We start from the raw sequence: 55,362 nt of genomic DNA, 5'->3' as shown, positions 1-55,362 counted from the left end.
TGAGGCCGCCGGTGACCATGACGCCGAGCACGTTGGCGGCGTCGCCGAGGCGATCGAAGACCTCGACGCCGAACTTGTCGACGAGCGCCATACCGGACTCATAGCCCTTGTGCAGGCCGAAGTACTTGAGCGGCCAGTACAGGAGGTTGATGAGCAGGAACATCACGAGCGGGCCGATGAGGCTGCCGTTGTCGACGCACAGGGAGGCGCCGATGGAGCCCGCGATCGGGAACCACGTGAGGTTGAGCAGCGAGTCGCCGATGCCGGCGAAGGGGCCCATGAGCGAGGTCTTGATCGCGGTGACGGTGTCCTTGTGGTCCTCGTCGGTGTTCTCCTCCACCGCCGTGGCGATGCCGAGGATGAACGGGATCGCGATGGGGTGCGTGTTGAAGTACTCGAGGTAGCGCTGCATCGCCTTGACGCGCAGCTCCTTGGGGGCGTCCTTGTAGAGCTCCTCGAGGACCGGGGAGACGCAGTAGGTGAGCGAGAGGGACTGCATGCGCTCGTAGTTGTGGGCGAACTGGCAGCCCTGGGTCCTCAGGAGAACCCGGTTGAGCGTCTTCTTGGAAATCTTACCCATTAGAGATCATACTCCTCGTCCTCGTCGCTGGCAGGGGCGTCGACGGCTGCGGTGACCTGGGGCTTCTTGGTTCCCTCGACGACGAAGTCATAGAAGCCCGCGGCAGCGGCGGCCACGAGGGCGATGCCGATCGTCGGGACCTTAAGGAAGGCCGCGAGCACGAAGCCGCAGATGAGGAAGATCCACATGTTCTTCTTCATCATCATGGTGAGCAGCATCGCGAGGCCGACGGCGGGCATCATGCCGCCCGCGGTCGAGAAGGCGGAGAGGACCCAGGGCACCTGGTTCTGCAGGAAGCTCATGATGCTCTCGACCACGACCGAGCCGATGCCCGTGGCGATGAACACCGGGATGGCACGGGTCAGGAAGAAGCAGGCGGCGCCGGCCCAGAAGTACTTGTTGACGGACTTGAACTCGCCGCTCTCGGCCGCCTTGTCGGCGCCGTGCAGGAACGTGATGTTGGTGGTCATCACGAGGATGTTGAGCTGCTGGACGAGCGTGGCGGTGGGGATGCCGATGGCAACGGCCAGGGCGATGGCGCTCGCGGTGTCGCCGCCGGACATGATGCCGAGGGCGGCGCCCACGATCGTGCCGGAGATGACGTCGGGCGGCACGTAGGCGCCGATGTTGTTGACGCCGAGCCACATGAGCTCCATCGTGGCGCCGATCATGATGGCCGTGGGCATGTCACCAAGGATGATGCCGACGCCCACCGAGGCGAGCAGCGGCTTTCTGAATCCGAGGTGCGGGCCAAACTGGTCCCAGGTACAAAGACCCGCCCAGATGGCAAGCAGCAGTGCTTGGATCATTTCTCCTCCTTCTGACGACAGTCGTCGCTTGTGCTGACGGCGCGCCCTCTCCGCGCCGACGTTGCCTGGTTACGCCTCCGCGTGCGCGCCGGAGAGCAGCTCGGAGACGGAGACCTTGGGGTCGCGCGTGGTGGGCTGCATCCAGCACTCGACGCCCATGGCGATGAGCTTCTCGAACGCCTCGCGCTCCTCGGGGGTCACGGACATGTTCTTGTGCAGGCGCGTGCGCTGGTCGTTGTAGCGCATGCCGGAGACGTTGAGGTAGTCGAACGGCAGGCCGTTCTCGTGCATCTTGAGGGCGTCGACGGGGTTGGTGAACAGGACCATCGTCACCTTCTTGAGGGTGGTCTTCTTGAGGACGTCGATGAACTTGTCGACGCCGAAGACCGAGACCTTGACCTTGGGGACGGCGAGGCCGGCGACGGACTTCTGAACCGGGTCGTTGGCGACCTTGTCGTCGACGATGATCACGGACTCGATGCCGTTGTCCGGAATCCAAGTGGACGCCAGCTGGCCGTGGATGAGGCGGTCGTCGATGTCAACGAGCTTGAGTGCCATGTTCTTCTCCCTTTCTCTGGGCCTTACGTGCCGTGCTTGGAGCCCGCGGGCGGTCCCATCCCCGCTCGCGGGCGGCTGACCCTGGAGGTCGTGCCAAACAAACCTGACCCCAGTGGCGTGACGCCAATGGCGCGCTAGAGGTCGAGGTCATCCTCGTCCGAGCTCTCCTGGGCCATCTCGACCTTGATCTCGGCGAGGGTCTGGGCGTGGGCCGCCTCGATGAGCTCGCGGATCTCGTCGGCGCTGGAGGCCTGGTCGCGGGAGAGCAGGAGCTCGATAAGGACGGGCAGGCTGAGGCCGGTGAAGGCGACCATGTCCATGCCCTTGAGGATGCTGCGCGAGATGACGTTGAACGGGGTGCCGCCGTGGATGTCGCAGATGGTGACGATGAGGTCGCACTCGGACTTGAGCTCCGCGTACGCCTGGGCGAACTCCGCCTCGAACGTCTCGGCCGACTTGTCGGCCGTCAGCGCGAGCGCGCGCACGTCCTGCTGGGGACCGGCAACCATCTCGACGCTTCCGAGTGCCGCCCTCGCAAACTCGCCGTGGCTCGCAACGATGACGCCTACCCTCATGGTGATTCCTCTCCCTTGGCGCAGCCGCATCAGCCGCTATTTTTCATAACAGAACAGAATTGGATTCAATTTGTTCGTTTCTGTTCGAAGCAATACTAGCCAATTGTTCGGAAAATGTGTGCGCGAGTTACTGTTTCTCTGAAAGAATGGGGGCCGGCGGTAGAGAAATGTCGGTGACCGTTGCCATGACGTGTGGCTTGGTAAGAAACGTTGCAAGTTATCAAGAGTTGTCACCCTACCCCGAGGATGTGCGATTCGCCGGGTATAGTGTTCATTGAACAGCCGATGCGGAGGACGGTGAACCATGCTCAAGGCCGAGCGACAGGACCGAATCGTTGAGATGTGTCGCGTGCGCGGCACCGTCTCGGTGCACGAGATCGCCACCACGCTCGGCGTCTCGGACATGACCGTTCGGCGCGACCTCGAGGAGCTCTCCGACGAGGGGCGCATCGAGCGCCTCAGGGGCGGGGCCAAGACGTCCGAGGGCGTGCGCGACCGCGCGCTCATCCGCGAGTCCGCCCATCTCGAGCGCCAGCTCCTCCACATCGAGGAGAAGACCAAGATCGCCAAGATCGCGGCGTCCCTCGTGAGCGAGGGCGACACGATCTTTCTCGGCTCGAGCACCACGGTCGAGCTCGCGGCCCAGTTCCTGCCCGTCATTCCGCTGCGCATCGTGACCAACAGCCTGCCGATCTTCAACCTCTTCGTCGACGGGGACATCCGCGAGATCATCATGCTCGGCGGCACCTATCGCCCGAGGTCGGGCACCTTCATGGGGCCCATCACCGAGAACGCGCTCGACTCGCTCGGCTTCGACAAGGCCTTCATCGGCGTCGACGCCCTGCGCGACGGGCAGCTCTTCACGAGCACGCTCGACGCCGGCCGGCTCTACAGCACCGTCTTCGACCACGCCACGGAGTGCTTCGTCCTCGCCGACAGCAGCAAGATCGGCTCCCGCGGGTTCTACTCCTTCTTCTCGCTCAGGCCCGATGACACCGTGATCTGCGATGACGGCGTCGACCCCGAGGAGCTCAAGGATCTCCGCACGTACACGAGGGTGCTGCTCTAGCGCCACGCTCGGCGAGAAGGACGCGCCTGTCGCGAGACCCCCGCAGAGCCGACGCGCGGGGCCGACGCGACGTTCTTCTCGGCACTTCTGTCGCCAAGCCCCGCACACCAGCTGTGCGGGGCCGACGCGACATTCTTCTCGGCACTTCCGTCGCAAATCCCCCGCGCACCGGCCGTGCGGGGCCGTTGCGACACTTCTCGTGCCCCGACTGTCGCGAGACCCCCGCAGGACCGCAGTGCGGGGCATAGCCGACGTTCTTCTCGGCGCTTCCGTCGCGAATCCCCCGCATACCGGCTGTGCGGGGGCTTGGCGACATCCCCCCGCTCTGCGCCCGTCGTGAAACCCCCGCACAAGCGCCGTGCGGGGCGTAGCCGACGTTCTTCTCGGCACTTCCGTCGCGAATCCCCCGCATACCGGCTATGCGGGGCCGTTGCGACACTTCTCGCGCCCCGACCGTCGCAACACCCCCGCACACCGGCCGTGCGGGGCCGTTGCGACACTCCCCCGCACCGCACGCCGCGCCCGTATTGTGCCAATTTGTTCGAATCTGTTTGAATTCCTTGAAATCGAGTACACTTCTCGCAGATTCACCTATGCAGGCCACCCTGGGGAAAGGACAGCTATGAGAATCGTCATCGGATCTGACGCTGAGGGCATGCCGCTCAAGGAGACGGTCAAGGCCTACCTCGTCGAGCTCGGACACGAGGTCGTTGACAAGAGCGAGGAGCCCGCGGCGGACCTCGTGGACTCCACCCTCGCCGTCGCGCACGACCTCCTCGAGAACCCCGACAGCCTCGGCTTTGCCTTCGATCGCTACGGCGACGGCTCCTACATGGCCGCCTGTAAGGTCAAGGGCATGGTCGCCTGCGAGTGCTCCGACGAGCGCTCCGCCTTCATGACGCGCCAGCACAACAACGCGCGCCTCATCACCATGGGGTCGGCCGTCGTGGGCGACGAGATCGCCCGTGGGATCGTGCGCGAGTTCCTCTCGGAGCCCTACGCCGGCGGACGTCACCAGATCCGTGTGGACATGCTCAACAAGATGGCCTAGCGCCAGCGCCGGAACCCGACACCCAAGGAGGACACCATGATCATCGCGATCGGCTGCGATCACATCGTCACCAACGAGAAGATGGCCATCTCCGACCACCTCAAGGCCTGCGGCCACACCGTCATCGACTGCGGCACCTACGACCACGCGCGCACCCACTACCCCATCTACGGCAAGGCCGTGGGCGAGAAGGTCGCCTCCGGCGAGGCCGATGCCGGCGTCGTCATGTGCGGCACGGGCGTGGGCATCACCAACGCCGTGAACAAGGTCCCGGGCGCCCGCTGCGCGCTCGTCCGCGACATGTCCACCGCCGTGCACGCCCGCGAGTGCCTGAACGCCAACGTCATCGGCTTCGGCGGCAAGATCACCGGCGAGTTCCTCATCGCCGACATCGTCGACGCCTTCCTCGCCGCGAGCTATCAGCCCACGCCCGAGCGTGACGCGCTCGTCGCCAAGATCGACGCCGTCGAGGCGGGCTGCGACGCCGAGGCCCAGGCGGACCCGCACTTCTTCGACGAGTTCATCGAGAAGTGGGACCGCGGCGAGTATCACGACTAGCCCCAGACGCGACTCCGGCCGGTCGGGCGGCACCCGCAGGGGCATGCCGCCCGACCGGCCTCATGGCGGGGCAGGCTGGACAGAGGCACGAAGCGAGAAGAACGGGCATGGTCGAGGGCCCACGCGATTCTCCCCCAGGGCGGGCTAGAGCCAGTCGAGCGACCCCTCGGGCGCGAGGGGCGTGCGTCGCACCACGACCTCGACGCCGCGCTCGCGCAGGGCCCGCAGCGCGGCGCAGTCCCCCTCATCCACGGCCACGGCCGGGGCGACCCGCCACTTTCCTGCGGCCATGTGCAGGTTGCCCACGTTGACCGCCCGCGGCCGCACCCCCGCCTCCACGAGCGCGAGGGCATCCGCGGGAGTCTCGACCACGGCGAGCGTCGGGTCGCCGCCCAGGGCCCGGAGCGTGTCGGCCGCCTCGGGCACGGTCTGGAAGAGCACCTCGACCCCCTGGGGGACGGCCATGCGCATCACGCGCTGCCGCATGGGGTTTTCGGCGGCCTCGTCATTGGCCACGACGATGCGGCGCGCGCCGATCGCACGCACCCACGCGGCAGCCACCTGCCCGTGCACGAGGCGGCTGTCAATGCGCACGAGCGTGCCGTCGGCCCCCGACATTTCTGACCTTTCTCCCGGTGGTACCCCAGTGGTTTCTATCTTACTCGCCCGCAACGGGATAAGATGCACTGAGCGCACACCCCACATTGACTCAGGAGGAGACGCCATGATCTCTACCGTCACGCTCAACAGCTCCATCGACAAGGCCTACCAGCTGGCATGCCCGCTCGTAGACGGCACCGTCATGCGCGTGGAGACGTGCATCGACAACGCCGGCGGCAAGGGCCTGAACGCCGCCCGCGCGGTCGCCACCTGCGGCGAGAAGATCGTGGCGACGGGCTTTGTGGGCGGCAACAACGGCCGGCTCCTCTGCGAGCTCCTGGACGCCGACGGCATCGAGCACGACTTCGTGCACGTGGCCGCCGAGACGCGCTGCTGCATCAACGTCCTGGAGCCTAACGGCCGCTCCACGGAGTTCCTCGAGCCCGGACGCCCCGTGACGGTCGACGAGGTCGCCGCCGTGCGCGCGAAGGTCGGCGAGATCGCGGCGCGCGCCGACGTGGTGACCTTCAACGGCTCCGTGCCCAAGGGCGCGGGAGACGGCATCTACCGCGAGCTCGTGGAGATCGTGCGCGCGGCGGGCAAGCCGGCGATCTTGGACACCTCGGGCGCGCTTCTCGTGGGCAGCCTCCCCGCGCGTCCCACGATGATCAAGCCCAACACGGACGAGATCCAAGCGATTCTGGGCCGCAAGCCGGAGTCCATCGACGAGATCTACGCCGCCGCGCGCGAGGTGCACGAGACCTACGGCATCGAGAAGGTCGTGGTGTCGCTGGGCGGCGACGGCTCCGTGATGGCCTGCTCCGAGGGCGTCTTCCGCGGGCGCGCGCCCAAGATCGACGTGGTGAACCCCGTGGGCTCCGGCGACACGATGGTGGGCGCCTTCGCCGTCGCCATGGCACGCGGCATGGCCGTGGAGGAGCAGCTCGCCTACGCGATGGCCTGCGCGAGCGCCAACTGCCTCACGCCCTCGACCGGCCACTTCGACATGGCCGTGGCCGACGAGCTGCGCGCCGGCACGAGCGTCGAGAAGGTCGCGTAGGCATTCCGGACATACGGGCATCCATCCGAACCGCACTGGCCGTCCGGCGAGAAGAACGTCTCTGCAGGTCGTTCTTCTCGCCGGGCGGCCTTCTTTGTAAGCGGCAGGCATACGCGCTTTCTACGCCACCCTGCCGCTACGGAACCCGACGCAGCTCCACGCGGGCCGAGAAGGACAGCTGCTTGCCGGCGGTGACACCCACCGTAAGCGTTCCGCCCATCGCCTCCGTGAGCGCGCGGGCGACGGCGAGGCCGAGGCCCGTGCCTCCGGAGTTGCGCGCGGGGTCCCCCTGGTAGAAGCGCTCCGTGAGGCGGGCGGCGTCGAGCCGGGAGGCGTCGGCGGGCGCCACGGGGTTCTCTATCGCGAGCCCGGCGCCCTCCGCGCGGACGCGCGGTGCCCCGCAGCCGTGCACCAGTGCGTTCTCAAGCAGGTTGGCCATCACGCGCGCGAGCGCATCCGGCGCCGCGAGCACCGGCGCGCACTCCCCCACGCGGACGTCGGGCTCCCAGCCGCGAGCGACGAAGGCCCCGTACCGGTCCGCGAGCGCTTCCGTCACGATCGCGGCGAGGTCGCACGTCTCGAGCTCCGGCTCCCAGGACGGGTCCGCGGCGCGGGCGTACGAGAAGAGGTCGTCCACGAGCACGCGCATGGCCGCGAGGCGCTTCTCGGCGCCCTCGAGGTAGCGGGCGGCGCGCTCGGGGTCCTCCGCGCGCCGGGCGAGCTGTAGGTAGCCCTGCGCGCCCGCGAGCGGGGTGCGGATGTCGTGGCTGAGCGCGGCGAGCTGCTCGCGGAAGCGCTCGTCTGCGCGGCGGCGCTCGAGGTCGCGCTCGAGGTCCGCATCCAAGTGGCGGTCCACCGCGCGGGCGAGCGCCACGACCGCCGGGTCGACGGACTCGAGGCGCGCGCGGGGCGCGGGGTTTGCCGCCGCCCCGTCGAGGAGCTCCGCCAGCCGCGCGAGGTCACGACTCCGACGTCCCTGAGCGTGGAAAAGGGACTGTCCCCTTTCCACGTCACACCGTCCTTCTCGCCATTGCGGAGCGTGCCAGCGCGAGGAGCGCGGCCGCCCACACGAGGGGCACCACGAAGGCGCGCAGGGGGTCGAGCGGCATGAGCCGAGCGACCATCGCGAACGCCACGTCGGCCTTGAGGCCCTCGAGGGGCAGCGCGAAGCCGATGGCCTCAGAGAGCGTCACCCCGAAGGGCGTGGGCGAGCCCTCCGGCACGACGATCAGCACGAGCACGCAGAGCACAAGGAATGCCACGACCACGAGGCCCGTTGCCGCGATCGCGCTCTGGCTCCTCGTGACGAGGCCCGCCACGAAGCCGACCTCCGCGACCGTGAGGTACGTGAGCACGCCGGCGAGCACGCGCTCCGGGGCGCACATCGCCGGAGACGCGGCGATGACGGACGCGCCCGGAACCAGCGCGCCGGCGATTACGTCCAGCACCGCCGCCGCGGCGAGCAGGCCCAAGGCGAGCGCGGCCGCCGCCACGAAGCGCGAGGCCACATAGCCCGCCCGGCCGCGCTCCGTGCAGCACGCCGAGCGCAGCGCCCCGCCACGCTGGTCGAAGGCCGCGATCCCCGCCCCCGCAAAGAGGACGACGAGCAGGAGCGCCTTGTCGCGGAAGAGCGAGTCTTGCAGGCCGTAGGTCACCCCCTGCGTCACACTCCAGGCGGCATACGCCTTGCCGAGCACGACGAGAGCGAGCGCGACCCACGTCCGGTAGTTGCGCACGAGCGCATAGAGTGCGGCGCGAAGCTGGTTTGCCATGGTGGGACCTCCTTTTGGTCTAGAGCGGAGCCCGCGCTATCACGCGGCGCGAGAGCGCCCAGAAGACGACGACGTAGGCGACGGGCAGCACGACGAGGCGGGCATCGGCCACGAAGGCGTCGCCGAGCAGGCCGCTCGGCAGGATGGGAACGATAAGCTGGAACGCCCCGAAGGCGAGCTCCTGGGAAAGCGGGATGAGCACCGCCACCGGCACGAGGAGCAGCACGTTGAGCACCCCCGCGCCCAGGATGACCGCCGCGAAGAACGCCGAGGCAAAGCCGCGGGGGCTTCGGGCGAGCCAGAGGAGGAGCATGCCAAAGACGGCATACGTCCAGCCCACCAGGACGTATGCCACCGCACGAAGCGCCAGCTCGCCCGCGGGCATCCCCTCAAAGGCCACGCTGGGGCCAAGAAGCAGGGGGATGTTCAGCAGCGCGGACCACAGGCCGAGAAGAACCGCGAGCACCAGCGCCAGGATCACCCGGGAGGCCACGTACCCCTCTCGCCCGCGCGCCGTGAGGGTGGCCGCGCGCAGGCCGCCCGACGAGACGTCATGCGTGACGATGCCCGACATGGCAAGGCAGGTGCCGAAGAGGGCCCCCGTGCGGACGAGGCTGAGGACGGCCCCCTCAATGATCACGTGCATGTCGGCATCGGGGAAGAGCAGCTCCAGCAGGATGGCCCACACGGCGAGCAACGCCGGCAGCACGAAGGCGCCCTTCACGTAGGCGTCGCGCGAGGCGAGGTAGAACGCGGAGCGCAGCTGGTTGGCAAGGGCCGTCATGGCGCTCACCTGCCCTTCCCGGTGGACGTGTCGTCGATGAGGCGAACGAGCTCCGCCTCGACGTCGGGCGTGCTGGCGGCAAGCTCCGTCACGGCGATGCCCGCGGCCAGGAGCACCTGCGCCAGCACCGTGCGGTCCGGCTCGCCGCCGCCCGGCGCCGTCACGCGCAGGGCGCCGTCCGGCAGCACGCGCACCGTGAGGCCCGGCAGCTCCTCGGCGAGCACGGCCACCGCGCGCTCCGGGGCATCGACGCGCAGCGTGAGATAGGTGGCGCAGGCGTCGGCAAGCTCCTCGGAGGTGAGCTGGCGCACGAGTGCGCCGTCGCGCATGATGCCGTAGTGCGTGCACATGCGCTCGAGGTCCGCGAGGACGTGCGAGCTCACCACCACGGTGACGCCGCGCTCGCGGCTGAGGCGGACGAGCAGCGCGCGCAGGTCCGCCACGCCCGTGGGGTCGATGCCCGTGAGCGGCTCGTCGAGCAGCAGCACCTCGGGACTGCCGATGAGGGCGAGGGCGACGCCGAGTCGCTGGCGCTGCCCCGTGGAGAGGTCGTCCACGTAGGAGCCGCGCGGCCAGAGCAGGCGGCCGCGCCCGTCGCCGGCGGTGCGCGCGTCGAGGCCCACGAGCTCAAGCACTTCTCGGCACGCCTTCTTTGGGTCGGGCAGGCCGAGCACGAGGGCGCGGTTCATGAGGTTCTCGAAGGCGTCGAGCCGGCCGTAGACCGCGGGCGTCTCCACGAGCACGCCGAGCCGCGAGTCGGACTCGCAGGGGCGCAGCTGCCGGCCGAGCACGCTCACGGTCCCCGCGTCCTGCCGCATGAGCCCGGAGATGAGCTTGAGCAGGGTGGACTTGCCCGCGCCGTTCTTGCCCACGATGCCAAAGACCGAGCCGGCCGGCACGGCGAGGCTCACGTCGCGCACCGCGCGCACCGTTCCGCGCGAGAAGGACTTGGTGAGGTTGCTCGTCTCTATGGCGTTCATGGTGGCCTCCATCCTCGGGTTATCCAAAGACTACCCGGCAGGCGTGGGAAAACCCTTCAGAGAGCTACAAGGCTTTGACAAGAAATCGGCGCCGTGCCACTGGCGTCAGGTTCGTTTGGCACGCGTGCCAAACGAACCTGACGCCAGTGGCACGTGGCACGCATCACGCCTGGAGCTTGAAGCCGATGCCCCAGACGGTCTGGATGTAGGAGTCGGTGCCGGTTGGGCGCAGCTTGGAGCGCAGGTTGCTCACGTGCGTGGATATGGTGCGCTCCTCCGTCAGGGCCTCCTCGTTGCGCACGATCTCGAAGAGGGCCTGCTTGGTGAAGACGCGGCTGGGCTCGCGCATCATCGCGGCGAGGATGTCAAACTCGGTTCGCGTGAGGCGCAGGGGCTCGCCGTCCACGGCAAACGCTCGCGCGGCGGGGTCGAGCTCCCAGAGGCCGAAGCGCAGGGCCGCGACGGCCCGCCCCTCTCGCCCCGCCGCGCGAGCGCGGTCACGAAGCTGCACCTCCACGCGCGCGAGCAGCTCGTCGAGGTCGAAGGGCTTCGTCAGGTAGTCGCTCGCGCCCAGGCGGAGCAGCCCCACGCGGTCCGTCACGGCGGAGCGCGCCGAGGTCACGATCACGGGCGCGCCCACGCCGGCCGAGCGCAGGCGGCCGATGAGCTCCTCCCCGGGGACGCCGGGCAGCATGAGGTCCAAGATCACCAGGTCGAAGGGCTCGTTCTTCTCGCTCGCGCGATCTGCCAGCAGGAGTGCCTCCGTTCCGGAGAACGCCGGCACGCACGCGTAGCCCTCGTCCCCGAGGAAGGTGCAGACCACCTCGGAGAGCGCGGCATCGTCCTCCACCACGAGGACGCGGAAGGTGTCGGGTCCCGTCTCCATGGCACGAGTATAGCCCTGGGGGCCGCCTCCCTCCCGGGTACGTACACCCCTCGTCCGGATGCGTACGAGATTCAATTGTTTGTCTGGTACCTAGCAAAGAGAGAATCGCAGGTAGGAAGGCTATCGAGAAGAACATCAAGATTGAAAGTTGGTACGTACCCGGAGAGGGTGTGTACGTACCCGGAGAGACGCGGGGGCGCGGGATACCCCTACCCCGCAAACGGCCACGCGCCGGCGGCCAGCGCCTCGATCGCGGCCGCGACGGCGTCATCCTCGCAGGCGCCGATGTGCCAGCGCGCGGCGGCGGCGGCCTCCGGCGTGGCGCCCGCCACGGCAACGGAGTTGGGCACCGCGGAGAACATGGGGAGGTCGTTGTCCGCGTCGCCGAAGACCACGACCTCGTCAAGGCCCACGTCCAGGCACTCGGCCATCCATGCCACCGCGGCGCCCTTGTTCCAGCCGCGGGGCATGATGTTGGAGTAGGTGGGCATGGCCCGGTCGACGTCGAGGGCCGCGACCTCGTCGTTGAGGCGCGCCACCAACGCCGCGGCGGCGCGCTCCCCCGCCCCGGTGAAGACATTGGCCTTGACCACGGGGAAGTCCGGCAGCGCGCGGGTCACGCGGCAGCGCTCGGCATAGGCGGGAAAGTGGGATGCCAGGTCCTCGACGGAGCCCTCCACCAGAAGCGGGGTCGCATCGTCGAAGCAGACCAGGCCGGCACGCGGGGCCTCCGCCACGATCGCGCGCACGGCCTCGAGGGCGTCGGCGGCGAGCGTCTGCTCCATGACCTTCTCGCCACCGAGGTAGACCTGCATGCCGTTGGTCGCGAGCGCGGTGGCGCAGCACGCCGCGTCCCCGCCGAAGAAGTCGGGAATCCACGAGTAGCCGCGTCCGCTCGCGGGCCCCACGGCAATCCCCGCCGCGAGCGCGGCATGGAAGGCCGAGACGGTGCGCTCTGAGACGCGTCGGTGCCCCCGCGGGAGGATGGTCCCGTCGATGTCGGTGAGGATGAGCTTCACGGCCACGTTCTTCTCCCTTCGCCCGGGGCGCGCCCCGACTGACCCTGCGGTCAGTATAGAACGCGGCACCCCTGCTCGGCGGCGTCCTCGGCAACCAGGCCGTCGGGGTCCGCGTCCATGACCACTGCCTCGACGCCGGCGAGCGTGCCAAACCAGAGCAGCCCCGGGGCGCCGACCTTGCTCTGGTCCATGAGCACGAACGTCCTGTCGGCGCAGGTCAGATATGCCCGCTTGAGCTCGGCCATGTCCTGGTTGTTGGTCATGAGGCCCCGCCCGGGGACATATGAGGTGGGCGTGACGAAGGCCTTGCGGGGATGGAGCACCTCGAGGGTCCGCATGGCGAGCGGGCCCGCCGTGTAGCGGTGGCCCTTGCGCAGGCTCCCGCCGAGCATGATGACGTCGAGCGAGGGGGCGGAGCGGTCGACGTAGTCCGCGATCGTGAAGTCGTCGGTCACCACGGTCACGCCAGCACGGCCCGAGATGGCGCGGACGAGCTCGAGCGCCGTGGTGCCCGAGTCCACGAGCACGGAGTCGCCGTCCTCCACGAGCGGCGCCGCGAGCCGCGCGATTGCGCGCTTGGCCTCAACGTTCACGTTGATGCGCCGCTCCTGCACGGAGACGGTGAGCGTCTTGGAGAGCGAGACGGCCCCGCCGTGCGTGCGGCGCAGCTTGCCGTCTCGCGCCAGGGCGTCGAGGTCGGCGCGGGCCGTCACGCGGCTGACGCCGAACGCGTCGGCGAGCTGCGTCACCTGTACGGAGGCGGCCCGGTCGAGCATGGAGAGGATCGCCGCGCGGCGCTCCTCGGATGACATGGCCATGGTCTTCCGCCCTTCTCGGTTGCCCGCCCGCGCCCTGTGCGAATGTGTGCGAATTGTGTTTCCTATTCTTTCTTTAGAAGCAATCTATCACATTGCTTTTTCTTTCGTTTTGGAAAGAGGCACTATGGGCGCGGCCTGAAGGCCGCGCGGAAGGGGTCCCCGCTTCGGCGGCGTGGTTTCCGGAGGACGCCCCACGTGCACCGCAAATCGAACAATGCCCGGCGCCGCCGCTTTGGCGAGAAGAACCTGCGCCGTGCCTGCGCGCGCCCTCCGAGGAGACGCTGCGGGAGAGGCGCCTGCCCTTGCATTTGGTTTCCCTTTTGCCGGGCCCGGGCGGCCGCCCGCGGCAGCCTAGCCATACACGAACTCGCATCCCTACGTACAATAGCGGCGTCAGTCAGTCCGAGGAAGGGAGTTCGGATGCTCGTCACCACCAAGGAGATGCTGCTCGACGCCCAGGCCGGCCACTATGCCGTCGGCGCGTTCAACGTCGAGAGCCTCGAGTTCGTCATGGCCGTCGTGAAGGCCGCCGAGGAGCTTCGCTCCCCCGTCATCATGCAGACCACGCCCGGCACCGTGAAGTACGCCAACCTCGACTACTTTGCCGCCATGTGCCGCGTAGCCGCCGAGCAGGCAAGCGTCCCCGTGGCCATCCACCTCGACCACGGTGACGGCTTCGACCGCGCCGTCCAGGCCATGAAGGCCGGCTACACCTCCGTCATGATCGACGGCAGCCACGACTCCTTCGAGGACAACATCGCCCTCACCGCCTCCGTGACCAAGGTCGCCAAGCCCCTCAACATCCCCGTCGAGGCCGAGCTCGGCAAGGTCGGCGGCAAGGAGGACGACGGCCCCGCCGTGGAGGGCGAGAACCCCTACACCGACCCGGACGAGGCCCGCGAGTTCGTCGAGCGCACCGGCTGCACCTCCCTTGCCATCGGCGTGGGCACCGCGCACGGCGTCTACACCGAGACCCCGCACATCGAGCAGGACGTGGTGAAGGCCATCCGCTCCGTCGTGGACGTGCCGCTCGTGCTCCACGGCACCTCTGGCGTGCCCGACGACCAGGTCGCCGAGGCCGTCAAGAACGGCATCTGCAAGGTCAACTACGCCACCGAGCTTCGCCAGGCGTTCATGCGCGGCTTCATGGGCTTCATGGCCGAGAACCCTGGCGTCTTTGACCCCAAGAAGGCCAACAAGCCGGGCATGGAGGAGATCACCAACCTCGTCAAGGTCCGCATGACCAACCTCGGCTCCGTCAACAAGGCGTAGGGGCGCTCGGCAACAGGACGCGGCGAGAAGGTAAGACGTATTCGGGGCCGTCCTCTCTGGAGGGCGGCCCCGTCATATGGGACGTCCCTAAAGGAGGGACCCGACGCTCTTGCGCCGGGCCCGATTCTGACAAACTACCCCGTCCCCTTTGTCATGCCAAATAAACCTGACGCCAGTGGCACGTCGGGTGGCTACTCGGCGGCGATGCCCGCGCTGATGAGCTCCGCGATCTTGGCCGGGTCGTCGGCGGCCTGGACGCTCGTGCGGAAGTCCTCGTTCATGAGGAGCACGGCGACCTTGGAGAGGAGCTGGAGATGCGTGGTGCCCGCCTCGGAGGCGGGGGTAAGCAGGGCGATGGCGCAGGTGATCGGCGCATCGTCCATGGACGGCCAGACAACCCCCTCGTCGAACTTGTCGACGATGATGGCGGCCTGCGTGACGGCGTCGCTCTTGGCGTGCGGGATGGCGAAGCCGCCCATCATGCCCGTCGTGCCCTCGGCCTCGCGCGCCTTGAAGGCCTCGCAGAGCGCCTCGGCGTCGGTGGCGATGCCGAAGGAGACCGCCTGCTCCGAAAGGAGCTTGAGGACCTCGTCGACCGTGGAGGCCGAGCAGCCGAGAACAACGTGAGACGCAGAGACGTAATCGCTCATGGTGACTCCTCACTCGCAAGTAAACGTTCTTATCGCCCTGCGCGCCGTCGTCCGGCGGGGGCGGCTCGTATGCAAAGCAACATAGCTAGGATACCACCGCCGCGGCGGTTCTAGTCGGCCATCCCTACGACGCGTCCGCGTCGAGGCGCAGGGCCTCCCTGCGCAGGCGGAGCGCCTCGTACGCGCAGCCGTACATGGCCGCCTGGTTGCCGAGGCTCGCCGCCTCGATGCGGGCCTCCCTGCTCGCGGGGAACGCGTACTCGGCGAAGAGCGCGCGCAGCTCCGGGGCGAAGGTCGCGAAGGCCCCCGCCACGCCGCCGCCGATGAGGTACATCGTGGGGTCCACCACGCAGGAGATCTGCGCCATGGCCTGGGCCAGGTAGTCGCACATCTTGTGCACCGCCACCTTGGCGCACTCGTCGCCGCCCGCGAGCGCGCGGAAGACGGAGAGGGTGTCGGTGGCGTGCTCCACGGGCACGGGCTTCACGCCGCGTCGCTCGCACTCCTCGAGGTAGAGGCGGACGATGCCCTTGGCGGAGGCGTACTGCTCGAGGCAGCCGCGACGGCCGCAGCCGCAGGTCAGGGTCTCCTCGCGGTTGACCGTGATGTGGCCGATCTCGCCGCCGGCGCCAAAGGCGCCCGCCACGAGCTTGCCGTTGGAGACCACGCCCGCGCCCACGCCCGTGCCCAGGGCGATGAGCACGTAGCTCGAGACCTGCTGCGCCACGCCGGCCCACATCTCGCCGAGCGCGGCCGCGTTGGCGTCGTTGATGAAGGCGACCGTCGCGTTGGGGAAGACCGTGGTCAGCGCGCTCACCATGCCCTCCGGGTCGAGCTTGATGTTGGGGAGGACGCCCACCGTGCCGTCGTCTGCCACGGGGCCGGGGATATCCAGGCCGCAGGCGATGACGTCTCCGGCAGCGGCGTCGTGCGCGGCGAGGATCTTCTCGATGCCACCGGTCACGACCGCGTACGCCTCCTCGGTCACGAGCTCGGGAGTGGGGATCTTGCGCTCCTCGAGAAGCTCGCCCGACGGGGTGAAGAGCCCCGCCTTGATGCTCGTCCCGCCGACGTCGATGCCAAGAACCGCTTCCATTGGTGCCTCCTTGCCCCACGGGGTCGCGCCAGTTTTCCGTACTACAGATGATACGGCCTTCTTCTCGCGTCATGGTCGTTTTGGGCGCAGATTGCACCACTTCTGACATGACCGGTAGGACGGGTAGACTGTGAGGTAGGCCGCCGGCTCGCCGCCGGCCGCACATCCCACGACAACCCACGAGGAGCGATTATGGCACCCACAGACAACACGCAGCTCAACGCCGCCCTCCCCAACCCCCGCGCGGACATGGAGGCCCTCGACGCCCTCGAGCGCACGCTCTTCTCGCTCGGCTACGCCATGGGCGAGATCGACTCGCTTGGCCAGGTGATCGACCCGCCGCGCGCCACCGCGCAGCGCGCCGAGGCGGTGGCGCAGCTCCAGGAGATGAGCGTGCGCGCGCTCTGCGACCCCGCCGTGGGGCCGCTGCTCGACCGCCTGGAGCAGCAGCCCGAGCTCCTGGGCGAGACCCGCATGGCGCAGGTGCGCGTCCTCAAGCACGACCGCGCGTCGCTCGTCGACGTCCCCGCGGAGGAGCAGGCCGCGTTCAGCCGGCTCACCGTGGAGGCCAACGACGTCTGGCGGCGGGCCAAGGCCGCCAACGACTGGGCGTCCTTCGAGCCCTACGTCGACCGCATCGTCGACGCGCTCAGGCGCATGGCCGCCTGCAAGGACGCCGAGAAGGACCCGTATGACGTCTGGCTGAACGAGTACGAGCGCGGGACCGACCGCGCCTTCTACGACCGGTTCTTCTCGCAGGTGAGGGACTGCGTGGTGCCGCTTCTGGCCGACTGCATGGCAAGCCGCCACAAGCCGAGCCACGCCTGCGTGGACGGGACCTTCGACGAGGAGCGCCAGTGGCGCCTCGCCGACGACCTCGTGCGGCTCGAGGGGCTCGATGCCGACGCCCTCTGGGTCGGCCGCACGGAGCACCCCTTCACGAGCGGGCTCTCGCGCGACTTTGTCATCGTGACCGGGCACGCCTACGCGGACAACGTGCTCTCCAACGTGTTCTCGATCCTGCACGAGGGAGGCCACGCCCTCTACGAGCAGAACGTCGACGCCGCCTACGCCGGGACCTCGCTTGCGGGCGGCACCTCGATGGGCATGCACGAGGCGCAGTCGCGCTTCTTCGAGAACCTCGTGGGTCGCTCCGAGGCCTTCGCCGAGCCGCTCCTCCAGGTGCTGCGCCGTCACTTCCCCGGGCAGTTCGGCCGCGTGACGGCACACCAGCTCTACCTCGCCGAGAACTGCGCCGAGCCGGGGCTCGTCCGCACCGAGGCCGACGAGCTCACCTACCCGCTCCACGTCCTCGTGCGCTATGAGATCGAGCAGCTGCTCTTCTCGGGCGAGGCCCACGCCGCGGACGTCCCGGGCCTCTGGGCAGAGAAGTACCGCGCGTACCTCGGCGTGGACGTCCCCGACGACGCGCGCGGCGCGCTCCAGGACACCCACTGGTCGGGCGGCTCCTTCGGGTACTTCCCCACCTACGCGCTCGGGTCCGCCTTCGGCTCGCAGCTCAAGGCCGCGATGGTGCGCGGCGGCATGGACTTCGACGCCGTGTGCGCCTCCGGCGACCTTGCGCCCGTCCGCTCGTGGCTGCGCGACAACATCTGGCGCTGGGGCCGTGCCAAGGACTCCGGCGAGCTCATCGAGGCCGCGTGCGGCGAGCCCTTCTCGCCCACCTACTACACGGACTACCTCACCGAGAAGTTCTCCGCCCTCTACCGTCTGTAATTTGGGGACGCGTTTTTTCTCTCAGAGAAAACGGGACAGGTCATGGGAGACGACGGGAGAGACGCATGAGGGCACTCATACAGCGCGTTGAGCGCGCATCCGTGGAGGTGGGAGGCGCCGTGGTGGGCAGCTGCGGCGCCGGCTACCTCGTGCTGCTGGGCGTGGCGCCCGGCGATGACGAGGCGCTGGCGGAACGGCTGTGGCGCAAGGTCGCCGCGCTGCGCATCTGCGCGGACGACGCGGGCAAGACCAACCGCTCGCTCGCGGACACCGCAGGCTCGGTCCTCGTGGTGAGCCAGTTCACGCTCTACGCCGACGCCCGCCGCGGCAACCGGCCCTCGTTCACGGGGGCCGCCGGGCCCGAGCTCGCGGAGCGCCTGTACGACCGCTTCTGCGACCTCGCGGAGGCGGACCTCGGGGCCGGTCGCGTGGGACGGGGCGTCTTCGGGGCTGACATGCGCGTGAGCCTCGTGAACGACGGGCCCTTCACCGTCCTTCTCGACACCGACGAGCTGGGCTGGAGTTCATCCAAAAATTGAATCTGGCTCCCGACGGTTGCGTCGATTAAGAATGCTATGCTAGCTGAGTTTTGCCCCAAGACAGAAAGGTTCCTGCATGAAGATCGTCGATGAGTTCAAGGAGTTCATCGCCCGCGGTAACGTGATGGACATGGCCGTCGGTATCATCGTCGGCGGCGCGTTCACCGCCATCGTCAACTCGCTCGTGAGCAACCTCATCAACCCGCTGATCACCCTCGTGACCACCTCCACGAGCACCATCACCGGCGGCGCCTCCGACGGCGCGACCGAGGTCATCAACGGCCTGCGCTGGGCCGTCCCCGGCACCGACCAGTTCATCGACCTCGGCGCCTTCATCTCCGCCGTGATCAACTTCCTGATCATCGCCTTCGTGGTCTTCTGCCTGGTCAAGGCCCTGAACACCATGCGCGAGAAGATGGACGCCCTCGCCAAGAAGGAGGCCGACGAGGAGGCTGCCGAGGAGGCTGCCGCCCCGCACTGCCCGTACTGCCTCGAGGAGGTCAAGGCCGGCGCCACCCGCTGCCCGCACTGCGGCGAGAAGATCGAGGCCTAGGCCCCCCTGCATACCCGCAGCAGAAGCGCCGCCCGGCATTGCGTCGGGCGGCGCTTTCGTGTTGCGCCATTGGCGTCAGGTTTATTTGGCGTGCCACTGGCGTCTGACGCAAATGGCGCAAATGGCACGCCACGAGTGGGCGGCTACTCCGGCAGGTGGGAGGTCACGAGGGTCATGTCGCCCGAGAAGGACAGCGTCCCGCAGCCGGCGGGGGCCAGGAAGTGCGTCCCGCGGGCGATCTCGTGCTCCACGCCGGCCTCGGCGGCGCACACGGTGCCGGAGCCCTCGATCACGCTCACGCACAGGAACGGATACGGCTGCGCCACGTCCTTCTCGCCAGACACGCGGACGCGGTCCACGACGAAGTTGGGGCACTCCATGAGCTCGGTCACGCCGTCGACCTCGGGAGCGGTGACCTCGCCGGAGGCCGGCGCCTGCGCTGCGTAGTCCACCACGTCGAGGCTCTGCTGGATGTGCAGCTCGCGCGGCTTGCCGTCGTCGCCCACGCGGTCGTAGTCGTAGACGCGATAGGTCACGTCGGAGGACTGCTGCGTCTCCAGGATGAGGGTGCCGCCCTGGATGGCGTGGACGGTGCCCGGCTCGATGGGGAAGAAGTCGCCCACGTGGCACGGCACGAGGTTGAGCATGTCGTCCCAGCGCCCCTCGTCGATCATGCTCGCGAGCTCGGCGCGGTCGTGCGCGCGCTGGCCGATGACGATCTGCGTGCCCTCGTCCGCCGCGAGCACGTACCAGCACTCGCGCTTGCCGAGGCTGCCGTTCTCGTGCTCGGCGGCGTAGGCGTCGTCGGGGTGCACCTGGACGGAGAGGTTGTCCTTGGCGTCGATGATCTTGACGAGCAGCGGGAAGCGATCGCCCTCCACGCCGCCAAAGAGCTCGCGGTGCTGGTCCCAGAGCTCGGAGAGGCGCATGCCGTCCCAGGCTCCCCCGCTGATCGCGCAGTCCCCGTTGGGGTGGGCGCTGATGGCCCAGCACTCGCCGATGGGGCCGTCGGGGATCTCGTAGCCGAAGTCGTCGGCAAGCTTGCGGCCGCCCCAGATCTTCTCGTGGAAGATCGGCGTCGGGAAGATCAGGTCTCTCGTGGTGTCTGGCATGGTTCCCTCGTTTCTGCGCTCACGTCTGGGCCGGGACGCCCGTGCGGCGCCCCGGCCCTATCATACCCCGCTGTCAGGTGAACGACGAGGTGCCGGCCTCGCCGGCCCGAAGCCCGAAGGCCAAAGACCGAGAGGCCCTAGATGGCGAGGTCGTACATCGCCACGGGATTGAGCGACTCGTCGAAGAGCACGATCGTGGCGGTGCAGGAGGAGTCTGCCGAGACGCTCACGGCCTGGGCGTCGAAGAAGAAGAACGCCGAGCGGCTCTCCCCCGCCGGGACCGGCCGGACGAGCGTGGCGTAGTCATCGACGTACTGGCCGTCGACGGAGGTCTCGAAGTTCATGGCAACGAAGTTCGCCCCCGAGCGGTTCTCCACGGTCACGAGATAGCCCGTGTCGCCCTCGTAGTCGGTCCCCAAGCCCGTGACCTTGATGAGCGCGGTCTCGTCGTCGGCAACCGTCACGTCGAGCGGCGCGTCGACGGTGACGCCCTCCGCGTACGCGGTCATGGCGAGGTCAGACTCCGGGGAGAAGAGCTCGTCCATCTCCGAGCCCAGGTCCGAGACGTCGTCGACGTCGTCGATCTGGTCCTCCACCGTGTCCTCCATGTCCGCGACGCCGCCCGCGTTCTCGGAGGGGTCGCGATCGAGGTCGGGCTCGTCGTCGACCTTCTCGAAGGTCATGGTCTGGCCCTCGTAGGAGAGCGTGAGCGTGCCGTCCTCGACCGGCGCGTCGAGGGGCTCGTCCTCGATGGAGAGCGTGAGGGTGCCCTCGTCCTTGATCTCCCACGTGCCCGTGGTCTGGTCGCCGAAGACGTCGATGAGCATCGTGCCGTCGTCGCCGAGGTCGACGGTCACGTTCATGCCGAGGTCGTTCAGGGCCGCGATGTCATCCGCGGTGATGTCGCCGTCCGTCGACGTGGCCGACTCGATCTCCCAGGTGCCGACAAAGCCCGCCTCGAGGGACTCGAGCGAGGGAATGTCCACGCCGTCCGTCGCCCCTCCGCCGCATGCCCCGAGCGTCGCGGCGAGCGCTGCCGCAATGGCAAGGGTGCCGATTCTCATACGCTGCATGGTGCCTCCTCGTCCCGCGCGTTCAGAAACTGAAGTCCGTCTGAAAGGCTACCGCATCGGGCGGCGTATCACGACGAGAACGCGGCGACGCGCGACGGTCGCGGCGCGGGCGCGGCCTCAGCGGCGCGGGCGCGGCCTCAGCGGCGCAGGGAGAGCACGCCCGCCGAGATGAACTCCGAGACGACGCGGAGGTGCTTGAGGGCCTCCTCGGGGCTCTCCTCCTGCTCGACCACCACGAGGATCGAGCGGAGGGCGATGTTGGCGAGCCATCCCACCACGAGCTCGTCCTCCGCCATCTCCGACGCCCCGCTCGTGCGCAGGAAGGACCGGATCGTCTCCGAGAGGGCGGCGATGTGCTCGCCCCTCACCTTCTCCACGACCGCGCTCGCGCGGTTCCTCTTGATCACGTCGACCACGTCGCGCCGCTCCTCGCAGAGCTCGAGGAACCTCCTCGCGCGAGCCGGAAGCCCCTCCTCGGGCGCCTGTCCCTCGGCGATGAGCTTGCTCACCCGGTCGGAGCCCACGCTTCGAATGAGGTCCTCGAGCGGCTCCATGACGGGGGAGATCGCCTCCCTGAAGAGGTTCTCCTTGTTCTTGAAGAAAAAGTAGAGGGCGCCCGTGGTCACTCCCGCGGCGGCGCAGATCTCCCGCACCGACGACCCGTCATAGCCCCTCGTGGCAAACTCCTGCAGTGCGGCCCGGACGAGATTCTCCCTCGTACCGGCAGTTGCGCGCTCGTCTCGCTCCCGTGTCATGGCAGCCCCCGTTTCCCCGATAAACGAGCTCGGCCAGTTTCCGTGAGTCAGATTATCCGACAACCCGGCCCCAAGGGAAACGGTGGAATGAGTCGCCGCGTGCGAGCTATCGGTGGGCGCCGTGGGGCATGCCCGGGCGCTCGAAGCGCTCGCAGACATAGGACGTGCGGAGATACTCCTCCCCGAAGGGGTCCACGGTGGGAACAAGGTCGCGCGGGTCCGCGGCGAAGTGGTCCTCGGGGCTCGTGTGGACGTGCGGGTCGGTCAGCGTGTAGCCACGGCTGCAGGCCCCCTGGTACAGGCCCGAGCGCTCATGGTACGTGAACGAGCTGAACACGCAGTCGGCACAGCGAAATCCCATCTGCCCTCCTCTGGCGGCGCGGCGACGAACATGCCTCCCGGAATGGTAGCGCAACGCGAGCGGTTGCGCTGGCCCGGTCAGCGGACGGTAAAGCCGCAGGTCGGCAGAGTGGTGGATACTTGGGTGAGAGCGACGGGAGGAGCGGCATGGGCACGGGAAGAAGCTACGTCATCGCACTCGACCAGGGGACCACGTCCTCGCGCGCGGTGCTCGTCGACCGCGGCGGCCGCATGGTGGACGTCGCCCAGCGGCCGTTCCAGCAGATCTACCCGCAACCCGGCTGGGTGGAGCACAACCCGCAGGAGATTCTCTTCTCCCAGCTGGGGACGCTCTCCGAGCTTGTGGCGAGACACGGTCTCACCGCCGAGGACGTCGACGCCATCGGAATCGACAACCAGCGCGAGACCACGATCGTATGGGACCGCTCGACGGGCGTCCCGATATCGAACGCCATCGTCTGGCAGTGCCGCCGCACGGCGGAGATGGTCGAGCGCGTCTGCGGCCCCGCCGAGGTCGGCGCCATGGTGCGCGAGAAGACCGGGCTGCTCCCCGACCCGTACTTCTCGGCAAGCAAGATAGCGTGGATCTTGGACCACGTTCCGGGCGCGAGAGACCGCGCGCGAGCTGGGGACCTGCTCTTCGGCACCGTGGACACCTGGCTCGTATGGACGCTCACCGGCGGGCTCGTGCACGCGACCGACCCCACCAACGCGTCGCGCACGATGCTCTACAACATCCACGAGGGGCGCTGGGACGAGGACCTGCTCGCGCTCTTTGACATCCCCGCCTGCCTGCTGCCGGAGGTCCGCCCCAGCTCCGGCCTCTTCGGCGAGACGAGCTACCCGGGGCTCCCGGCGGGCATCCCCATCACGGGGGTGGCCGGAGACCAGCAGGCGGCCCTCTTTGGCCAATGCTGCTTCGAGCCCGGCCAGGCCAAGAACACCTACGGGACCGGCTGCTTCATGCTCCTCAACACCGGCGGGGAGGCCCGCTCGAGCGGGCACGGCCTCGTGACCACCATCGCCGCGGCTCCCCCGGACGCCCGCTGCACGCAGTACGCCCTCGAGGGCTCGGTCTTCGTGGCGGGCGCGCTCGTGCAGTGGCTCCGCGACGAGCTGGGGATCATTCGCACGGCCGCCGAGACCGAGGCGCTCGCCCGGAGCGTCCCCGACACGGGCGGCGTCTACGTGGTCCCCGCCTTCACGGGCCTCGGCGCGCCGTGGTGGCAGCCGGAGGCGCGGGGCGCCATCCTCGGCCTCACGCGCGGAACCGGACGCGCGCACCTGGCGCGGGCCGCCCTCGAGGCGCTCGCCTACCAGATCCGCGACCTCGCCGACGCCATGGCGGCGGATGCGGGCGGCCCGCTCTCCGTGCTCAACGTGGACGGCGGCGCGTCGGCGAACGACTTCCTCATGCAGTTCCAGGCCGACCTCCTCGGCTGCGAGCTGCGTCGTCCCGCAAACACCGAGACCACCTCGCTCGGCGCCGCGTTTCTCGCCGGGCTCTACACGGGCTTCTGGGGCGGCACCGACGAGCTGCGTGGCCTGCGAGAGGCCGATGACGTCTTCCGCCGCACGATGGACCCCGCGCGCGTGGACAGCCTGCTCGCAGGCTGGCACGACGCCGTGCGCCGCGTGCTGTAGCCAGCGACCGCGGTTCCTGGCGGCGGCAGGAACCGCGGTCAGGGGCGCTCGGCGTCAGGCCTGGAAGGCGTCTCCGAGACGCTCGGCGCAGAAGTCGACGCACCATTGGCGCGAGAAGTCCGTCTGCCCGGACACGGTGCGGATGTGGTTGACCGCCGCGAGCTCCTCGGAATAGTCGGCGAGCGGGTAGGTGGTGTAGTCGGCCCCCGAGGCCCGATGCGTGACGAGCGGCGTGATCTGCCATGAGGAGACGCCTCGCTCGTCCCCCTCGAAGGCGAGCGCCACCCGCGCGAGGCCGCCGACCATGGTGTCCTTGCGCGCCTGTCCGGAGACGAAGTTCCCCAGGGACCAGAACACGGGCACCACGCGCCCGTCCGGCGCGACGAGCTCCTCGACGGGCTGCAGGACGTGCGGGTGACAGCCGAGAATGACGTCCGCCCCCAGCTCCACGAAGCGCTCCGCCCAGCGCCGCTGGTCGTCGTCCGGGCCCGCCGCGTACTCGGTCCCCCAGTGGGGGCAGACCACCACGGCGTCGGCCCCGCGCTCCCGCGCCAGGGAGAAGTCCTTCTCGACCTGAGCGTCATCGAGCATCCTCACCGCCCAGGGCGCGTCGGCCGGAAGGGGGATGCCGTTGGTCCCGTACGTGTAGGAGAGCACCGCGACGCGTCGGTCACCCCGCTCGAGGAGGGGGATCTCGCCCGCCGCCTCCTCGCTGTCCGCCATGCCCGTGACCACCACCTCGGGATGCTCCGAGCGCCAGAACGCGAGCTCGGCCTCGATGCCCTCCATCCCCTTGTCAAGCGCGTGGTTGTTGGCGTGGAGCACCACGTCAAAGCCGGCGGCGGCCTCAGCGGAGCCGATCTCCTGCGGGCTGTTGAAGGTCGGGTAGCTCGAGAGCCCGAGCGCCGTCCCGCCGAGGATGGTCTCCTGGTCCACGATCGCCACGTCCGCCCCCGCGACGAGGTCGGCGACGTGCGCGAAGAGGTGCTCGTAGTCGCGCGTGCCGTCCTCGCGCTCGCCGCTCCTCCAGACCCCCTCGTGCACGAGGACGTCACCGATCATGAGGATGGTGACCTCGGAGCGCTCGGGCTCGGGGGCGGGGTCATCGAGGAGGGTCTGCGCGGGACGCAGCTCGTCGACCTGCGGGGCGTCGGGCGCTTGCGAGCACCCCGCAAGGATGCCGACGCCCGCCGCCGACGCGGCGAGAAACCCGCGCCGCGTCAGCAGGCGCTCTGAGATGGGCGTGCGTCGCTCGTGCATGGGGCCTCCTCAGCTCGGTTGCTCCTAGCATAGCCGCGATGCGCCGCCGGCGTGCCACTGGCGTCAGGCTTATTTGGCGCGTGCCACTGGCGTCAGGTTTATCTGGCACGCCACGTAGGGCGTGCCAGATAAACCTGACGCCAGTGGCACGCGCCAAATAAGCCTGACGCCAGTGGCACGCCGGTGGCGCAAACCGTCGCTAGAAGTCGGCGTTGCCCACGGTGCGCGGGTGCGGGATGACGTCGCGGATGTTGTCCACGCCGGTGAGGTACATCACCATGCGCTCGAAGCCCAGGCCAAAGCCCGCGTGCTCGCATCCGCCGTAGCGGCGCAGGTCGAGGTAGTACTTGTACTGCTCCGGCTCCATGCCCAGCTCCGCGATGCGGCGCTCGAGCACGTCGAGGCGCTCCTCGCGCTGCGAGCCGCCCACAATCTCGCCGATGCCCGGCACGAGGCAGTCCACGGCGGCCACGGTCTTGCCGTCGTCGTTCAGGCGCATGTAGAAGGCCTTGATCGCGGCGGGATAGTCGGTCACGAAGGTCGGGCGCTTGAAGTGCTCCTCGGTGAGGTAGCGCTCGTGCTCGGTCTGCAGGTCGCATCCCCACTCCACGGGGTACTCGAAGACGTGGCCGCTGGCGGCCGCCTCCTGCAGAATCTGGATGGCCTCGGTGTAGGTGACGTGCGCAAAGTCCGAGGTGGCAACGTGCGTGAGGCGCTCGACGAGGCCCTTGTCCACGAACTTGTTGAAGAACTCCATCTCGTCCGGGCAGGCGTTCATCACGTAGTTAATCACGTACTTGAGCATCTCCTCGACGCACGCCATGTCACCGGCGAGGTCGCAGAAGGCCATCTCGGGCTCCACCATCCAGAACTCGGCGGCGTGGCGGCGCGTGTTGGAGTTCTCGGCGCGGAAGGTGGGGCCGAAGGTGTAGACGTCACCGAAGGAGAGCGCGAAGTTCTCGGCCTGGAGCTGACCCGAGACCGTGAGGTTGGCCGCGTGGCCGAAGAAGTCCTGCGACCAGTCGATGGCGCCAGACTCGGTACGGGGCGGGTTCTCCACGTCGAGCGTGGTCACGCGGAACATCTCGCCCGCGCCCTCGGCGTCGGAGGTGGTGATGATTGGCGTGTTCACGTAGACGAAGCCGCGCTCCTGGAAGAAGCGATGGATGGCAAAGGCCGCCACCGAGCGCACGCGGAAGACGGCGCGGAAGAGGTTGGTGCGGCTGCGCAGGTGCTGCTGGGTGCGCAGGAACTCGCGGGTCTGGCGCTTCTTCTGCATGGGGTAGTCCGGGGCGGAGGCGCCCTCGACGCGAATCTCGGCCGCCTGGAGCTCGAAGGGCTGCGGACGGTCCGGCGTGAGCACGAACTCTCCCGTGACCACGAGCGCGGAGCCCACGCCCGTGGCCGCGATCTCGTCGTAGTTGGCGAGCTTCTCGCGGTTCATGACGACCTGCAGGTCCTTGAAGCACGAGCCGTCGTTCAGCATCACGAAGCCGAAGTTCTTCATGTCGCGGACCGAGCGGACCCAGCCGGCAACGGTGACGGTGGTTCCGCCGAGCTCGTCCATGTCGGCGAAGAGCTGAGAGATGTGGGTGCGTTCCACGGGTACTCCTTTGACGTTCTTCTCGCCCTGTTTTCCAACGTTCAACTCTACCGCATTGCGTGACGGGCGAGAAGAACGCGCCCCCATAGGCAAACTGGTAACCTCAGATGACCAATTGGCCGGAAACTGGTCACCCGAGATTACCAGTCCGCCATCTGACTCACGAGAACTCGATGTGCAGACCACACCCCAGCGCGCGCGCTAACCGCTCCAGTGTTCGCATTGTTGGATTGCCGCTCCCGCGCTCAAGCACGCTGATGGCCTCTTGTGAGATGCCGCTCTTTCTGGCGAGCCCCTCCTGCGACAGCCCCGCCCGGGTCCGCGCCGCCCTCAGGCCCTCCCCAAGAATGACGCCCCCCAGATAGGGATCCCCGATCTCCCTCAAGTAGAAGCCATCCTGAGTGCTCCTGCCCCGCCCCGCAGCGAGAAGAACGGCAGGGTCGTATGATTCGAGGTCGTTGGCGCGCAGCACCTCTCCTATGTTCTGACGAGATGGTGGGGCGATGCGCTCGCTCACCCACTCCGCCACCCAGCGTTCGGGAACCCTGCGCTCACCGCGCTCGAGAAATGGGGCGAACATCGCGGGGACGTCGCGTGTGGTCGCCCCCGGAGCCGCCTCAAACGAGAAGGTCCTTCTCGCCTGGTCGTAGCTGAGCACGCCACAGGATCGCCCGCCCGGACGCTCCCCGTCGATAACCTCAAAGCGCCGCATACCACCGCCACCTTTCCCAGACAATCTCCCAGATCTTCTCGAGAAGGACGGGCGAGGCGGCATTGTCGAGCCCCTCGAGCAGCGTATCCCTGTCCTGAGGCACGAGCGGCCGCGCCACCATAACCGGAGCGACTGACGCGACGTTCTCCTCAAGGGAACGCGACCCCAGATAGTTGGTCGTCGCCACGGGAGAGAGCGGCTCGAAGGCGCTGATTCGCTCCTCGTCATCCCCATAGGGAGCAACCAGCGAGAGTCCGGTATCGAAGAGCGGCGCAAGGCGCGACGCACCGGTGCGGTCAACGAGCACCTCGATATTGGAGGCATGGCGATCGCGGTTTGCGAGCAGGTAGTCAACGAGCATCATCTGGGAGACGCGCTCGCCCCACCCCATTCGCCGGCAGAACGAGAGCGGGTCATCCTCCCCCTCGTGATGGAGCTCGAAGTACGCTCCCAGCCCCATCTTCTGCTCCCCCGGCCTCCTGAAATTCCTCGACGAGCAGAGCCAGGTCTCATGCTCCCTGCCGTCGATAACCACGCGCGCGTGCACGAGGCGATAGGGGACGTGCTCGATGCCCAACGCCTCCATGAGCCGGCTCGCGACGAGCTCGTTTATGCACTCGGTTCCGTCTATCCGGACCCCGTTGTAGCGCGACAGCTTGAGGTACCGAGCACGTGAGCCGCTCCCCACGCGCGCCTTGAGGTAGGTTCCCGCCGTCCCGGAGGTGTTGGAGCGCTCGCTCCAGCTAATTTCTCGGTAATCCTGCAAGCTTGAAACGATGTCATATCGCCTCATATCCCCTCCTCTCCATGATAGTACATGCATATATAATATAGTATGTATTCATGCAATATGTCAGCCCATCAACAACAGGCTAAAATCGAGCTACGCACACGGAACGCCCCTGGAAGGAGCACACATGGAAGCCTACAAGCGCGAGTTCATCGACTTCATGGTGGAGTCCAACGTCCTGAAGTTCGGCGACTTCACCCTCAAGAGCGGCCGCAAGTCCCCGTTCTTCATGAACGCGGGCGCCTACGTGACGGGCTCCCAGCTCAAGCGCCTGGGCGAGTACTACGCCCACGCGATCAACGACAACTTCGGCCTGGACTTCGACGTGCTCTTCGGGCCGGCGTACAAGGGCATCCCACTGGCCGTGACCACCGCGATCGCCCTCCACGAGCTCTTTGGCAAGGAGGTCCGCTACTGCTCCGACCGCAAGGAGGAGAAGGACCACGGCGCCGACAAGGGCGGCCTGCTCGGCACCAAGCTCGCCGACGGCGACCGCGTGGTCATGATTGAGGACGTCACCACCTCGGGCAAGTCCATCGACGAGACCTACCCCAAGGTCACCGGCGCCGCTAACGTTGAGGTCAAGGGCCTCATCGTGAGCCTCAACCGCATGGAGGTCGGCAAGGGCGGCGTCGTGACCGCCCAGCAGGAGATCCAGGAGAAGTACGGCTTCCCGGTGGCAAGCATCGTCTCCATGGCCGACGTGGTGGAGGCCCTCGACGGCACCGTCATCACGCCCGAGCTCAAGGCCGCCATCGACACCTACTACGAGCAGTACGGCGTGAAGTAGCATTCGGCATTTGGGGACGGGTTTTCCCTCTCAGAGAGTTTGGGACAGGCCCGGGGCGCAGTTACTACTGCGCCCCGGGCCTGTCCCAAACTCTCTGAGAGGGAAAACCCGTCCCCAAATTCCTACTCGGCGAGCTCCGTCGCCCAGGTGTAGCCCTCGGGGATATGGGCGTTGCCGGCGGCCACCTCGGCCGGGATGCGGCTGTCGGAAGCCATGAGCTCCGCCACGGTCACGAACTCGTAGCCCTCGCCCTGGAGCTGCTCGATGATGCGGGGCAGCGCCTCGAGGTCCTGGTCGCGGTTGCCGCCGCCGTCGTGCATGAGGATGATGCTGCCGGCAAAGGCGCCGCTCGTGCAGTTGTTGACGATCGTGTCGGCGCCCGGCCGCTTCCAGTCCAGGCTGTCCAGGTTCCAGATCACCGAGGCCGAGAGCGTGCCGCCCGAGGCCAGCCACGTCGACGTGTCAAACGAGCCGTAGGGCGGGCGGATGACCGAGGTGTCCCCGCCGCCCGCGCCGGAGATGGCAGAGAACGCCTCCGTAATCTCCGACTGCAGCGTCGCCTGGTCGACGGCGGTGAGCTGCTCGTGGTTCATCGTGTGGGACGCCACCTGCGAGCCCTGGTCCTTGATCGCCTTCACGAGGTCGGGGTTGTTGGCCGCGGCCGAGCCGAGGCAGAAGAACGTGGCGTGGATGCCGTACTTGGAGAGGATGTCAAGGTACTGCTGGGTATAGCTGCTCGGGCCGTCGTCGAAGGTCAGGGCGATGAGCTTGCGGCCGTCGTCCGCCTGCGGGTTGATGCTCATGAGCTTCACGTTCTGGGCGGGCTCGATGACGTCGCCGGGCACCGACTCGCCCGACTGGTCGCCGACGATGACCTTCTGCTTCCCCGCCTTGCCGTACTGGGCGACGAAGGTCACCGACCCCACGGAGTCCGCCGGCTCGAGCAGGGGCTGGATCTCGCGCTCCTCCTCGTGCGAGGCCTCGGTGGCGTCGGCGCCGTCCCCGAAGGTGATCTCCTCGTTGCCCTTGGCGCGGAAGGCGTCGCGACCGGCCGCGTCGAGCTGCTCGCCGTTGACGGTGGCAGAGAACGCGTCGCCGCCGCCCTCCGTGAGAACGTTGCCGCTCACGGAGACGAGGTTGCCCGGCTTGAGCGAGAGCCCCTCGCTCTCCACGATCTGCTCGAGCGTGGAGTCCACGCGGACGTCGGTGCGCTCCCCGTTGACGCTCACGTTGACCGTGCGGTTGAGCCACATCCAGATGCCGCCGCCCACGATCGCCGCGACGACGAGAAGGCCCACGATGGTGGCGCCCCTCCCCTCGCGCCGCTTCTTGTAGCGGCTGCGCGGCGCGCGCTGGCGCGGCATGGGGGCCTGCCAGTCGGACTCGGTGCGCCCATAGGAGCCAGTGTCCCCATAGGGATCGTCGTAGCTCGCTCCGTAGGGGTCGTCGTACTGGTCAGCGTAGGAGCCCGCGTAGGGGTCGTCATAGGAATCGTAGCCAGACTGATAGGTCGGGCGGGACTGCGGACGCGCGCCGCGCGAGGTCTCGCCCGCGCGCGAGGACGTCGCGCTGGGAAGGTTCATCGGGCGCATGTAGGGACTGGACGCCTGCGAGCCGCGCGTGCGGCGGTGCGGGCGCTGAGGGTTGTTTCTACTGGTCATGATGCCATCCGTCTGCGCGGGGAAGGTCTCGACTCCGTATTGTGTTTACCGCTCCCGGTGCGGCTCCGCGCATGTTCAAGGGTATCAGTTCGCGTCGCGGGCAACCGTGACGGAACCGTCATGCAACCAGAGGTGCACAACTCGCGAGAAGGGCATCACGGGCACGGCGCCGGGACCCTAGACTCGGGTCACGAGCTCGTCCGACGGACGTCGCTTGAAGTGCATCGGCGCGGGCTCCGCGTCCTCGGAGGGATAGCCCAGCGGGAAGAGCGCCACGAGGTCGTAGGGCTCCATCTCCGGGAACGCCTCCTTCACGGCGGGGGCGTCGAAGTGCCCCACCCAGGTGGTGCCAAGACCGAGGTCATGGGCGGCCAGCATGACGTGCGTCCCCACGATGGAGGCGTCGACGTCGGCGAAGTTGCGACCGTCGTACTTGCGGACCCAGGCCTCCTCCGGCAGCGCGCCGAGCACGAGGATGACCCGCGCCCCGAAGTCGAACCGCGTGTGCGCCGCGAGGCGCGCGACCGCCTCCGGGCTCTCGACGACCCACATATGCCAGGGCTGCTTGTCAACGGCGGTGGGGGCGGCGAGGGCGACGTCGAGAAGCGCGTCGATCTTCTCGCCCTCCACCGGGCGGTCCGAGAAGGACCTGCAGGAGTAGCGGTCGTGCGCGAGCTGCTGGAAGTCGGTCATGGGAGTCCCTCCTCACGTGGTTTCGGAAAGTATACGCCGCGCGAGGCCTCCCGCCTCGGGGGCGCCGGCAGGCGGCGGCCCCTTGCGGGGAGAGAGGGGTGCCCCCGCCTGACGGGGCCGGGAAGGAAGGGGAGGAGCGGCGCATCGCGTCTGCGTCCGTGGGCAGGGGCACCCCCGTTGGCTTCATGGTATGACGGGCCTCGCCCGACGCGGCAGCTTCGTCGCAACTGGCCGGTTATGCGACACGATTGGCAGGCCGAGACGCTCACGCGGCTGGTCGGGCCGCACGCTCCCCACCCGCACGCTAGAATGGTGGTCCGTCTATCAAGGAGGCCGCATGCCCGCATTCCCCACAACCGAGTCCGTCGACGAGGGGCCCAACGCCGCAGGCTCGCTGGGGCGCCTCATCCCCTGGCCGGACGAGGAGACCTATCCCAACATCCCCGCCGAGGAGGCGCTCGACCTCTTCCTGGGCTGGGTGGACTCTCGCGGGATCGAGCTCTGGCCGCACCAGGAGGAGGCGCTGCTCTCCCTTGCGGCCGGCGACCACCTGATCCTGGGCACGCCCACGGGCTCCGGCAAGTCAATGGTGGCGCTGGGCATGTGCTTCATGAGCGTGTGCACGGATAGGCGCGCCTACTACACCGCCCCCATCAAGGCCCTGGTGAGCGAGAAGTTCTTCGACCTCGTCTCACTCTTTGGCCGCGAGAACGTGGGCATGATCACCGGCGACGCGTCCATCAACGCGGGCGCGCCCATCATCTGCTGCACGGCGGAGATCCTCGCCAACCAGGCGCTTCGCGAGGGCGAGAAGTGCGACGTGGGCTGCGTGGCCATGGACGAGTTCCACTTCTACGCGGACCCCGACCGCGGCTGGGCCTGGCAAGTGCCGCTGCTCACGCTCCCCCACACGCAGTTCCTGCTCATGAGCGCCACGCTGGGCGACACCTCGTCAATCGCGGAGGCGCTCTCCGAGCACACCGGCGGACGCACCGTGGACACCATCGCCGACGCTCCGCGCCCCGTGCCGCTCTCCTACGAGTTCGTGGACACGGCGCTGGAGGGGACCGTCGAGCTGGCGCTGCGCGCGGGCGAGGCGCCGCTCTACATCGTGCACTTCTCGCAGGACGCGGCGCTGGCGAGCGCGCAGAGCCTGGCCAGCTACGGCGTCTCCACCAAGGAGCAGCGCGAGGCCGTGAAGGAGGCCATCAAGGGCACGCGCTTCACCACGACCTTCGGCAAGACGCTGCAGCGCCTGCTGGGATGCGGCGTGGGCGTGCACCACGCCGGCATGCTGCCGCGCTATCGCCTGCTCGTGGAGAGGCTCGCGCAGCAGGGCCTTCTGCCGGTCATCTGCGGCACGGACACGCTCGGCGTGGGTATCAACGTGCCGATTCACACCGTGGTGCTCACCGCGCTCTCCAAGTTTGACGGACGGCGCATGCGCCACCTCAACGCGCGCGAGTTCCACCAGATCGTCGGCCGCGCCGGTCGCGCCGGCTTTGACACCGAGGGCCACGTCATCGCCGAGGCCACCGAGTACGACATAGAGAACGCACGGGCCCTGCGCAAGGCGGGGGGCGACCCCAAGAAGGCGCGCAAGATCAAGACCAAGAAGCCGCCCGAGGGGTTTGTCGGCTGGAACAAGCAGACCTTCGAGCGCCTAATCGCCGCCGTGCCGGAGCCGCTGCGCCCGCGCATGAAGGTCACGCACTCGATGGTGCTTGCCGAGGTCGAGCAGGGCGGTGACGCCTGGGCGCGCGTCCACCGCCTTGTGGAGGAGTCGGCTCAGCCCGATTCGGAGAAGGCCGCGCTCGCCACGCGCGCGGACGAGATCTTCGCCACCCTGCAGGACGCCGGCGTGGTCACGCGCGAGGAGCTGCCCGACGGGTCCACGTCCTGGTCCACGACCGTCGACCTCCCTGACGACTTTGCGCTGGACCAGCCCCTGTCGCCGTTTCTGCTGGCCGCGCTCGAGCTTCTGGATCCGGAGTCGGAGACCTACGCGCTCGACGTCATCTCCATGGCCGAGGCCACGCTCGAGGACCCCTGGCAGATCCTGCGCGCGCAGCAGCGCGTCGCGCGCGACCGCGCGATGAGCGAGATGAAGGCCGAGGGCATCGAGTACGACGAGCGCATGGAGCGCCTGCAGGAGGTCACCTACCCCAAGCCGCTCGAGGACCTGCTCGAGCCGGCCTTCGAGCAGTACTGCGAGCAGGTCCCGTGGGCGCGCGACTTCGCGCTCTCGCCCAAGTCCGTGCTGCGCGATATGGTGGAGACCGCAAGCGACTTCAAGGAGTACGTGGGTCGCTACAACGTGGCGCGCTCCGAGGGCCTGCTGCTGCGCTACCTCTCCGAGGCGTTCCGCGCGCTCGACCGCACGGTGCCGCTCGAGAAGCGCGACGAGCGCCTGCGCGACATCATCGCGTGGCTGGGCCTCGTGGTGCGCACGGTGGACTCCTCCCTCGTGGACGAGTGGGCGGCCGCCGGCGAGGGGTCCTCGGAGGGGCTCGACGCCGCACCGCCCGCGGCGGACGAGGTCGTGCACGACCGTCGCGGCCTCACGCTGCTCGTGCGCAACGCGCTCTTCGCCCGCGTGCGGCTGGCGGCGCACGAGGCCGTGGACGAGCTCGGCAAGCTCGACGCCGAGTGGGGCTGGCGTGCGCCCGTGTGGCAGCGCGCCCTGGACCGCTTCTTCGAGGAGCACGAGGAGATCATGCTGGACGCCGACGCCCGCAGCGCCGCGTACCTCTCGATAGACGAGAAGGACGAGAAGCCTGCGCACGTCTGGCACGTGCATCAGATATTCCACGACTCCGACGACGAGCGCGACTTCGGCATCTGGGGAGACGTGGACCTCGACGCCACGCAGGACGAGGGCGCCGTGGTCTTCTCCGCCTACCGCGTGGGGTTCGTGGACGACGAGTAGGCTGGCACGGCTGGCTCACGGCGTGCCATAACGCGTTTTTTCGCTACGGCCATCTACCTGCAGTTTTACAAGAAATAGCAGGTAGATGGCCGTATTTTTGCGTTGTGAAAAATGCCGTTATGGCAGGCGAGAAGAACGTCGGCTTCCTATCCCTCGAACGGCACCACGTGCGCCACGGCGTCCTCGGGCAGGATGCGCGCGCCGCCGTTGTCGAGGTCCACGAGGACGTAGCGCCAGTTGCCCATCCCAAGCTCCTTCATATAGGAAAGCTGGCGCAGGCCGTGGCGGGTCTCCATGCGCTCCACCAGTGCGTGGCGGTCCTCCTCCCCCATCGCATAGACGAGGTCGACGCACGCCTGGTCAATCGCTAGGATGTCCGTGGAGGCAAGTATGCCCACGTTGGGGGTCACGACGGGCTCGGCCGCCGTGCCCTCGCAGTCGCAGGAGACCGACATGTTGCGCATCACGTTCACGAAGGCGATCTTGTCGCCGAAGTGGTCGCAGACGGCCTTGGCGGACTCCATCATGCGCTCCATGAACTCCTCGTTCGAGATGTCCCACATGTCGTCCGAGCCGGGCGTGGTGTGAATCTCCCGCTTGCCGATCTTGCCGTCGGCACAGCCGATGCCGATGTTCTTGGCCGAGCCGCCGAAGCCGCCCTTGGTGTGCCCCTTGAAGTGCGTGAGCACGAGCAGAGAGTCGTAGTTTGCAAGGTGCGAGCCCATGTGCACCTCGTCGAACCACTTCCCGCCTGCAACGGGGAAGGGCGTGGCGCCCTCCTCGTCCATGATGTCGACCGGCGCGAACGTCCAGCCGTTGACCTCGAGCGTCCTGCGATGCTTCTCGGTGGAGTCGCGATCGCCGGCATAGTAGCTGTTGGTCTCCACGATCGTGGCCTCCGGCAGGTCGCTCTCAAGGAGCTCGGCGACCCACGGGCGCGGGATGATGTTGGGGCCGTGCTGCTCCCCGGTGTGCAGCTTCACCGCCACCCTGCCGTCGATATGCGCGTTCACCTGCTCGTAGGCGCGCCGCAGCCCGGCAGCAGAGAGGTCGCGCGTGAAGTAGACGATTGACTCGTTCCCAGCACGCTCCCCATAGGAAACGCGACGCTCGCCGCCGGTGCCGGGCCGTGGGTTCTTCTCGGACATGATGCCTCCTTCTTTGAGCACTCCCTGTCTCTCATTATAAACTTTGGAGACGTCACGTCACTTGTCAATCACGTTGGAGCGCGGCGGGATTTTGCCAGCCGGAGACAAATCGGTTTACTTATTCACTGCGCCCGATTATCTTGAAAAATGCAGGCGAACTGTAGAGATTATTTGAACTCAACCGCTCGCGGGAGCTACTTTTCCGTTCCTGTTGACAAAACCGGTTTACTGTCCTTAACTGAGACTCAACAGAAGGCCACCCAACGAGGAGGACACATGGCAGAGCAGTACGCAGATCCCAGCACGTTCAGCATGGACAGCTTCCGTCTTGATGGCAAGGTCGCCCTGGTCACCGGCGCCTCCTACGGCATCGGCTTCGCCATCGCCACCGCGCTCGCCAAGGCCGGCGCCAAGATCGCCTTCAACGACATCAACGCCGAGAAGGCCGAGATGGGCGAGAAGGCCTACGCCGCCGAGGGCATCGAGGCCAAGGGCTACGTGGCCGACGTCACCAACGTCGAGCAGGTCGAGAAGCTCGTTGCCGACATCAAGGCCGACTTCGGCACCACGCCGGACATTCTCGTCAACAACGCCGGCATCATCAAGCGCATCCCCATGCTCGAGATGAGCGCCGAGGACTTCCGCCAGGTCGTGGACGTTGACCTCAACGCCCCCTTCATCGTCTCCAAGGCCGTCCTGCCCGGCATGATCGAGAAGGGCCACGGCAAGATCATCAACATCTGCTCCATGATGAGCGAGCTCGGCCGCGAGACCGTCGCCGGCTATGCCGCCGCCAAGGGTGGCCTCAAGATGCTCACCCGCAACATCTGCTCCGAGTTCGGCGAGCACAACATCCAGTGCAACGGCATCGGGCCGGGCTACATCGCCACGCCGCAGACCGCGCCGCTGCGTGAGATTCAGCCCGACGGCTCCCGTCACCCGTTCGACCAGTTCATCGTTGCCAAGACTCCCGCCGCTCGCTGGGGTACCCCGATCGACCTCATGGGCACCGCCGTCTTCCTGGCCTCCGACGCCTCCAGCTTCGTCAACGGCCAGGTCATCTACGTCGACGGCGGCATCCTCGCCTACATCGGCAAGCAGCCCCAGTAAGGGCTTCAGGCCGATGTCATCTCCCAGCGCCGCAGGATCGCAACCGCGTCCTGCGGCGCTTCCCGATTCACGGAAAGGAGTCGCGATGCCCCAGCTCACCCTCAGCCTCATCGGCGCCGACGGCGCCGTGCGCGGAACCTCGACCGGCACCGACCTCGTTCAGCTCGACACCCGCTATGCCGAGTACCAGCCTGGCGACGTCCTCGTCCTCACCTCTGACGAGAAGAACGTCGAGCTCGAGGTCATGCTCGACGAGTCCCTGCCCCCAAGCGTCGTCTACCTGACCGAGGGGCGCCTCGAGTTCCCGATCCCCTTCGAGTCCGCCCGCGACTCGTACCCCAGCCACGCCTTCCTCGGCGACACCCACTGGGGCTACGCCCGCGTGCTCGACCCCCGCGAGCGCGAGACCTGGCGCAACCTCGCCCTCAACGCGCACGACCTCGAGGGCGCCGAGGGCGTCTACCCGCACGCCACCACCAACTCCGGCGCCACCAACCCCCGATTCATCGCGCGCAACGCGATCGACGGCACCTGGCAGAGCATCCACCACGGACGCTGGCCCTACGAGTCCTGGGGCATCAACGGCCGCGACGACGCCTGGCTCCAGGTGGACTTTGGCCGGCCGGTCCATGCCGAGGAGGCCATGCTCGTCCTGCGCGCCGACTTCCCGCACGACACCTGGTGGCAGCAGGCCAAGCTCACCTGCTCGGACGGCTTCGAGCTCACCGTGCATCTGGAGAAGACCGGCGTGCCCCAGCGCTTCTCTCTCGGCGCGGGCGGGCGTGACATCGAGTGGATCCGCCTCTCCGACATGGTGAAGGCCGATGACCCGGCGGAGTTCCCCGCCCTCACCCAGCTCATCGTCATGGGCACGCTGGAATAGCCCAACGCAAGACGGCCCGCCTCCGTCAATTGGGGACAGTCCCAATTGACGGAGGCGGGCCACAGAGTCTCTCTCGTTAGCATACACCCCACGCGGATTCGTCAACAAAACGCCTGTTGCCGAGAAGTACGCCGCGTGGGGTGTATGTTATCGCGCGCCGGGCGGACGACAGCCGCCACCCGCCCGGCGCATCAGAGCTAGGCGCGCAGCACGGTGAGCTCGCGCGCGTCACCGGCGCCGTAGACGACGACGGCCTTGGCGTGGAAGGAGACGCCCTCGAGGGCGAACGCCTTCACGCCGGTGTAGACCTCCCCGTGGAAGATCGCCACGGTGTAGAACTCCCCGCTGGGAAGCTCAAAGCGCACGGCCTCGGCAAGGGCCGGGTCCACGGGCTCGGAGCCGCCGCGAAGCACTTGGGCGGGACTCACGCGCACGTCCGCCGGAACGAGCCACCAGAGCTGGCCGCCCCGCTCGGAGAGCGCGGTGCGGGCCTCGACGAGGGCGGCGTCGGACAGGGCGTTGTAGTCGAGCGAGATCTGCTCGGAGCTGAGCGTCAGCGCGCCCGTGGAGCCGAGCGCCAGCTCGCCCGCGGCGCAGGTGACGCGGCAGCCGCCGTCCGCGGCCTCGACGCGCACCTCGGGATCAAAGTGGAACCGCGAGACCAGCTCGTGCTCCCCCTCGGCCATGGCCTCGTCCGCGCAGACCCAGATGCCGCAGTCCAGCGCCACGAGCTTGCGCACCAGGACGTGCAGCGGCTCATGCCCCACGAGGGCGCCCTCGAAGTAGTGGGCGTCGCCCGCGTGACGCGCGTAGGTCTTGAGCGGGTAGCCAAAGTCGGAGTACCCCCAGCTGCCCTTGGGCACGCAGCTCGAGCGACCGTCAAGCAGCGGCACGTTGTGGGCGAGCGGGCCCTTGAGGTACGGACGCTCCGGGGAGTCCTCGCGGTAGGTGTAGCGCCCGCCGTCAACGAGCACGGGCGCGCCGTGATAGACGGCGGTCACGTGCAGGTTGTCAGAGTGCCCGTGGCCGGAGCCAAGGGGCCCGGAGGAGAACTCGATGAGGTTGGCGTCCGCGTCCCAGGAGGAACGTGCCACAAAGAGGCCGGAGTCCTCGCCGTCAAAGGTGAGCGGAAGGGTCACGCCGGCCTGGGCCGCGCACGCCACGAGGGCGTCCTCGACGTCGCAGCCAAAGGCAAAGACGTCGCCCGCGTCGAGCTCGGTGCGGCCGGAGGCCGCGGCGAGCGCGCCGTCCCCGAGCACGCCCGCGCACAGGGCCATAAGGCCCCGGACGTCGGTGCGGTCGGAGTCGCCCTGGGCGTCGATGCAGCCGTTGGGCATCATCTGCGCCGCAAGCGCGCGGGAGAGCCGCTCGGCCGCCCCACGCAGCCCACGCGGGACCGGGGCGCCCTGCGCCTCCAGGACGTGGAGGGCGCGCAGCGAGTAGAGCAGCACCTCGACGTGGTACATCGTGGACTGCTCCCAGTCGATGCCGTCGGGATAGACCTGCGCGGCCATCTGGGACTCGGCACGCTCGGCCGCCCAGACCCAGTCGGGGTCGGAGGCGGGGTCGTCCTCGAGCGTAGCCAGGACCGTGAGGATGGCAAGCGTCTGGATGCTGCCCCAGTTGCTGGTCTCGTACTTGGGGAGGTAGCGCTCGCGCAGGGACGCGATCTGGTCGCGCACGCTGCGAACAATCTTCTCCAGCAGCTCATCGGTCAGCACGCCCATCGCGTCGAGCGCGGGAAGCACGCACACCATCGAGCGGATGCGGATGCCGGTGTCGAGCGTGCGCGTGGAGAGCTCGGGCACGATCGAGGGGTGCGCGTCCACCCAGGACTCAATGAGCCGGGCCGCCTTCTCGGCATAGGACGCGTCACCCCTCACCAGCGATACGAGCGCGAGGTCCTCGAGGTAATCCATGCGGTTGAGCATGAAGCACCACTCTTCGTCGTCGTTGTTGACGACGTTCCAGTCGTAGGCGCCGGCCGGCAGCGTGAAGGGCACGCGGCAGCGCTCCATGTCCCACGTCTTTGAGAAGGTGTAGGTGTCCGCCATGACTTCGTCGGCGCGGGCGAGAAGAACGCTGAGGTCGCGCCCCGCAAGGCGCTCGCCCATCTCTCCCACGCGCATGAGCGCGGCGGTCTTCTTGAGTCTTGCTCTAACGGAAACGATATCCATGCCCATCCCTTCTATCGGTGAGCCGTCGGGATATGAAAAAGCGCCGCCCCGCTGGAGGGGACGGCGCAATTGTTTCCTCGGAAAACTAGACGAGGACGCCGCAGACGGAAAGCACCACGCCGACGACGATCGTCAGGATGACGAGCTGGTAGGTGTTCCAGTTGCGCTTCTTGATGAGGTAGTACATGAGGAGCAGGTACAGCATCGGGAGCAGCTTCGGGGCGATGTTGTCGAGCATGCCCTGGATGCTCACGGTGGACTGCTTGACGCCCTCCTCGGCAGCGCCGGCCGCGAACTCGATGTTCACGTTCATCTTGACGAACGTGGCGGCAAGGCCGGTGATGACCGTGACGCCGACCATGCTGGCGCACTCGGAGATGAGGCCCATGGACTTGGACAGCGTGTCGATGACGGAGGTGCCGAGCTTGTGGCCCAGGTTCATCATCACGTACTTGATGGCGAGCAGCGTCGCGTTGATGGCGAGGAAGAAGCCCACCGGCGCGAAGGCCATGCCCTGCATCGCGAGCGACGAGAAGATCGTCGAGTAGAGCGGGGCGAGGCAGAACTGGGAGAGCGAGTCACCGATGCCGGCGAGCGGGCCCATGAGGGCCATCTTGAGGCCGCGGATCTCGCTGTAGGGGACGCCCTCGTCGGCCATGGCCAGGTGAAGCGACGTCACGAACGGCAGCAGGTTCGGGTTCGTGTTGTAGAACTCGCAGTTCTCGGCGAGGTCCTTGCACAGGGCCTCCTTGTTGCTGCCGTGAATCTTCTTGAGGGCGGGGTAGACGACGTAGGAGTAGCCATTGCCCTGGTAGTTGCTGTAGTTGAAGCCGTTCTGCAGCAGCCAGGCACGAATCATCGTCTTGGTGTAATCGCCCTTGACGAGCTTCTTCTCGTTAGATCCAGTCATCGTGGCTGACCTCCTCGGTGGCGGCAGCGGGAGCGAGCTCCTCCTGCTTCTTCACTTCAAAGTAGTGCTTGAGGGCGAACACGAGGCCAACCATGGCGATGCCGACCGTCGGGATCCCGAGGTAGCCGGCGCAGATGTAGCCGAGCAGCGCGAAGGGGATGAACTCCTTGGTGAGCATGACGCTCATGATCATCGCGAAGCCGATGGCGGGCAGCATGCCGCCGGCGACGGAGAGGCCCGCGGTGAGCCACTCGGGGATGGCCTCGATGACGACCTGGAGGGCCGGCATCGCGAAGGCGGCGAAGAAGCCGAGCAGGAAGCCGCCCACGGCGAACAGGATCACGGTGATGTTGCAGACGAAGCGGTACTTGCCAAGCTTGTTGGCGGCGAGGGCGCGGGCAGCGGCCTCCTGGTTACCGGAGCAGGCCGTGTAGATGGCGGTCTGCAGGAACTGGATGGCAACCGCGAACGGGATGGAGAGGGCAAGCGCGCTCTCCGGGGTGACGCCCTCGGTGGTGATGGCCATCAGGGTGCCCACGATGCCGGGGCCGATGGCGTTGGGCGGGACGGTGCCGCCGGCACCGACGCCAAAGCCCATGAATGCGAGCTCGGCCACCGCGCCGACGCCAAGCGCCGTCGGGATGTCGCCGAGGATGACGCCCACACCGAACGCCAGCACGAGGCTGCGGTTGGTGTAGATTCCGAACAGCATGCCGCTCCAGCAGACTGCTGTCCAGAGGCCAATCAGAATGGCCTGGATGAACGAGATCTCCACGTTCCCTCCTTTTTCCTACCTGACACTACGTTCCGCCCTCCCCTTGGCGGGCGGTATGCTCAGCAGGGGCTACTTCCTGCAGAACTCCACGATGTCGACCTCGGCCGCACCGTCAGCGCCGGACGGGGTGGTCTTGGTGTTGAACTTGATGCCCTTGTCGGCCATGGCGAGAATGGCGGCCTTGTCCTCGGCGCCGACGAAAATGGAGCGGGTGACCTTCTCCTTGCCGTCGGCGTTGTGGATGTTGCCGACGTTGATCTCGGTCACGGGCACGCCGCCCTCGACGAGGGTGAGCGCGTCGGCCGGGTTCTTCACGAGCAGGAAAATGCGCTGCTCGGGAGCAGCCTTGTGGATGATGTCAATCGTCTTCTGAAGCGTGAAGAAGCGCATGGCGATGTTGCCGGGGATGACCGTCTTCATGAGGGTCTGGGCCATCTTGTCGCCCGCAGCCTCGTCGTTGGCGACGATGACCGTGTTCACGCCCAGGGACTTGATCCAGAGCTGACCCTGGCCGTGGACGAGACGCTCGTCGATGCGGGTCATAACGATGTTGGGTGTTGCCATTTCTTCCTCCTACCAGTACGGGTTCCAGCTCTTGGCGCTGCGAACCAGGGCTTCCATGAAGTAGTAGTCGCCCCAGATGTTGCCCTCGTCGACGCCCTTGCCGGAGTGCCAGCTATAGACGCCGTGATAGAGGATGGGGCGCAGGGGCGCGTGGTCCTCGGAGGTGTACGAGTTGATGAGGGAGCGCATCATCTGCGCGGTGACGCCGGCGTAGACGGGCGCGTCGGGGTCGTCGACGGGGAGCATCGGAGCGACCTCCATGAACCCGCAGGCGGCAGCGGCGGCGGCGCTGGAGTCGCGGGACTGGTCGGAGCCGTCGCCGAAGATGAGGTCCCAATAGCAGATGGAGTCCTCGGGGAGGCGGTTGATGAAGTAGTTCGCCATCGCGCGCCAGGTGTCGAGGTACTTGCGGTCGTTCAGGTGACGCATGTTCAGCGGGATGCCGTAGATGCCCCAGGCCTGGCCGCGGGCCCAGGCGGAGTCGTCGGAGTAGCCCTGGCGGGTGGCGCCGTGGTCGGGGCCGCCGGTCTCGGGATTCATATAGAACGTGTGGAAGGCGCTGCCGTCCTCGCGGATGATGTTGTTCACCGTCGTGTCGAAGTGCATGCGGGAGACGTCGCGGTAGTGCGTGTCACCGGTCTCCTCGGAGGCGAAGTAGAGGATCGGCAGGTTGAGCATGCAGTCGATGATGAAGCGGTAGTGCTCGGGGCTGTCCATGGGACCCCAGGCCTGCAGGAACTTGCCCTTGGGCTGCCAGCGCTCCATGAGCTTGTCGGCGGCGAGAAGGGCGGCGGTGCGGGCGTCCTCGCTGCCGGTGAGGCGATAGGCCGCAACGCAGGAGGGCACGTAGAGGAAGCCGAGGTCGTGGTGGTCGAGCTCGATGCGGTTCTCGACGCGGTGCTTGAAGCTCTGGACGTTCTCGAGGGCGCGGTCGCGGTACTTCTCGTCCCCCGTCATCTCATAGGCGAGCCAGAGAAGGCCGGTCCAGAAGCCGTCGGTCCACTCGATGCAGTCGATGATCGGGTACTCGAGTCCCTTGGTGGCAGACCAGGGGAACCTCGTTCCGAAGGCCTCCATGTTGGCGTCGATCTGGGCGAGGCAGCAGGCCAGGCCGCGATCGATCTCCTCCTTGGTCAGGGGCTCGACCGAGAGCCACCGCTCGCGATCGGCAATCTTCTCCGTGTTCACGTGAGCCATGCCTGCCATCCTTTCCTACCGCTTTTCCGTATGGCCGCCCAAAATGTGAGCGGTCATATTACAAACCGGTTTACCCCGCCTCAGTTTTATAGGATATTCGCCTTTAGCTAGCAATAAAGTTCATGTTTCAATCATGTGAACGGACATGAATTGGCGGCGGGCGGAGTAAACCGGAGTAAAGGTTGACAAAACTGGTTTTGCGCGTAGTCTTGTCCTGACTCATGTCTTCATTTCTGGAAACGTCACACCCAGAGGAAAGGAACGGGACCCCATGAAGATCGCCCTCATCAACGAGAACAGCCAGAACGCCAAGAACCCCATGATCGAGGCCGCCCTCAAGAAGGTCGTCGAGCCCATGGGCCACACCGTCTTCAACTACGGCATGTACGCCGACGAGGGCTCCAACCCCCTGACCTACGTGCAGAACGGCATCCTGGCCGCCGTCCTCATCAACTCCGGCGCCGCCGACTACGTGGTGACCGGCTGCGGCACTGGCGAGGGCGCCATGCTCGCCTGCAACAGCTTCCCGGGCGTCCTCTGCGGCCACGTGGCCGATCCCCTCGACGCCTACACCTTCGCCCAGGTGAACGACGGCAACGCCGTGGCCATGCCCTTCGCCCTCAAGAACGGCTGGGGCCAGGAGCTCAACCTCGAGTACACCTTCGAGAAGCTCTTCGGCTTCGGCTCCGGCAACGGCTACCCCGCCGAGCGCGTCGTCCCCGAGCAGCGCAACAAGAAGATCCTCGACGGCGTGCGCGCCGCTGCCTTCAAGCCGCTGACCGAGATCCTCGACGCCCTCGATCCCGAGCTCGTGAAGGGCGCCCTTTCCGGCGAGCACTTCCAGGAGTACTTCTTCGCCAACGCCACGGACGAGGCCATCATCGCCAAGGTCAAGGAGATCCTCGGCCTCTAGTCCTTCTCGCACATTCGCCTCGTGCCGCGGGCGGCCTTCGGGCCGCCCGCTTTTTTGCGCAATATTCCCCTCCGCCCACCTGATATGTAAGCGTTTTGTTGGCCCCTGATTTGCGGCCCCAGCTGCCGTGAATTGAGTAAACTATGTTTACTAAACATCCTGTGACACGAGCAGTGGGGGGCACGAAGAGCATCATGGCGCAGAAGAGGCGCATCACCATCAAGGACATCGCCGAGATGGCGGGCACGTCGAAGACCACCGTCTCGTTCTATCTCAACGGCAAGACCGAGCGCATGTCGGAGGACACGCAGAAGCGCATCAAGAAGGCGATCGAGAAGACCGGCTACGAGCCCAACCCCCTCGCGCGCGGCATGAACGCCAAGAGCTCCAAGCTCATCGGCGTCGTCATCGGCGACGTGACCAACGAGTTCTCCAACCGCATCGTCAAGGGCATCGGCTCCGTCGTCGACAAGGCCGGGTACCGCCTGCTCTGCTGCTCCTCCAACTACAGCGCAGACGGCGAGCGCGCCTACATCGACCGCCTGCTCGCCCTAGGCGTCGACGGCTTCATCGTGCAGCCAACCTCGCAGTTCAAGACCGTCGCGGACGACATCGAGGCCGCGGGCAAGAAGCTCGTCTTCTTTGACTCCAAGTACTACGACTACACCTCGAGCTGGGTGAAGACGGACAACTACGAGTCGACGTATCGGACGGTGAAGTCGTGCGTGGAGCGCGGCTACCGCCGCTTCCTGCTCGTCGCCGCCGCACCGCAGCTCCTGAGCTCGCGCATCGAGCGCTTCTCCGGCTTCGTCGACGCGCTCGAGAAGGAGGGGACCGGCTTCACGCAGTTCGAGATCGCCCCGGGAGAGATCGACTCGGGGGCGCTCCGCCAGTTCCTTCGCGCCAACATCGACGGCGAGACCCCGACCCTCGTCTTTGCCCCCAACTGCTGGGCCCTGCCCGAGATCTACGTGGCCATGCGCGAGTTCTACCCGCTCATGCCCGACAAGGTGGGCCTCGTGGGCTTTGACAACTTCGACTGGACGAGCGTCGCCTCCCCGAGCGTCACCGCCATCGAGCAGCCCGCCTTCGAGGAGGGCCGCGAGGCCGCCCGCATCCTGCTCGAGCTGCTGGAGAGCGACGAGAAGAAGACCGTCCACCAGGAGCTCGACTGCAACGTCCAGTGGCGTTCCACCACGCTGTAGCGGGCTGGCACGCGCCGGTCGTCAGAGTCCCGTAGCGCGTCCCCGGTCACTCCGCCGGATACCCCGGCTCGCCGCAGACCACGCAGGCGAGCCATGTGGTCCCCGCTGTGATCCGCGCCCTCAGCACGGGGACGGCGCTCCGCTCGCAGCTGTAGATGTTGGTGTTGGGGTCCTGGAGGACAACGTCGGCGTCGCGGTCGCTCCACAGGACGCCGCGCATGGCGTCGGCAAGCCCCGCCTCCTCGACGGAGCGCTCGAGGGTGTCGTCACACGCCCGCGCGTCCACGATGCCGGAGCGCCAGAGACGGCCCGCCTCGGACACGCGCGAGAGCAGCACGGCGCCGTCGCGCTCCTCCTCGGGAGCGTCCTCCTTGGGGTTCCACCCGAAGAGCGGGAACGCCCCCTCGCAGACGTCGAGGGAGCTCGACGACTCGACGTGGTGGATGCGCACGTGCGTGGACTCGTTCACCGGGATGAGCCAGGTCTCAACCTGCGCGATGGACGCGTAGCGCCAGAGGGTGTGGGCATAGCCCGCACGCACCTCCCCCATGTCGACGCGGTCGCGCGAGGCGTACTGGTCAAGCCCCACGATGGAGAGCGCCAGGCACGAGTCGACGGCAAAGTAGGTGAGGCCGCAGACGTCGCGCGAGATGTTCCACCCAAACGCGGACGAGTAGCAGAGCTTGCCGTAGCGCGACATCCCACCCGAGACCGTGGGGCCGCCGAACTGCGTGGCGGAGAGCAGATAGCTGTGGTGAGGGCCGCTCACGGCAAGGACGCCGGGCCCCGGCTCCACGCGCACGGGCTCTCGCGCGGGCTCGCGCTCCGCGACGGACCAGAACTCGTCTGCGGGCGGGAGCGCCAGCACCACGAGCGAGCGAAGGGCGCGCGCGGGAGAGGCGGGAGAGCAGTAGTTCTCCACGAGGGAGAGGTTGGGATAGCCATACCCGGGCGCCAGCGGGCCGGATGCCGGGACCAGGTGCGCGTGCCACCAGCGCAGGTGCTGCAGAAGCAGGCGCTTGACCTCGCCGAGCCCCAGGGAGTGCGTCCCCGTGAGGGCCTCCGCCGCCCAGAAGCACCCGTGCCCGAAGCGATAGAAGATGCTGCGCCCAAACGGGACGGAGCGGCCCTGCCGGTCGAACCACGAGACGTAGTCCCGCTCGAAGGCGGCGGCGCGCGCCTCCTCGTCCGGCAGCGGGCACGCCTCGGGCGCAAACCGGTGCAGCAGCAGGAGGACGAAGTGGAAGGAGAGGCCGATGTAGTGGTCGCGCTGGAACGGACGGCCGTTCTCGTACCACCCGTCGCCCGCATACATCGACTCGATCGAGCGCAGGTCAAGGGCGAGGCGCTCGGCGTCGTACGGCAGTCCGGCCGCGGCGAGCCCCGCGTTCACGAGCGCGCGGGAGCAGAACCAGCCGCCCCACGGGAGGTCCACCCCGTTGGCGAGGTTCAGCCAGGTGACCAGGCGGTCGCGCTCCTCGGGGGTGAGGCGCGAGAGAAGCTCCTCGGGGCACACGAGAAGGCCGTAGCCGAAGACCTCCATCTCCACGATGATCTGACGGCGCGGGAGCGTGGGCTCCGGGAAGGCGAGCGGGCCCTCGGGGTCGAGCCCGTCCTTGATGCGCCTGACGAACGGCCCCACGTCCTTCTCGTCATACTCGCCGGACGCCAGGAGCGAGAAGATCGCCCAGAGGGGGCGGACCGCCCACTCGAAGCGCCGGATGTCCTCGTCGTAGGTCGAGCCCGAGGTCGCGGGATAGGCGTACGGATCCGGCAGAAGGTCGCGCAGCCACGCGATCAGGTCGTCGCGCGTGCTCAGGTCCCGGTGGCGCCGCGTCATGTCTGTCCCTCCCGCGTCTCGGTTTTCGTAAACGTTTAGTCACACGATAGCACGACGGTACTGTCCTGGCGCGCTTTCCGCCGGACAGAATATAACTAGGGCCGTGCGTACCTTGTTGCCCGCCCCTCACCGAGCCTGAGCACGGCCCCCTTTGACACAAGCGCGTCAAGCGCCGCGAGCGCACGCGCGCGACTGAGGTGCGCCTCATCCTCGATCGCCCGACGTGCGAGGACGCGTCCCCCTCCGAGGGTCTTGAGAACGCTCCTCTCGTCTTCGGTTCCCTCGAACGCATCCATGACAGGAAGCGTTACCGAGATAAAGCCATCGCGCAGGTCAAAGACGGGCTGGGCAACCGATCCCTGATACGACCTTCTGATTCGGGTGATGCCCGTACCAAACTTCTCGATGTAATCGAGCTTGAAGAACACCTCCGCCAACACCGGGTTTCTCAGCAGGGAGACCTGGCCGTAGAGATACTGCTCATCGGTCAGGCCCGAGGGAAGCCCGCCGGGCGACGTCACCACAATGCGGTTTTCGTACAGGGCAACCTGAACGTTTGCCCGAACGTCCCACGTTCGGTGGACAAGGGCGTTCGCCAGCGCCTCGCGAAACGCCTCGCGCGGCACGCGGGACAGGAGCTTCCTTGTGGTCCCCTCCACCCGCTCGTAGCAGTAATAGCGGACGAACATCTCAACGGCTCGGTCGATTTGCTCCAGCACCGAGATTCCCACGAGGGTCTCTCGGTCATAGATCACGTCCCCGCTATCCCCGAACCTGACGATGTCGACGCCGGGAAAGTCGTTCTCGTCCGCAAGAAGTGCGGCAGCGTTGGTGTACCCGTCCTTGTTAAGCAGGCCAAGCGTGAGAAGGACATCCCTACTCAGGGCCTCGATGCCGAGGCTTTTTGAGAGCTTTCTCTCCAGCAGGGAAAACGATACGTCCTGGCGGGCAGACGGCAACTCATCATATGTCCGATTGCTCCCCTCAAGCACCAGCCTGCCGTACTCGAGACGGTCGACCTCTATCGTTGCCGAGTCTCCACGCCGATACGCCCTCCCCTTGCTCCGATAGGGCTTGTCCGGGCCCTCGTAGACGGTGAGCGTCACCGTCCCCGCCGCCTCGTCAGGCTCAAGCGCGTACCGGGGGATGGGGTCGAGGCTGTCATTGATCATGTTCTCGATCCGCAGGCACGAGGAAACCGGGTCGTCAATGCCAACGCACATCCCGTTGTCATTGACGCCAAAAACGATGCGCCCGGTCCCGTAGTTTGCGAACGCGCTCACCGTCTTGAGGAACGTCGGCGTGACCGCCTCCTTGAACTCTGTCGTGGGCGTCTCTCGAATGACCATGGCTCCTCGTTTCGTACGCCTTCCATCACGATTGTAAGACGATTTTACATTTCGTACTGATACTTTGAGGACGAAATTATAAATCGTCTTTTCTTCAGGCATACGCGCCTCCCGCGCGATGGCGTATTATTGATAGCTCGATATTCCGCGCAACGGAGGGAGCGCAATGCCCGAGAGCGTCGACGTCGCCCACGGCGACGACCCGATCTTCCAGCAGGAGCAGGCCCACCTCACGGAGCTCTACGCCAAGCTCCTCAAGATCCGCGACGACATATCCCAGGACCTGGAGTCCAACCACCAGGGCGCCAAGCAGGACCTCATCGCCATGAGCGAGGAGGTGCGCCTGGACTTCGGCGGCGCCGACGAGACCATCGAGACGCTCGCCGCCATCGAGACGCTGAACTCCGTCATCGACGCCTACAACCAGTACCACGACTTCAACGTGGACAAGCTCCGCCGCGTGATGCTGCTGCTCATGCAACCCTACTTTGCCAAGGTCACGCTCGAGATGCGCCCGGGGCGCCCCCCGCGCGACGTCTACATCGGCACCGCGGGCATGACCGACGAGCGCAGCCGCCCGCTCGTGGTGGACTGGCGCTCCCCCGTCGCCGAGACCTACTACAACCAGGAGATGGGGCCCACGAGCTACGAGGTGGACGGCAAGGTCCGCACCGTGAACCTGACCCTGCGCCGGCAGTTCGACATCGTGCGCGACCAGCTCAACTCCTACTTCGACACCACCATCGCCATCCAGGACTCGCTCCTGCTGGGCGCCCTCAAGAAGCACCACACCGAGAAGCTCCAGGCCATCACGGCCACGATCCAGCGCGAGCAGAACGAGGTCGTGCGGCACGAGGACGTCCCCGTGCTGCTGGTCAACGGCATCGCGGGCTCCGGGAAGACGTCTGTGCTGCTGCAGCGCATCGCCTACCTGCTCTACCAGGAGCGCAAGACCCTCTCGCCCGACCAGGTCTGGCTCTTCACGCCCAACGACGTCTTCGAGCACTACATCGACACGGTCCTACCCTCGATGGGCGAGGCCAACCCGCAGACGTTCACCTGGCGCGCCTTCGTCGAGGCGCAGGGCGCGGGCGAGCGCGACCTCGGGGTGGACACCGCGCCGGAGTCCCTGCGCCGCCTGGACGAGGCCGTCGCCGAGCTCGCGCTCGAGCCGGACGACCTGCGCGAGATCCGCTTCGCGGGGGAGGTCCTCCTCAAGGCGGGCCAGGTCCAGGGCGCGGCGGAAAAGTTCTCGCAGTTCCCCGTCGGACCCCGCTTCACCGCTCTTGTGAAGGACGAGCTCCACGACCGGCTGGAGCGGCGCTTCACGCAGCTCTCGAAGAGCGACGAGGTCCAGGAGGAGATGCTCGAGATGGACGTCGAGCAGCAGGTGGAGGTCTTCGGCGAGACCATCTCCCCCGACGATGACGACGAGGTCGCCGCCTACGCGCGCCGCCTCGTGGAGCAGCGCTACGCGGGCGCGCACGACGAGATCGAGCGCCTCTCGTGGATCCGCTTCGACCGCATCGGCATGCGCCTGCTCGGCCAGCACGCCCTGTCCGCGACCGAGTGGCTCTACCTGCGGCTGCTCTTCACCGGCACCGGCGACAAGTCTGCGCGCTTCGTCATGGTGGACGAGGTTCAGGACTACACCGAGGCCCAGCTCATGGTGCTCGCGCGGCACTTCTCGCGCGCGCACTTCCTGCTCCTGGGAGACGAGCACCAGGCCATCATGGAGGGCACGGCCACGTTCCCGCGGATCGCGGAGATCTTCCGCGCAAGCCATGGAAGCGTGGACGAGTGCCGCCTGCTCACGAGCTACCGCTCCTCGCCGGAGATCACCGAGCTCTTCTGCGGCCTTCTGGAGCCGGACGAGCGCAGGCGCCTCACCTCCGTGCAGCGCGCCGGCGTCAAGCCCGACGTCCGGGCGTTTGACGAGAAGGACGCCTACCTCGAGGCGCTGCGAGCCGCCGTGGCGGAGCCCGGCGAGGGCCTCACGGCCGTCATCGCCGAGTCGGACGCGCGCGTGAGCTGGCTTGCAAAGCAGCTCGGAGACGCCGTCTGCGTGCTGGGCAAGAACTCCGATCTGCCCGCCTCCGGCGTGGTGCTGCTCTCCCTGCGCGTGGCCAAGGGGCTGGAGTTCGACCACGTGATCGTGCCCGACGCGCAGGCCGAGGTCTACCCGGACACCCCGCTCGCGCGCCGACGCCTCTACACCGCGCTCTCCCGCGCGATGCACCGCGTGACCGTGCTCGCCCAGGGCCCGCTCACGCCGCTGCTGGGCTAACGCGCTGGTGTCGGGTCTGTGCCGCTGGCGTCGGGCTTGTGCCACTGGTGTCAGGTTTGTTTGGCGCGCCGGGGCGGCGCGCCAAACAAACCTGACACCAGTGGCACAAGCCCGACGCCAGCGGCACACGCCAAGAACGTGCTACGCTGCTTGTGACACCACCATCAGCGGAATGGCGCCGTCCCCCTAGGAGGCCCCATGTTCAGCCCGTTTCGTGATAGGCAGGGCATGCCCAAGGAGCTCGCGGACGTGGAGTACGCCGACCTCGCGCAGCTCGCGGACTACGAGGAAGGCTTTGCCCTAGAGTTCAAGCAGTCCTTCTCGCCAAGCGTGCGCAGGAAAATACCCAAGGTGGTGGCGTCGTTCGCCAACTCACGCGGCGGCTGGCTCGTCATCGGCGTCTCGGATGCCGAGAAGGACGTCTGCCCGGTGCCGCGCCCCAAGGCCGACGTCAGCCAGACCATCGGCGAGCTCTGTCGGCGCCACGTCTCCCCCGCCCCGCGCTTCGACGCGCGCTTCGTGCCCGACCCGGCCGCACCCAATCAGGGCGTCATCCTCGTTCAGGTCTTCGAAGGCGACTTCCCTCCCTACGTGGCGGACGGCGTCGTTGAGATCCGCGAGGGCTCGACCTCGGGGCCTGCCGCCGGCACCGCGCTCGTCGACCTCTATGACAAGGCCACGCGCCGGCGCCTCGAGGTCCGAATGTTCTGCAAGCGGACCGTCCACTACCCCATGGGCGACGACGGGCTGCCGCTCTTCAACCTCTACCTCTTCCGCATGGGCCGCATGACCGGCGACTCCTTCTCGCGCGAGAAGGACGGCGAGCACGCACGAGCCATGCGTCGCGCCTTCGCGCGCCAGGGGCTCGGCTGCCGCGTCCAGCACGCGCACGACAGCCTCGTCTTCCGCATCCCGGCGCGTGACGAGACGGTGGTCCCGCACTCCGCCATCGAGCTCTTTCCGGACGAGTCGATCAAGCTCTCGGTGCCCGCCGTTCTTCTCGCCGGCGAGGAGCGCGAGGCCGCCCTCGGCGTGCTGGCATCTCGCGCGCTCTTCCCACCTGCCGTGGACGCCCGGCTCATTGACGCGCCCGCGACCCTCGGCCGCGTGACGAGGATGGCCTCGCTGCTCGACCGCTACGCGCGCGCCCGGGGCATCGCGTGGCGCGAGTACGCCGTGGCGTACGAGCTTGAGAACATGGCGGGAGTGACCCTCTGGTCGAACGACAAGACCTACCTCGCCTACGCCGAGCGCCATGGCGTGCTCTACTGCGCCACGACCGACTGCCTCTCGCGCGTCCGCTACCTCGACGACGGCGCGCACGACACCTTCCGCGCGCGGCAGTTCGCCGGCAGCCACTTCTTCGAAGCGTGCGGCCTGCCGCTGGGGTCGCCCGACCCGGAGGACAACGCCCTCGTGGACGCGCTGCTCCGCACGTCCTGAGCGCAACGCGCGCCACTGGCGTCAGGTTTGTTTGGCACGCCGCCCCGGCGTGCCAAACAAACCTGACGCCAGTGGCGCGCGTTGCGTTATGGTTGACTGTCGAAAATGAGTGCTGGAGGGGGTACCCATGACGGTCAATCAGAGGGGCGTCGTCGTCACGCTGGGATTCTGCGGGCTGGTCTCGGCAGCGGACAACTGGTTCGTCTCGCCGGCGCTGCCCGCAATCGCCCAGACGCTCGCCGTGGCACCGTCCGTCGCTGCCGTGGTGCTCACGGCGTACCTCGTCCCCTACGGCATGCTTCAGCCGGTCTGCGGCGCCATCGGGGACCGCGTCGGTCGCCAGCGGCTGCTGCGCGTCATCGTCCTGGGGCTGGCGATAAGCACGGTCGTGTGCGCCGCCGCCCCGACGCTCGAGCTTCTCGTGGCGGCGCGAATCCTCACCGGCTGCTTTGCGGCAGGCATCATATCGGTCTCGCAGGCGCTCGTCGGCGACGTCATCCCAGCCGAGGAGCGAGCCGGCGCCGTCGGCCTGCTCATGGGCATCACCTTCACCGGGCAGGGGCTCTCCGCGGGACTCGGCGGCATCATCACGGACCTCGTGGGTTGGCGGGCGGCCTTTGTCTCGTTTGGCGTGCTCGGGCTGCTCGCATGGCTTGGCCTGCTGCGCCTGCGCGGAATTGCCGAGGCCCTGCCCCCGGCCGAGGGACAGCGCTCGCCCTTGGGCGAGGCTCGGGACTTCCTCGAGCGCGCCGTCCGCCTCTTCTTCCGGCAGGGGCGCGCAATCTACCTCACCGCCTGCTCGACCGGCATTATCTACCTCGGCGTCTATGGCTTCATGGGGACGTTCCTCGCAGAGCGGTGCGGACTCTCCCCCACCGCCTCCGGCCTGCTCATGATGTTCTACGGCATCGCCTGCCTCGTGGGCGGAACCATCTCGGGCCGCATCGGCGCGGGCGGTGGCCTGCTGCGTGTGATTCAGGTGGGCGAGGTCTCGGGGCTCTGCGCCGTCATCCTCCTCGCCGCGTCCGCGCTGACCGGCTCGTGGGCCCCCGCGCTCGGCGCCGCGGCCTGCCTGGGACTCGGGTACATCCTCGTCCAGCCCACGCTCGTCTCGCTCTCGATGGACGTTGACCCGTCCCAGACGGGGCTCTGCACGGGGCTCATCGGCCTCGGCGTCTTTGCGGGCGGCGGCGTGGGGTCCGTGCTCGGGCAGATCGCTATCGGCGCCGGCGGCTACCTCGCGCTCTGGACCTGCGCCGGCGTTGCGCTCGTGGCCCAGACCGTCATCAGCACGTGGGCGCTCGCGCGGCGCGGACGCGCATAGGCGGGGCAGGCGCCGCGCAGCATGCATTCTGCGCGAGGTTCTTCTCGCCAACTGGGCGCATCCCGTCCTCTCCGGGCAGAATGCATGCTATTCCCGGCTGAGGGTCATGCGTAGCGCCGCGCCACCGCCATGGTCTCGGCGAGATACCAGCCGCCGAAGAGCACGCAGTGCAGGAGCAGCGGCGCCAGCTGGTGGATGCCCACCCGCTCCCGCCATCCGTCCGCAAGGGGCGACACCTCGTCGTATCCCGCGATCACCTCGTCGAGGAACGGATAGCCAAAGAGCGCGAGCATCGCGAGGTCGGTCTCGGCATGGCCACCGTAGGCCATCGGGTCGATGAGGACACCTCCGGTGGGCGCGTCACGCCCTGCATCCCAAAGCACGTTCCCCGCCCAGAGGTCTCCGTGCAGCCGGGCGCACGGGAGGCCCGCCGCGCGCACGAGCGCGGGCTGCGGGGCGTCGTACTCCCCCGAAGCGAGCCGTCCAGCCACCCGCTCTAGCACCGCGGCCTCCCCGTTGTCGAAGTCCCCCCGGTCAACGAGGACGCGCACGTAGTTCATGATGCGGTGCTCGGCAAAGAACGGGCCCCAGGCATCCGACGCGCCATCACGCGAGACATAGGGGGTGCGCGCCCGGCCGCACCACGGGTCGCCCGACCACCCCGCGGGGGCGCAGCCGAACCAGGGCGCGCCGGCCGCATGCGTCCGGGCGAGCGCCGCACCGATCCTGCGGGCGGCCGACGCCGAGGGGGCGCCCGTCTCGACGCGCTCCTCGACGAGCTCCTCCTCCGTCACGCTCAGCACGCGCACGACGCGGATGCCGCCGAGCGGCTCCGCCTCCGCGAGCCAGCGCAGGGCGGCCGCCTCGCCCGGCAGGTTGTCGCCGAAGCCGGCCGTCTTGACGAAGGCGCCGTTTCCCATGAGGCCTCCTCTGCGCAATCAGGGGGATAGTGCGAAAAACTTGACGCGGCTTGTGCAATCAGGGGGATAGTGTGAAGCCATTCTATGGCTTCGAGGCCAGATTTTGCATCCGGGACGGGCGCTCTCCCCGCAAAAGGCCAGTTGCGCCTTCGGCCCCTACTTCGCGAGAGGGCAAAACACCTTCCCACTATCCCCCCGATTGCGTCCCAGAGCCGCGTTTCTTCGCACTATCCCCCTGACTGCACAGTCCGACGGCACCCGGCTCAAAGTACAATGGGTCATCGCATCGCATCGAGAAAGGACCGTCATGGCTGGCAGCATCAACTACCAGACCGCGCGCTTCGAGGCCTCCTATGGCACTGTGGCGCAGCTTCCCGAGTCGACCACGCCCGAGGTCGCGGTTGCCGGCCGCTCCAACGTCGGCAAGTCTTCCCTGCTCAACAAGCTCTTCAACCGCAAGGGCCTCGTTAAGGTCTCGAGCACGCCGGGAAAGACGGCGAACATCAACTTCTTCGAGGTGGACGGCATTCGCTTCGTCGACCTGCCCGGCTACGGCTTTGCCAAGGTGTCCCAGAAGGAGAAGCAGCGCTGGGCGGACCTCATCTCCGGCTACTTTGCGCAGGAGCGCAGCTTCAACCTCGTGATTGCGCTCGTCGACATCAGGCATGACGCCCAGCGGCTCGACCACGAGATGGTGGGCTTCCTGCGCGAGAGCGGCCTTCCCTTCGTGGTGGCGCTCACCAAGGCCGACAAGCTCGGGCGCTCCAAGCAGACGCAGCAGGCAGCTGCCATCGCACGGCAGCTCGGCATCGAGCGCAACCAGGTGGTCGTGACCTCCTCGGAGACCGGTCAGGGCATCGACGACCTGCGTCGCCGCATCGCAGACGCGTGTCTGTGATGCGGGTGATTCGGGGACGGGCTATTTCTCTCGGGGAGTCCGGGGCGGGCCTTGCCCTCGGCCCCGGGTTT

52 protein-coding genes (1 of these 52 only partly in view) are annotated in these 55,362 nt (G+C 67.6%); 19 read left to right on the top strand and 33 right to left on the bottom strand.

Features of this window, described 5'->3' with window-relative positions; translation table 11 throughout:
* From E0L17_RS06290 to E0L17_RS06275, 4 genes are all read right to left on the bottom strand, one after another.
* Positions 1 to 580, bottom strand: the 5' portion of a protein-coding gene (locus tag E0L17_RS06290) for a PTS system mannose/fructose/sorbose family transporter subunit IID (RefSeq protein ID WP_167930408.1). The gene continues 254 nt to the left of window position 1, outside the view; only the first 580 of its 834 coding nucleotides appear in the window; its start codon is at positions 578 to 580; the stop codon falls past the left edge of the window.
* Positions 580 to 1,389 (bottom strand): PTS mannose/fructose/sorbose/N-acetylgalactosamine transporter subunit IIC, encoded by an 810-nt coding sequence (locus E0L17_RS06285; RefSeq protein WP_167930407.1) that lies wholly within the window; start codon positions 1,387 to 1,389, stop codon positions 580 to 582. The genes E0L17_RS06290 and E0L17_RS06285 overlap by 1 nt, the downstream gene beginning before the upstream one ends.
* A gap of 69 nt (positions 1,390 to 1,458) precedes the next feature.
* Positions 1,459 to 1,947 (bottom strand): PTS sugar transporter subunit IIB, encoded by a 489-nt coding sequence (locus E0L17_RS06280; RefSeq protein ID WP_167930406.1) that lies wholly within the window; start codon positions 1,945 to 1,947, stop codon positions 1,459 to 1,461.
* 134 nt (positions 1,948 to 2,081) lie between these two features.
* Positions 2,082 to 2,522, bottom strand: a complete 441-nt coding sequence (locus E0L17_RS06275; RefSeq protein ID WP_167930405.1) for a PTS sugar transporter subunit IIA — start codon at positions 2,520 to 2,522, stop codon at positions 2,082 to 2,084.
* A 304-nt stretch (positions 2,523 to 2,826) separates the two neighbouring features.
* On the opposite strand from E0L17_RS06275, the gene E0L17_RS06270 reads away from it, so the two are divergent.
* The 3 genes from E0L17_RS06270 (at position 2,827) to lacB (ending at position 5,200) form a co-directional block, all read left to right on the top strand.
* Complete coding sequence (locus E0L17_RS06270; protein WP_167930404.1) at positions 2,827 to 3,591, top strand: DeoR/GlpR family DNA-binding transcription regulator; 765 nt, start codon at positions 2,827 to 2,829, stop codon at positions 3,589 to 3,591.
* A 622-nt stretch (positions 3,592 to 4,213) separates the two neighbouring features.
* Complete coding sequence (gene lacA / locus E0L17_RS06265; protein ID WP_167930403.1) at positions 4,214 to 4,642, top strand: galactose-6-phosphate isomerase subunit LacA; 429 nt, start codon at positions 4,214 to 4,216, stop codon at positions 4,640 to 4,642.
* 36 nt (positions 4,643 to 4,678) lie between these two features.
* Positions 4,679 to 5,200, top strand: coding sequence for a galactose-6-phosphate isomerase subunit LacB (lacB, locus tag E0L17_RS06260; protein WP_167930402.1), 522 nt, complete (start codon positions 4,679 to 4,681; stop codon positions 5,198 to 5,200).
* A 144-nt stretch (positions 5,201 to 5,344) separates the two neighbouring features.
* On the opposite strand, the gene E0L17_RS06255 is transcribed toward lacB, so the two are convergent.
* Positions 5,345 to 5,818 (bottom strand): PTS sugar transporter subunit IIB, encoded by a 474-nt coding sequence (locus tag E0L17_RS06255; protein ID WP_167930401.1) that lies wholly within the window; start codon positions 5,816 to 5,818, stop codon positions 5,345 to 5,347.
* A gap of 106 nt (positions 5,819 to 5,924) precedes the next feature.
* On the opposite strand from E0L17_RS06255, the gene E0L17_RS06250 reads away from it, so the two are divergent.
* Positions 5,925 to 6,860: a 1-phosphofructokinase family hexose kinase gene (locus E0L17_RS06250; RefSeq protein WP_167930400.1), complete on the top strand. Its 936-nt coding sequence runs from the start codon at positions 5,925 to 5,927 to the stop codon at positions 6,858 to 6,860.
* A gap of 136 nt (positions 6,861 to 6,996) precedes the next feature.
* Here the strand turns inward: E0L17_RS06250 and E0L17_RS06245 are convergent, their stop codons facing one another.
* The 7 genes from E0L17_RS06245 to E0L17_RS06215 form a co-directional block, all read right to left on the bottom strand.
* On the bottom strand, positions 6,997 to 7,869 hold the full coding sequence (locus E0L17_RS06245) for a sensor histidine kinase (protein ID WP_167930399.1): 873 nt from the start codon (positions 7,867 to 7,869) through the stop codon (positions 6,997 to 6,999).
* Position 7,870: 1 nt separating this feature from the next.
* On the bottom strand, positions 7,871 to 8,632 hold the full coding sequence (locus tag E0L17_RS06240) for a hypothetical protein (protein WP_167930398.1): 762 nt from the start codon (positions 8,630 to 8,632) through the stop codon (positions 7,871 to 7,873).
* A 19-nt stretch (positions 8,633 to 8,651) separates the two neighbouring features.
* Positions 8,652 to 9,425, bottom strand: coding sequence for a hypothetical protein (locus E0L17_RS06235; RefSeq protein ID WP_167930397.1), 774 nt, complete (start codon positions 9,423 to 9,425; stop codon positions 8,652 to 8,654).
* On the bottom strand, positions 9,422 to 10,396 hold the full coding sequence (locus E0L17_RS06230) for an ABC transporter ATP-binding protein (protein WP_167930396.1): 975 nt from the start codon (positions 10,394 to 10,396) through the stop codon (positions 9,422 to 9,424). Before E0L17_RS06230 ends, E0L17_RS06235 begins: the two co-directional genes overlap by 4 nt.
* A 163-nt stretch (positions 10,397 to 10,559) precedes the next feature.
* Positions 10,560 to 11,282, bottom strand: coding sequence for a response regulator transcription factor (locus tag E0L17_RS06225; protein WP_167930395.1), 723 nt, complete (start codon positions 11,280 to 11,282; stop codon positions 10,560 to 10,562).
* A 209-nt stretch (positions 11,283 to 11,491) separates the two neighbouring features.
* Positions 11,492 to 12,307 (bottom strand): HAD family hydrolase, encoded by an 816-nt coding sequence (locus E0L17_RS06220; RefSeq protein WP_167930394.1) that lies wholly within the window; start codon positions 12,305 to 12,307, stop codon positions 11,492 to 11,494.
* Between the two features lie 44 nt (positions 12,308 to 12,351).
* The gene (locus tag E0L17_RS06215; protein ID WP_167930393.1) at positions 12,352 to 13,119 is read right to left on the bottom strand and encodes a DeoR/GlpR family DNA-binding transcription regulator; all 768 of its coding nucleotides are present in this window, start codon (positions 13,117 to 13,119) and stop codon (positions 12,352 to 12,354) included.
* 420 nt (positions 13,120 to 13,539) lie between these two features.
* Between E0L17_RS06215 and E0L17_RS06210 the strand changes: the two genes are divergently transcribed.
* Positions 13,540 to 14,391, top strand: coding sequence for a class II fructose-bisphosphate aldolase (locus E0L17_RS06210; RefSeq protein ID WP_075279547.1), 852 nt, complete (start codon positions 13,540 to 13,542; stop codon positions 14,389 to 14,391).
* Positions 14,392 to 14,582: 191 nt separating this feature from the next.
* Here E0L17_RS06210 and E0L17_RS06205 read toward each other — a convergent pair whose 3' ends face one another.
* Both E0L17_RS06205 and E0L17_RS06200 read right to left on the bottom strand, forming a co-directional pair.
* On the bottom strand, positions 14,583 to 15,041 hold the full coding sequence (locus E0L17_RS06205; RefSeq protein ID WP_167930392.1) for a PTS sugar transporter subunit IIA: 459 nt from the start codon (positions 15,039 to 15,041) through the stop codon (positions 14,583 to 14,585).
* A 124-nt stretch (positions 15,042 to 15,165) separates the two neighbouring features.
* Positions 15,166 to 16,137 carry an ROK family protein gene (locus E0L17_RS06200; RefSeq protein ID WP_167930391.1) on the bottom strand — a complete coding sequence of 324 codons (972 nt, stop codon included), beginning with the start codon at positions 16,135 to 16,137 and terminating at the stop codon, positions 15,166 to 15,168.
* A 192-nt stretch (positions 16,138 to 16,329) separates the two neighbouring features.
* Here E0L17_RS06200 and E0L17_RS06195 point away from each other — a divergent pair, with 192 nt between their 5' ends.
* From E0L17_RS06195 to mscL, 3 genes are all read left to right on the top strand, one after another.
* Complete coding sequence (locus E0L17_RS06195; protein WP_167930390.1) at positions 16,330 to 17,874, top strand: carboxypeptidase M32; 1,545 nt, start codon at positions 16,330 to 16,332, stop codon at positions 17,872 to 17,874.
* A gap of 65 nt (positions 17,875 to 17,939) precedes the next feature.
* Complete coding sequence (gene dtd, locus E0L17_RS06190) at positions 17,940 to 18,413, top strand: D-aminoacyl-tRNA deacylase (protein ID WP_167930389.1); 474 nt, start codon at positions 17,940 to 17,942, stop codon at positions 18,411 to 18,413.
* A 76-nt stretch (positions 18,414 to 18,489) separates the two neighbouring features.
* Positions 18,490 to 18,966, top strand: coding sequence for a large conductance mechanosensitive channel protein MscL (gene mscL / locus E0L17_RS06185; RefSeq protein WP_167930388.1), 477 nt, complete (start codon positions 18,490 to 18,492; stop codon positions 18,964 to 18,966).
* Positions 18,967 to 19,109: 143 nt separating this feature from the next.
* On the opposite strand, the gene E0L17_RS06180 is transcribed toward mscL, so the two are convergent.
* The 4 genes from E0L17_RS06180 to E0L17_RS06165 form a co-directional block, all read right to left on the bottom strand.
* Positions 19,110 to 20,078: a type I phosphomannose isomerase catalytic subunit gene (locus tag E0L17_RS06180; RefSeq protein ID WP_167930387.1), complete on the bottom strand. Its 969-nt coding sequence runs from the start codon at positions 20,076 to 20,078 to the stop codon at positions 19,110 to 19,112.
* A gap of 137 nt (positions 20,079 to 20,215) precedes the next feature.
* Positions 20,216 to 21,151: a hypothetical protein gene (locus E0L17_RS06175; protein WP_167930386.1), complete on the bottom strand. Its 936-nt coding sequence runs from the start codon at positions 21,149 to 21,151 to the stop codon at positions 20,216 to 20,218.
* A 137-nt stretch (positions 21,152 to 21,288) separates the two neighbouring features.
* Positions 21,289 to 21,906, bottom strand: a complete 618-nt coding sequence (locus E0L17_RS06170) for a TetR/AcrR family transcriptional regulator (RefSeq protein ID WP_167930385.1) — start codon at positions 21,904 to 21,906, stop codon at positions 21,289 to 21,291.
* Between the two features lie 106 nt (positions 21,907 to 22,012).
* A complete protein-coding gene (locus E0L17_RS06165; RefSeq protein ID WP_167930384.1) occupies positions 22,013 to 22,267 on the bottom strand; it encodes a hypothetical protein in 255 nt (84 codons plus the stop codon).
* Positions 22,268 to 22,413: 146 nt separating this feature from the next.
* On the opposite strand from E0L17_RS06165, the gene glpK reads away from it, so the two are divergent.
* Positions 22,414 to 23,910 carry a glycerol kinase GlpK gene (glpK, locus tag E0L17_RS06160; RefSeq protein ID WP_167930383.1) on the top strand — a complete coding sequence of 499 codons (1,497 nt, stop codon included), beginning with the start codon at positions 22,414 to 22,416 and terminating at the stop codon, positions 23,908 to 23,910.
* 54 nt (positions 23,911 to 23,964) lie between these two features.
* Here glpK and E0L17_RS06155 read toward each other — a convergent pair whose 3' ends face one another.
* The 4 genes from E0L17_RS06155 to E0L17_RS06140 all read right to left on the bottom strand — a co-directional run bounded on the left by E0L17_RS06155 (position 23,965) and on the right by E0L17_RS06140 (position 28,278).
* A complete protein-coding gene (locus E0L17_RS06155) occupies positions 23,965 to 25,170 on the bottom strand; it encodes a CapA family protein (RefSeq protein WP_167930382.1) in 1,206 nt (401 codons plus the stop codon).
* A 199-nt stretch (positions 25,171 to 25,369) separates the two neighbouring features.
* Positions 25,370 to 26,773, bottom strand: a complete 1,404-nt coding sequence (gene asnS / locus E0L17_RS06150; protein ID WP_167930381.1) for an asparagine--tRNA ligase — start codon at positions 26,771 to 26,773, stop codon at positions 25,370 to 25,372.
* A gap of 160 nt (positions 26,774 to 26,933) precedes the next feature.
* Positions 26,934 to 27,485: a helix-turn-helix domain-containing protein gene (locus E0L17_RS06145; RefSeq protein ID WP_167930380.1), complete on the bottom strand. Its 552-nt coding sequence runs from the start codon at positions 27,483 to 27,485 to the stop codon at positions 26,934 to 26,936.
* A complete protein-coding gene (locus E0L17_RS06140) occupies positions 27,472 to 28,278 on the bottom strand; it encodes a hypothetical protein (protein WP_167930379.1) in 807 nt (268 codons plus the stop codon). Before E0L17_RS06140 ends, E0L17_RS06145 begins: the two co-directional genes overlap by 14 nt.
* Positions 28,279 to 28,402: 124 nt before the next feature.
* Here E0L17_RS06140 and pyrE point away from each other — a divergent pair, with 124 nt between their 5' ends.
* Positions 28,403 to 29,065, top strand: a complete 663-nt coding sequence (gene pyrE, locus E0L17_RS06135) for an orotate phosphoribosyltransferase (protein WP_167930378.1) — start codon at positions 28,403 to 28,405, stop codon at positions 29,063 to 29,065.
* A gap of 122 nt (positions 29,066 to 29,187) precedes the next feature.
* Here the strand turns inward: pyrE and E0L17_RS06130 are convergent, their stop codons facing one another.
* Positions 29,188 to 30,726: a polysaccharide deacetylase family protein gene (locus tag E0L17_RS06130; protein ID WP_167930377.1), complete on the bottom strand. Its 1,539-nt coding sequence runs from the start codon at positions 30,724 to 30,726 to the stop codon at positions 29,188 to 29,190.
* 177 nt (positions 30,727 to 30,903) lie between these two features.
* Positions 30,904 to 31,419 carry a nitroreductase family protein gene (locus E0L17_RS06125; RefSeq protein WP_167930376.1) on the bottom strand — a complete coding sequence of 172 codons (516 nt, stop codon included), beginning with the start codon at positions 31,417 to 31,419 and terminating at the stop codon, positions 30,904 to 30,906.
* A 337-nt stretch (positions 31,420 to 31,756) separates the two neighbouring features.
* Between E0L17_RS06125 and E0L17_RS06120 the strand changes: the two genes are divergently transcribed.
* The gene (locus E0L17_RS06120) at positions 31,757 to 34,348 is read left to right on the top strand and encodes a DEAD/DEAH box helicase (protein WP_167930375.1); all 2,592 of its coding nucleotides are present in this window, start codon (positions 31,757 to 31,759) and stop codon (positions 34,346 to 34,348) included.
* 146 nt (positions 34,349 to 34,494) lie between these two features.
* Here E0L17_RS06120 and E0L17_RS06115 read toward each other — a convergent pair whose 3' ends face one another.
* Entirely contained in the window at positions 34,495 to 35,496 is a 1,002-nt protein-coding gene (locus E0L17_RS06115; protein ID WP_167930374.1) for a DUF362 domain-containing protein, read from the bottom strand.
* 276 nt (positions 35,497 to 35,772) lie between these two features.
* On the opposite strand from E0L17_RS06115, the gene E0L17_RS06110 reads away from it, so the two are divergent.
* Positions 35,773 to 36,606, top strand: a complete 834-nt coding sequence (locus tag E0L17_RS06110; protein WP_083662102.1) for a gluconate 5-dehydrogenase — start codon at positions 35,773 to 35,775, stop codon at positions 36,604 to 36,606.
* 85 nt (positions 36,607 to 36,691) lie between these two features.
* Positions 36,692 to 37,489, top strand: coding sequence for a carbohydrate-binding protein (locus tag E0L17_RS06105; protein ID WP_167930373.1), 798 nt, complete (start codon positions 36,692 to 36,694; stop codon positions 37,487 to 37,489).
* A 197-nt stretch (positions 37,490 to 37,686) separates the two neighbouring features.
* Here the strand turns inward: E0L17_RS06105 and E0L17_RS06100 are convergent, their stop codons facing one another.
* The 5 genes from E0L17_RS06100 to E0L17_RS06080 form a co-directional block, all read right to left on the bottom strand.
* Positions 37,687 to 39,666: an alginate lyase family protein gene (locus tag E0L17_RS06100; RefSeq protein ID WP_167930372.1), complete on the bottom strand. Its 1,980-nt coding sequence runs from the start codon at positions 39,664 to 39,666 to the stop codon at positions 37,687 to 37,689.
* Between the two features lie 85 nt (positions 39,667 to 39,751).
* Positions 39,752 to 40,576, bottom strand: a complete 825-nt coding sequence (locus E0L17_RS06095; protein WP_167930371.1) for a PTS system mannose/fructose/sorbose family transporter subunit IID — start codon at positions 40,574 to 40,576, stop codon at positions 39,752 to 39,754.
* Positions 40,563 to 41,351, bottom strand: a complete 789-nt coding sequence (locus tag E0L17_RS06090; RefSeq protein WP_167930370.1) for a PTS mannose/fructose/sorbose/N-acetylgalactosamine transporter subunit IIC — start codon at positions 41,349 to 41,351, stop codon at positions 40,563 to 40,565. The genes E0L17_RS06095 and E0L17_RS06090 overlap by 14 nt, the downstream gene beginning before the upstream one ends.
* Positions 41,352 to 41,420: 69 nt before the next feature.
* Positions 41,421 to 41,915 (bottom strand): PTS sugar transporter subunit IIB, encoded by a 495-nt coding sequence (locus E0L17_RS06085; protein WP_167930369.1) that lies wholly within the window; start codon positions 41,913 to 41,915, stop codon positions 41,421 to 41,423.
* A gap of 9 nt (positions 41,916 to 41,924) precedes the next feature.
* Positions 41,925 to 43,112, bottom strand: a complete 1,188-nt coding sequence (locus tag E0L17_RS06080) for a glycoside hydrolase family 88 protein (protein ID WP_167930368.1) — start codon at positions 43,110 to 43,112, stop codon at positions 41,925 to 41,927.
* A gap of 271 nt (positions 43,113 to 43,383) precedes the next feature.
* Between E0L17_RS06080 and E0L17_RS06075 the strand changes: the two genes are divergently transcribed.
* Together E0L17_RS06075 and E0L17_RS06070 are read left to right on the top strand one after the other, a co-directional pair.
* Positions 43,384 to 44,025, top strand: coding sequence for an RpiB/LacA/LacB family sugar-phosphate isomerase (locus tag E0L17_RS06075; protein ID WP_167930367.1), 642 nt, complete (start codon positions 43,384 to 43,386; stop codon positions 44,023 to 44,025).
* A 194-nt stretch (positions 44,026 to 44,219) separates the two neighbouring features.
* A complete protein-coding gene (locus E0L17_RS06070) occupies positions 44,220 to 45,230 on the top strand; it encodes a LacI family DNA-binding transcriptional regulator (RefSeq protein WP_167930366.1) in 1,011 nt (336 codons plus the stop codon).
* 46 nt (positions 45,231 to 45,276) lie between these two features.
* Here E0L17_RS06070 and E0L17_RS06065 read toward each other — a convergent pair whose 3' ends face one another.
* Positions 45,277 to 47,070, bottom strand: coding sequence for a DUF2264 domain-containing protein (locus tag E0L17_RS06065; RefSeq protein ID WP_167930365.1), 1,794 nt, complete (start codon positions 47,068 to 47,070; stop codon positions 45,277 to 45,279).
* A gap of 95 nt (positions 47,071 to 47,165) precedes the next feature.
* Positions 47,166 to 48,419 (bottom strand): ATP-binding protein, encoded by a 1,254-nt coding sequence (locus E0L17_RS06060; protein ID WP_206109030.1) that lies wholly within the window; start codon positions 48,417 to 48,419, stop codon positions 47,166 to 47,168.
* A gap of 166 nt (positions 48,420 to 48,585) precedes the next feature.
* Between E0L17_RS06060 and E0L17_RS06055 the strand changes: the two genes are divergently transcribed.
* From E0L17_RS06055 to E0L17_RS06045, 3 genes are all read left to right on the top strand, one after another.
* Positions 48,586 to 50,706, top strand: a complete 2,121-nt coding sequence (locus E0L17_RS06055) for a HelD family protein (RefSeq protein ID WP_167930364.1) — start codon at positions 48,586 to 48,588, stop codon at positions 50,704 to 50,706.
* 198 nt (positions 50,707 to 50,904) lie between these two features.
* Positions 50,905 to 52,149 (top strand): AlbA family DNA-binding domain-containing protein, encoded by a 1,245-nt coding sequence (locus tag E0L17_RS06050; RefSeq protein WP_167930363.1) that lies wholly within the window; start codon positions 50,905 to 50,907, stop codon positions 52,147 to 52,149.
* Positions 52,150 to 52,276: 127 nt separating this feature from the next.
* A complete protein-coding gene (locus E0L17_RS06045; protein ID WP_167930362.1) occupies positions 52,277 to 53,473 on the top strand; it encodes an MFS transporter in 1,197 nt (398 codons plus the stop codon).
* Positions 53,474 to 53,577: 104 nt separating this feature from the next.
* Here the strand turns inward: E0L17_RS06045 and E0L17_RS06040 are convergent, their stop codons facing one another.
* Complete coding sequence (locus E0L17_RS06040) at positions 53,578 to 54,393, bottom strand: fructosamine kinase family protein (protein WP_167930361.1); 816 nt, start codon at positions 54,391 to 54,393, stop codon at positions 53,578 to 53,580.
* 307 nt (positions 54,394 to 54,700) lie between these two features.
* On the opposite strand from E0L17_RS06040, the gene yihA reads away from it, so the two are divergent.
* Positions 54,701 to 55,291: a ribosome biogenesis GTP-binding protein YihA/YsxC gene (gene yihA, locus E0L17_RS06035; protein WP_167930360.1), complete on the top strand. Its 591-nt coding sequence runs from the start codon at positions 54,701 to 54,703 to the stop codon at positions 55,289 to 55,291.
* Positions 55,292 to 55,362 lie beyond the last annotated feature (71 nt).

Origin of the sequence: Olsenella sp. SW781 (assembly GCF_012027725.1) — a bacterium.
In the GTDB taxonomy this organism is placed as follows: domain Bacteria; phylum Actinomycetota; class Coriobacteriia; order Coriobacteriales; family Atopobiaceae; genus Thermophilibacter.
This window is presented reverse-complemented; position numbering and strand designations above follow the sequence as displayed.

Excerpts from the sequence above, each read along its gene's own strand:
- E0L17_RS06285 (WP_167930407.1), bottom strand. The coding sequence starts at position 1,389 with ATGATCCAAGCACTGCTGCTTGCCATCTGGGCGGGTCTTTGTACCTGG.
- E0L17_RS06280 (WP_167930406.1), bottom strand. The coding sequence starts at position 1,947 with ATGGCACTCAAGCTCGTTGACATCGACGACCGCCTCATCCACGGCCAG.
- E0L17_RS06275 (WP_167930405.1), bottom strand. The coding sequence starts at position 2,522 with ATGAGGGTAGGCGTCATCGTTGCGAGCCACGGCGAGTTTGCGAGGGCG.
- E0L17_RS06270 (WP_167930404.1), top strand. The coding sequence starts at position 2,827 with ATGCTCAAGGCCGAGCGACAGGACCGAATCGTTGAGATGTGTCGCGTG.
- lacA (WP_167930403.1), top strand. The coding sequence starts at position 4,214 with ATGAGAATCGTCATCGGATCTGACGCTGAGGGCATGCCGCTCAAGGAG.
- lacB (WP_167930402.1), top strand. The coding sequence starts at position 4,679 with ATGATCATCGCGATCGGCTGCGATCACATCGTCACCAACGAGAAGATG.
- E0L17_RS06255 (WP_167930401.1), bottom strand. The coding sequence starts at position 5,818 with ATGTCGGGGGCCGACGGCACGCTCGTGCGCATTGACAGCCGCCTCGTG.
- E0L17_RS06250 (WP_167930400.1), top strand. The coding sequence starts at position 5,925 with ATGATCTCTACCGTCACGCTCAACAGCTCCATCGACAAGGCCTACCAG.
- E0L17_RS06240 (WP_167930398.1), bottom strand. The coding sequence starts at position 8,632 with ATGGCAAACCAGCTTCGCGCCGCACTCTATGCGCTCGTGCGCAACTAC.
- E0L17_RS06230 (WP_167930396.1), bottom strand. The coding sequence starts at position 10,396 with ATGAACGCCATAGAGACGAGCAACCTCACCAAGTCCTTCTCGCGCGGA.
- E0L17_RS06225 (WP_167930395.1), bottom strand. The coding sequence starts at position 11,282 with ATGGAGACGGGACCCGACACCTTCCGCGTCCTCGTGGTGGAGGACGAT.
- E0L17_RS06215 (WP_167930393.1), bottom strand. The coding sequence starts at position 13,119 with ATGGCCATGTCATCCGAGGAGCGCCGCGCGGCGATCCTCTCCATGCTC.
- E0L17_RS06210 (WP_075279547.1), top strand. The coding sequence starts at position 13,540 with ATGCTCGTCACCACCAAGGAGATGCTGCTCGACGCCCAGGCCGGCCAC.
- E0L17_RS06205 (WP_167930392.1), bottom strand. The coding sequence starts at position 15,041 with ATGAGCGATTACGTCTCTGCGTCTCACGTTGTTCTCGGCTGCTCGGCC.
- E0L17_RS06200 (WP_167930391.1), bottom strand. The coding sequence starts at position 16,137 with ATGGAAGCGGTTCTTGGCATCGACGTCGGCGGGACGAGCATCAAGGCG.
- E0L17_RS06195 (WP_167930390.1), top strand. The coding sequence starts at position 16,330 with ATGGCACCCACAGACAACACGCAGCTCAACGCCGCCCTCCCCAACCCC.
- dtd (WP_167930389.1), top strand. The coding sequence starts at position 17,940 with ATGAGGGCACTCATACAGCGCGTTGAGCGCGCATCCGTGGAGGTGGGA.
- mscL (WP_167930388.1), top strand. The coding sequence starts at position 18,490 with ATGAAGATCGTCGATGAGTTCAAGGAGTTCATCGCCCGCGGTAACGTG.
- E0L17_RS06180 (WP_167930387.1), bottom strand. The coding sequence starts at position 20,078 with ATGCCAGACACCACGAGAGACCTGATCTTCCCGACGCCGATCTTCCAC.
- E0L17_RS06175 (WP_167930386.1), bottom strand. The coding sequence starts at position 21,151 with ATGCAGCGTATGAGAATCGGCACCCTTGCCATTGCGGCAGCGCTCGCC.
- E0L17_RS06170 (WP_167930385.1), bottom strand. The coding sequence starts at position 21,906 with ATGACACGGGAGCGAGACGAGCGCGCAACTGCCGGTACGAGGGAGAAT.
- E0L17_RS06165 (WP_167930384.1), bottom strand. The coding sequence starts at position 22,267 with ATGGGATTTCGCTGTGCCGACTGCGTGTTCAGCTCGTTCACGTACCAT.
- glpK (WP_167930383.1), top strand. The coding sequence starts at position 22,414 with ATGGGCACGGGAAGAAGCTACGTCATCGCACTCGACCAGGGGACCACG.
- E0L17_RS06155 (WP_167930382.1), bottom strand. The coding sequence starts at position 25,170 with ATGCACGAGCGACGCACGCCCATCTCAGAGCGCCTGCTGACGCGGCGC.
- E0L17_RS06145 (WP_167930380.1), bottom strand. The coding sequence starts at position 27,485 with ATGCGGCGCTTTGAGGTTATCGACGGGGAGCGTCCGGGCGGGCGATCC.
- E0L17_RS06140 (WP_167930379.1), bottom strand. The coding sequence starts at position 28,278 with ATGAGGCGATATGACATCGTTTCAAGCTTGCAGGATTACCGAGAAATT.
- pyrE (WP_167930378.1), top strand. The coding sequence starts at position 28,403 with ATGGAAGCCTACAAGCGCGAGTTCATCGACTTCATGGTGGAGTCCAAC.
- E0L17_RS06130 (WP_167930377.1), bottom strand. The coding sequence starts at position 30,726 with ATGACCAGTAGAAACAACCCTCAGCGCCCGCACCGCCGCACGCGCGGC.
- E0L17_RS06125 (WP_167930376.1), bottom strand. The coding sequence starts at position 31,419 with ATGACCGACTTCCAGCAGCTCGCGCACGACCGCTACTCCTGCAGGTCC.
- E0L17_RS06120 (WP_167930375.1), top strand. The coding sequence starts at position 31,757 with ATGCCCGCATTCCCCACAACCGAGTCCGTCGACGAGGGGCCCAACGCC.
- E0L17_RS06115 (WP_167930374.1), bottom strand. The coding sequence starts at position 35,496 with ATGTCCGAGAAGAACCCACGGCCCGGCACCGGCGGCGAGCGTCGCGTT.
- E0L17_RS06110 (WP_083662102.1), top strand. The coding sequence starts at position 35,773 with ATGGCAGAGCAGTACGCAGATCCCAGCACGTTCAGCATGGACAGCTTC.
- E0L17_RS06105 (WP_167930373.1), top strand. The coding sequence starts at position 36,692 with ATGCCCCAGCTCACCCTCAGCCTCATCGGCGCCGACGGCGCCGTGCGC.
- E0L17_RS06100 (WP_167930372.1), bottom strand. The coding sequence starts at position 39,666 with ATGGATATCGTTTCCGTTAGAGCAAGACTCAAGAAGACCGCCGCGCTC.
- E0L17_RS06095 (WP_167930371.1), bottom strand. The coding sequence starts at position 40,576 with ATGACTGGATCTAACGAGAAGAAGCTCGTCAAGGGCGATTACACCAAG.
- E0L17_RS06085 (WP_167930369.1), bottom strand. The coding sequence starts at position 41,915 with ATGGCAACACCCAACATCGTTATGACCCGCATCGACGAGCGTCTCGTC.
- E0L17_RS06080 (WP_167930368.1), bottom strand. The coding sequence starts at position 43,112 with ATGGCTCACGTGAACACGGAGAAGATTGCCGATCGCGAGCGGTGGCTC.
- E0L17_RS06075 (WP_167930367.1), top strand. The coding sequence starts at position 43,384 with ATGAAGATCGCCCTCATCAACGAGAACAGCCAGAACGCCAAGAACCCC.
- E0L17_RS06070 (WP_167930366.1), top strand. The coding sequence starts at position 44,220 with ATGGCGCAGAAGAGGCGCATCACCATCAAGGACATCGCCGAGATGGCG.
- E0L17_RS06065 (WP_167930365.1), bottom strand. The coding sequence starts at position 47,070 with ATGACGCGGCGCCACCGGGACCTGAGCACGCGCGACGACCTGATCGCG.
- E0L17_RS06060 (WP_206109030.1), bottom strand. The coding sequence starts at position 48,419 with ATGGTCATTCGAGAGACGCCCACGACAGAGTTCAAGGAGGCGGTCACG.
- E0L17_RS06055 (WP_167930364.1), top strand. The coding sequence starts at position 48,586 with ATGCCCGAGAGCGTCGACGTCGCCCACGGCGACGACCCGATCTTCCAG.
- E0L17_RS06050 (WP_167930363.1), top strand. The coding sequence starts at position 50,905 with ATGTTCAGCCCGTTTCGTGATAGGCAGGGCATGCCCAAGGAGCTCGCG.
- E0L17_RS06045 (WP_167930362.1), top strand. The coding sequence starts at position 52,277 with ATGACGGTCAATCAGAGGGGCGTCGTCGTCACGCTGGGATTCTGCGGG.
- E0L17_RS06040 (WP_167930361.1), bottom strand. The coding sequence starts at position 54,393 with ATGGGAAACGGCGCCTTCGTCAAGACGGCCGGCTTCGGCGACAACCTG.
- yihA (WP_167930360.1), top strand. The coding sequence starts at position 54,701 with ATGGCTGGCAGCATCAACTACCAGACCGCGCGCTTCGAGGCCTCCTAT.